Source organism: Micromonospora sp. M42, from assembly GCF_000568915.1.
In the GTDB taxonomy this organism is placed as follows: domain Bacteria; phylum Actinomycetota; class Actinomycetes; order Mycobacteriales; family Micromonosporaceae; genus Micromonospora; species Micromonospora chalcea.
The window spans coordinates 412,635-470,305 of sequence record NZ_KK037233.1; the positions used below are offsets into that span (position 1 = coordinate 412,635).

Annotated in this window: 39 protein-coding genes and 3 pseudogenes (1 of these 42 only partly in view); 29 read left to right on the forward strand and 13 right to left on the reverse strand. The window is 72.7% G+C overall.

Features of this window, described 5'->3' with window-relative positions; all coding sequences use genetic code 11:
* On the forward strand, window positions 1–438 hold a 438-nt coding region (locus MCBG_RS01520), incomplete at its 5' end, for a universal stress protein (RefSeq protein WP_043323289.1).
* Window positions 439–469: 31 nt separating this feature from the next.
* Here the strand turns inward: MCBG_RS01520 and MCBG_RS01525 are convergent.
* Both MCBG_RS01525 and MCBG_RS01530 read right to left on the reverse strand, forming a co-directional pair.
* The gene (locus MCBG_RS01525; RefSeq protein ID WP_043323291.1) at window positions 470–769 is read right to left on the reverse strand and encodes an STAS domain-containing protein; all 300 of its coding nucleotides are present in this window, start codon (window positions 767–769) and stop codon (window positions 470–472) included.
* Entirely contained in the window at window positions 766–4,920 is a 4,155-nt protein-coding gene (locus tag MCBG_RS01530) for a SpoIIE family protein phosphatase (RefSeq protein WP_043323292.1), read from the reverse strand. Before MCBG_RS01530 ends, MCBG_RS01525 begins: the two co-directional genes overlap by 4 nt.
* Window positions 4,921–5,231: 311 nt before the next feature.
* Here MCBG_RS01530 and rph point away from each other — a divergent pair.
* From rph to mmsB, 7 genes and pseudogenes are all read left to right on the forward strand, one after another.
* Window positions 5,232–7,825, forward strand: a pseudogene (gene rph / locus MCBG_RS01535) (rifamycin-inactivating phosphotransferase).
* Between the two features lie 48 nt (window positions 7,826–7,873).
* Window positions 7,874–8,242, forward strand: a complete 369-nt coding sequence (locus tag MCBG_RS01540; RefSeq protein ID WP_043323294.1) for a MerR family transcriptional regulator — start codon at window positions 7,874–7,876, stop codon at window positions 8,240–8,242.
* 42 nt (window positions 8,243–8,284) lie between these two features.
* Window positions 8,285–9,379 (forward strand): oxidoreductase, encoded by a 1,095-nt coding sequence (locus MCBG_RS01545; protein ID WP_043323296.1) that lies wholly within the window; start codon window positions 8,285–8,287, stop codon window positions 9,377–9,379.
* Window positions 9,380–9,550: 171 nt separating this feature from the next.
* On the forward strand, window positions 9,551–10,927 hold the full coding sequence (locus MCBG_RS01550; RefSeq protein WP_043323298.1) for a glycoside hydrolase family 10 protein: 1,377 nt from the start codon (window positions 9,551–9,553) through the stop codon (window positions 10,925–10,927).
* A gap of 195 nt (window positions 10,928–11,122) precedes the next feature.
* A complete protein-coding gene (gene chvE / locus MCBG_RS01555) occupies window positions 11,123–12,262 on the forward strand; it encodes a multiple monosaccharide ABC transporter substrate-binding protein (RefSeq protein WP_043323299.1) in 1,140 nt (379 codons plus the stop codon).
* 83 nt (window positions 12,263–12,345) lie between these two features.
* On the forward strand, window positions 12,346–13,884 hold the full coding sequence (gene mmsA, locus MCBG_RS01560) for a multiple monosaccharide ABC transporter ATP-binding protein (protein ID WP_043323301.1): 1,539 nt from the start codon (window positions 12,346–12,348) through the stop codon (window positions 13,882–13,884).
* Window positions 13,881–15,128, forward strand: coding sequence for a multiple monosaccharide ABC transporter permease (mmsB, locus tag MCBG_RS01565; RefSeq protein ID WP_043323303.1), 1,248 nt, complete (start codon window positions 13,881–13,883; stop codon window positions 15,126–15,128). The genes mmsA and mmsB overlap by 4 nt, the downstream gene beginning before the upstream one ends.
* 59 nt (window positions 15,129–15,187) lie before the next feature.
* Here mmsB and MCBG_RS01570 read toward each other — a convergent pair whose 3' ends face one another.
* Window positions 15,188–16,843 (reverse strand): glycoside hydrolase family 27 protein, encoded by a 1,656-nt coding sequence (locus tag MCBG_RS01570; RefSeq protein WP_043323304.1) that lies wholly within the window; start codon window positions 16,841–16,843, stop codon window positions 15,188–15,190.
* Between the two features lie 643 nt (window positions 16,844–17,486).
* On the opposite strand from MCBG_RS01570, the gene araB reads away from it, so the two are divergent.
* The 9 genes from araB to MCBG_RS01615 all read left to right on the forward strand — a co-directional run bounded on the left by araB (window position 17,487) and on the right by MCBG_RS01615 (window position 29,754).
* The gene (araB, locus tag MCBG_RS01575) at window positions 17,487–19,160 is read left to right on the forward strand and encodes a ribulokinase (RefSeq protein ID WP_043323306.1); all 1,674 of its coding nucleotides are present in this window, start codon (window positions 17,487–17,489) and stop codon (window positions 19,158–19,160) included.
* Window positions 19,157–19,828, forward strand: coding sequence for an L-ribulose-5-phosphate 4-epimerase (locus tag MCBG_RS01580; RefSeq protein ID WP_043323308.1), 672 nt, complete (start codon window positions 19,157–19,159; stop codon window positions 19,826–19,828). The genes araB and MCBG_RS01580 overlap by 4 nt, the downstream gene beginning before the upstream one ends.
* Window positions 19,829–19,924: 96 nt before the next feature.
* Window positions 19,925–20,920, forward strand: a complete 996-nt coding sequence (locus tag MCBG_RS01585; RefSeq protein ID WP_043323310.1) for an ABC transporter substrate-binding protein — start codon at window positions 19,925–19,927, stop codon at window positions 20,918–20,920.
* Window positions 20,921–20,990: 70 nt separating this feature from the next.
* Window positions 20,991–22,532: a sugar ABC transporter ATP-binding protein gene (locus tag MCBG_RS01590; protein WP_043323312.1), complete on the forward strand. Its 1,542-nt coding sequence runs from the start codon at window positions 20,991–20,993 to the stop codon at window positions 22,530–22,532.
* Entirely contained in the window at window positions 22,529–23,599 is a 1,071-nt protein-coding gene (locus tag MCBG_RS01595) for an ABC transporter permease (protein WP_043323315.1), read from the forward strand. Before MCBG_RS01590 ends, MCBG_RS01595 begins: the two co-directional genes overlap by 4 nt.
* The gene (yjfF, locus tag MCBG_RS01600) at window positions 23,596–24,588 is read left to right on the forward strand and encodes a galactofuranose ABC transporter, permease protein YjfF (protein WP_043323316.1); all 993 of its coding nucleotides are present in this window, start codon (window positions 23,596–23,598) and stop codon (window positions 24,586–24,588) included. The genes MCBG_RS01595 and yjfF overlap by 4 nt, the downstream gene beginning before the upstream one ends.
* 26 nt (window positions 24,589–24,614) lie before the next feature.
* A complete protein-coding gene (araA, locus tag MCBG_RS01605) occupies window positions 24,615–26,117 on the forward strand; it encodes an L-arabinose isomerase (protein ID WP_043323318.1) in 1,503 nt (500 codons plus the stop codon).
* Between the two features lie 247 nt (window positions 26,118–26,364).
* Window positions 26,365–28,443 (forward strand): RICIN domain-containing protein, encoded by a 2,079-nt coding sequence (locus MCBG_RS01610; protein WP_223200984.1) that lies wholly within the window; start codon window positions 26,365–26,367, stop codon window positions 28,441–28,443.
* 321 nt (window positions 28,444–28,764) lie between these two features.
* Entirely contained in the window at window positions 28,765–29,754 is a 990-nt protein-coding gene (locus tag MCBG_RS01615) for a LacI family DNA-binding transcriptional regulator (RefSeq protein ID WP_176722811.1), read from the forward strand.
* Between the two features lie 120 nt (window positions 29,755–29,874).
* On the opposite strand, the gene MCBG_RS01620 is transcribed toward MCBG_RS01615, so the two are convergent.
* The 3 genes from MCBG_RS01620 to MCBG_RS01630 form a co-directional block, all read right to left on the reverse strand.
* Entirely contained in the window at window positions 29,875–32,631 is a 2,757-nt protein-coding gene (locus MCBG_RS01620; protein WP_043323320.1) for a beta-L-arabinofuranosidase domain-containing protein, read from the reverse strand.
* A gap of 56 nt (window positions 32,632–32,687) precedes the next feature.
* Window positions 32,688–34,070 (reverse strand): glycoside hydrolase family 43 protein, encoded by a 1,383-nt coding sequence (locus MCBG_RS01625; RefSeq protein WP_043323322.1) that lies wholly within the window; start codon window positions 34,068–34,070, stop codon window positions 32,688–32,690.
* Between the two features lie 182 nt (window positions 34,071–34,252).
* Window positions 34,253–34,465, reverse strand: a complete 213-nt coding sequence (locus MCBG_RS01630) for a hypothetical protein (protein ID WP_043323325.1) — start codon at window positions 34,463–34,465, stop codon at window positions 34,253–34,255.
* 166 nt (window positions 34,466–34,631) lie between these two features.
* Here MCBG_RS01630 and MCBG_RS01635 point away from each other — a divergent pair, with 166 nt between their 5' ends.
* Both MCBG_RS01635 and MCBG_RS01640 read left to right on the forward strand, forming a co-directional pair.
* Window positions 34,632–35,858 carry a sensor histidine kinase gene (locus MCBG_RS01635; protein ID WP_043323327.1) on the forward strand — a complete coding sequence of 409 codons (1,227 nt, stop codon included), beginning with the start codon at window positions 34,632–34,634 and terminating at the stop codon, window positions 35,856–35,858.
* Entirely contained in the window at window positions 35,846–36,502 is a 657-nt protein-coding gene (locus MCBG_RS01640) for a response regulator transcription factor (protein WP_030499160.1), read from the forward strand. The genes MCBG_RS01635 and MCBG_RS01640 overlap by 13 nt, the downstream gene beginning before the upstream one ends.
* A gap of 56 nt (window positions 36,503–36,558) precedes the next feature.
* Here the strand turns inward: MCBG_RS01640 and MCBG_RS01645 are convergent, their stop codons facing one another.
* The gene (locus MCBG_RS01645; RefSeq protein ID WP_043323330.1) at window positions 36,559–37,725 is read right to left on the reverse strand and encodes a serine hydrolase domain-containing protein; all 1,167 of its coding nucleotides are present in this window, start codon (window positions 37,723–37,725) and stop codon (window positions 36,559–36,561) included.
* A gap of 235 nt (window positions 37,726–37,960) precedes the next feature.
* Between MCBG_RS01645 and MCBG_RS01650 the strand changes: the two genes are divergently transcribed.
* Window positions 37,961–38,431 carry a hemerythrin domain-containing protein gene (locus MCBG_RS01650; RefSeq protein ID WP_043323332.1) on the forward strand — a complete coding sequence of 157 codons (471 nt, stop codon included), beginning with the start codon at window positions 37,961–37,963 and terminating at the stop codon, window positions 38,429–38,431.
* Between the two features lie 51 nt (window positions 38,432–38,482).
* On the opposite strand, the gene MCBG_RS01655 is transcribed toward MCBG_RS01650, so the two are convergent.
* Window positions 38,483–39,340, reverse strand: a complete 858-nt coding sequence (locus MCBG_RS01655; protein WP_043323334.1) for a hypothetical protein — start codon at window positions 39,338–39,340, stop codon at window positions 38,483–38,485.
* 350 nt (window positions 39,341–39,690) lie between these two features.
* On the opposite strand from MCBG_RS01655, the gene MCBG_RS01660 reads away from it, so the two are divergent.
* From MCBG_RS01660 to MCBG_RS01680, 5 genes and pseudogenes are all read left to right on the forward strand, one after another.
* A complete protein-coding gene (locus MCBG_RS01660) occupies window positions 39,691–41,307 on the forward strand; it encodes a cellulose-binding domain-containing protein (protein WP_043330024.1) in 1,617 nt (538 codons plus the stop codon).
* Between the two features lie 164 nt (window positions 41,308–41,471).
* Entirely contained in the window at window positions 41,472–42,296 is an 825-nt protein-coding gene (locus tag MCBG_RS01665; protein ID WP_043323336.1) for an ABC transporter ATP-binding protein, read from the forward strand.
* Window positions 42,297–42,324: 28 nt separating this feature from the next.
* A complete protein-coding gene (locus MCBG_RS01670; RefSeq protein WP_043323338.1) occupies window positions 42,325–43,314 on the forward strand; it encodes an ABC transporter substrate-binding protein in 990 nt (329 codons plus the stop codon).
* 5 nt (window positions 43,315–43,319) lie between these two features.
* Window positions 43,320–45,423: pseudogene (locus tag MCBG_RS01675) on the forward strand (iron ABC transporter permease).
* A gap of 45 nt (window positions 45,424–45,468) precedes the next feature.
* Entirely contained in the window at window positions 45,469–46,371 is a 903-nt protein-coding gene (locus MCBG_RS01680; protein WP_043323340.1) for a siderophore-interacting protein, read from the forward strand.
* Window positions 46,372–46,417: 46 nt separating this feature from the next.
* On the opposite strand, the gene MCBG_RS01685 is transcribed toward MCBG_RS01680, so the two are convergent.
* The 4 genes from MCBG_RS01685 to MCBG_RS01700 are packed head-to-tail and all read right to left on the reverse strand — an operon-like array spanning window position 46,418 to window position 51,635.
* Window positions 46,418–48,202: an IucA/IucC family protein gene (locus tag MCBG_RS01685; RefSeq protein WP_043323341.1), complete on the reverse strand. Its 1,785-nt coding sequence runs from the start codon at window positions 48,200–48,202 to the stop codon at window positions 46,418–46,420.
* Window positions 48,199–48,783: a GNAT family N-acetyltransferase gene (locus MCBG_RS01690; protein ID WP_043323343.1), complete on the reverse strand. Its 585-nt coding sequence runs from the start codon at window positions 48,781–48,783 to the stop codon at window positions 48,199–48,201. The genes MCBG_RS01685 and MCBG_RS01690 overlap by 4 nt, the downstream gene beginning before the upstream one ends.
* Window positions 48,780–50,054: a lysine N(6)-hydroxylase/L-ornithine N(5)-oxygenase family protein gene (locus MCBG_RS01695; protein WP_043323345.1), complete on the reverse strand. Its 1,275-nt coding sequence runs from the start codon at window positions 50,052–50,054 to the stop codon at window positions 48,780–48,782. Before MCBG_RS01695 ends, MCBG_RS01690 begins: the two co-directional genes overlap by 4 nt.
* Window positions 50,055–50,081: 27 nt before the next feature.
* Window positions 50,082–51,635, reverse strand: a complete 1,554-nt coding sequence (locus MCBG_RS01700; protein WP_043323347.1) for a pyridoxal phosphate-dependent decarboxylase family protein — start codon at window positions 51,633–51,635, stop codon at window positions 50,082–50,084.
* Window positions 51,636–51,863: 228 nt separating this feature from the next.
* Here MCBG_RS01700 and MCBG_RS01705 point away from each other — a divergent pair, with 228 nt between their 5' ends.
* Window positions 51,864–53,900, forward strand: a complete 2,037-nt coding sequence (locus MCBG_RS01705) for a penicillin acylase family protein (RefSeq protein ID WP_043323350.1) — start codon at window positions 51,864–51,866, stop codon at window positions 53,898–53,900.
* A pseudogene (locus MCBG_RS01710) lies at window positions 53,897–54,452 on the forward strand (GNAT family N-acetyltransferase). Before MCBG_RS01705 ends, MCBG_RS01710 begins: the two are co-directional and overlap by 4 nt.
* 13 nt (window positions 54,453–54,465) lie before the next feature.
* Here MCBG_RS01710 and MCBG_RS01715 read toward each other — a convergent pair.
* Window positions 54,466–56,691, reverse strand: coding sequence for a hypothetical protein (locus MCBG_RS01715; protein ID WP_043323352.1), 2,226 nt, complete (start codon window positions 56,689–56,691; stop codon window positions 54,466–54,468).
* 527 nt (window positions 56,692–57,218) lie between these two features.
* Between MCBG_RS01715 and MCBG_RS33415 the strand changes: the two genes are divergently transcribed.
* Together MCBG_RS33415 and MCBG_RS01725 are read left to right on the forward strand one after the other, a co-directional pair.
* Window positions 57,219–57,623: a hypothetical protein gene (locus MCBG_RS33415; protein WP_223200987.1), complete on the forward strand. Its 405-nt coding sequence runs from the start codon at window positions 57,219–57,221 to the stop codon at window positions 57,621–57,623.
* Between the two features lie 22 nt (window positions 57,624–57,645).
* A protein-coding gene (locus MCBG_RS01725) for an epoxide hydrolase family protein (RefSeq protein ID WP_051610913.1) crosses the window boundary here: on the forward strand, window positions 57,646–57,671 show its start. It continues 1,204 nt past the right edge of the window; 26 of the gene's 1,230 nt are visible here — the first part of the coding sequence; it begins with the start codon at window positions 57,646–57,648; its stop codon lies off the right edge, out of view.

Here is a 57,671-nt window from a genome sequence, read left to right on the forward strand (position 1 = left end):
CGCGCCGACGGCCCGGTCGTGGTCGGCGTGGACGGCTCCGAGCTGTCCACCGCGGCGGTCGGGTTCGCGTACGAGGAAGCCGCCCGCCGGGGCGCCTCGCTGATCGTGGTGCACGCCTGGCTGTACCCCACCCCGATGGGCCCCGGCGACATCCTGCCCCTGGTGTACGACCCGGAGGCGCTCGCCGAGGAGTCCCGGCGCGTCGTCGCCGAGTCTGTCGCCGGCTGGTCGCAGCGTTACCCCGACGTGCCGGTGCGGCAGCGGTCGATCCGCGGTGCCCCGGCCCGGGTGCTGGTCGAGGAGTCGAAGGACGCCCAGCTGGTGGTGGTCGGGGCGCACGGCCGCGGCGCGTTGGGCGGGCTGCTGCTCGGCTCGGTCAGCCACGCGGTGCTGCACCACGCCCACTCGCCGCTGGTGATCGTCCGCGACGCCGCCTGACTCCGCGACAGCGCCTGACGCCGCGACGGCGTCAGGCGCGGCGGACCGTGGTGAGGTCGGCCAGCCCGGAGATGGTCAGCAGCGGCTCCAGCAGCGGACCGGCGACCAGCGCGATCCGGTCGGCGTGCGGGAACAGCGCGGCCAGCCCGGCGCTGTCCAGGTACTCGACCTTCGTGAGGTCCACGACCAGGGGTTCGCCCTCGGGCCGTACCCCCTCGGCCAGCGCGTCGGCGAACGAGGACGCGTTGCTCATGTCGATCTCGCCGACGGCGGTCAGCACGCGGACGCCGTCGGGACGGTCGCTCGTGGTGAGAGTCAGGGACGCGCTCATGCGGTGATCCTCGCCTGCATGTCGACGGTGGTGCCGGTCGCTCCCGGGGTGACGCTGATGCTGTCCATCAGTGCGCGCATGAGCACGAGCCCCCGGCCGCGGTGCGGATCGGGGGGTTGCTCGCGCTCCCGCCAGTGACCGCTGTCGGTCACGCTCAGGCGCAGGTTGTTCGCGGTGGCGGCGGCGCGCAGCCGGATCCGCCCGCCGGGGTTGTCGCGGTGCCCGTGCTCGATCGCGTTGGCGCACGCCTCGCCGGCCGCCACCAGGATGTTGTAGGCGTGGGCCGGGGCCAGCCCGCAACGGTCCAGCCATCCTCGCAGCGCGGTACGCACCTCGGCCAGCCGCGTCGACTCGGCCGGGAACTCCAGCTCCAGCGGCCCGGGATGGCGGTAGAGCAGCAGCGCCACGTCGTCGTGGTAGCCGCCGTCGGGCGTGAGCCGATCCATGATCTCGGTGGCGAGCACCTCCACCGGCGCGTGGTGGCCCTGCTGGATGGCGTCGGTGGCGCGGGCGATGCCGACGGTGATCGGCTGGCGGCGGCGTTCCACCAGACCGTCGGTGTAGAGCATCAGGGTGGCGCGCGGCGGCACCGTGGCCTCCGCCTCCGGTCGTTCCTCACCCGCGCGGACGGCCAGCGGCCGGGACCGGCCGTGCTGCAGGAGCTGGGGAGTGCCGTCGGCGCCGACCACGATGGCCGGCGGGTGACCGGCGCTGGAGTAGCGCATGAGGCCGGTGACCGGGTCGAGGACGCCGCAGAAGACGGTGGCGCAGGACGCGCCGGGAAGCAGCGCGGCGAACCGGTCCAGCGCCGCCAGCGTCCGGGCCGGGCTGGGGTCCTGCAACAGCAGGGCGCGGCACGCGCTGCGCAGCTGCCCCATCACGGTGGCGGCCCGCAGCCCGTGTCCCACGCAGTCGCCGACGACGATGCCGATGCGCCCGTCCGGCAGCTCCACCGTGTCGTACCAGTCGCCGCCGACCTTCAGCGGCACCGCGGCGGGGGCGTACCGCACGGCGAAGCCGGCGGGCAGTTGCGCCGGGCCGAGGATCGCCCGTTGCAGGGCCAGCGCGGTCTCCCGCTGCTGGTCGATCTGGTGCACCCGGTGCAGCCCCTGACCGATGTGGCCGGCCAGCAGCGCCAGCAGGGTCTGGTCCTGCTCGGTGAAGGGCCGCTTCTCGCCCAGGTCGATCCAGAGCGCCATGGTGCCGTGCGGGTGCTCGACTGCGATCCCGGCGCCGTGTCGGCGTGTCGCCACCGGCGTCAGCAGCGGGGTGTCGCGCAGCGCGAGCAACGCCTGCCGGCGTTTGGCGGGCAGCGTCGCCCACCGGGCCGCCGGGTCGGTGCCGGTCACGTCGGGGGTGGGCAGGTCACCGAAGACGGCGGTGAGCACGCCCGCGGCCCGCCACAGCTTGCGCAGCTCGTCCAGCACGCCGTGCAGCGCGTCGGCGAGGTCGTCGGCCCGGGACAGGCGCATGCCGAGCCCGGCCAGGGCGGTCTCCCGCTGGACCGCGTAGTGCTCGGCGGTGACGTCACGGAACGTGCCCACGATCATCCGCCGGCCGCTGTCCGGGTCGTCCACCTGGTTGAACGCGGCAGAGATCCAGATCCGGTGCCCGTCGCGATGGGTCACCGGCACGGTGTAGGTGCCGCGGGACTGGCCGACCAGCCTCGAGAACGCGGCGGCCACCTGACGGTGCGCGTCCGGTTCGGCCTCCTGGTCCGGCCACCACGGCTGTACCGGCGGATAGGGCAGGCCCTCGGTCCCGTAGCCGAGGACGTCGGTGAACGCCGCGTTGATCTCGACTACGGCACCGTCCTCGTCGCAGACGAAGAACGCCTCCTGCAGCGAGTCGACGAGCGCGGTGCGCCAGCGCGCGTGGTGGTTGCGCAGCCGCGCCAGCTCCACGTTGGCGCGTACGCGGGCCAGCAGCTCGGCGGCCGGGAACGGCTTGACCAGGTAGTCGTCGGCGCCGGCCTCCAGCCCTTCGATCGAGGCCTCCTGGCCGGCGCGGGCGGACAGCAGCAGCACCGGGGTGCCGGCCGTACGGGGATCGGCGCGCAACGCGGCCACCAGTTGCAGGCCGTCGAGCCGGGGCATCATCACGTCGCTGACCACCAGGTCGGGCGTCTGCGCGCGGGCGGCGTCCAGCGCGGCACGCCCGTCGGCGACCGTGTGCACCTCGTGTCCGGCGGAGCGCAGCAGCCGGGTGAGGTACTCCCGCATGTCGGCGTTGTCGTCGGCCACCAGGACGCGGGCCGGCGCGCCGCCGGGCAGCGGATGCACCGGGCCGTCCGTGGCGGCGGGCCCGTCCTCGCCGACGACGGCGCCCGGGTCGGCGGGCAGCCAGCGCAGCGCCTCCTGCACGAACGGCTCGGCCGACCCGGGCGCCCGGCCGGCGCCGGCCGGGGTGAGCGCGTCGGCGGGCAGGTGGGCGGCGCCGAACGGCAACCGGACGGTGAAGGTGGTGCCGCGGCCCACAGTGCTGTCCGCGTCGATGTCGCCGCCGTGCAGCGAGACCAGTTCCTTGACCAGGGCGAGGCCGATGCCGCTGCCCTCGCCGGAGCGGGACCGGGCGTTCTCGATGCGGTGGAACCGCTCGAACAGGCGCGGCATCTCCTCGGCCGGGACGCCGATGCCGGTGTCGGAGATCCGCAGCACGGCCATCCCGTGCTCGGCGTCCATCCGCACCCGCACCGTCCCGTCGAAGGTGAACTTCAGCGCGTTGCTGAGCAGGTTGAGCACCACCTTCTCCCACATGCCCCGATCCACGTGCACCGGCTCGGGCAGGGGCGCGCAGTCGACCTCGAAGGAGAGGCCGGCGCGCTCGATCGCCGACCGGAAGACGCTGGCCAGGTCGGCGGTCACCGCGGCCAGATCCACCGGCTCGTAGCGGGCCTGCATCCGGCCCGCCTCGATGCGGGAGAAGTCGAGCAGGCTGTTTACCAGCTTGCCCAGGCGCAGCCCGTTGCGGCGGATGACGTCCAGCTCCGTGCGGACCCGCTCGTCGGCGTCGTGCAGCCGGCCGCGCAGCTCGTCCACCGGCCCCATGATCAACGTGAGCGGGGTGCGGAACTCGTGACTGATGTTGGAGAAGAAGGCGGTCTTGGCGCGGTCCAGTTCGGCGAGCTCCTCGGCCCGCCGCTGCTGCGCCTGGTAGCTGCGGGCGCTCGCGATTCCGGTCGCCAGGTGCCCGGCGGTCAGCTCCACGAAGCCGCGGTAGCCGTCGTCCAGCGCCCGGTAGCGGTTGAGTCCCGCCACCAGGAACCCGTACGGCGCGCCGCCCTGCTGCCGTAGCGGCACCAGCAGGGCCTCGGCCGGCGGGGCGGGCCAGACACCCGCGGGCAGGTCCGCGAAGGCCGGGCCGTCGAGCGTCACCCGTACCGGGTCGCCCTCGGTGAGGGCGCCGGCCGGCCACGGGGCGGCGGGGTCGGTGAGGGATAGCGTGGCCGGGGCCGCCGGGTGACCGGCCGGCAGCCCGGTCGCCTCCGCCAGCCGGGCGTCGCCGTCCTGGTCGTACAGGTAGGTGAGCGTGAACGGCAGGTCCTGCGGGTTGCGGGCCAGCTGGCGGCTGACGAACGTGAGCGTCTCCTGCTCGGTGCGGATGACGCTCGGGTCCGAGCCGAGGTCGCGCAGCGTGGCCATCCGCCGCTCGCCGATGACCCGCTCGGTGTCCTCGCTGACCACGCAGAGCATCCCGACGAGGCTGCCGTCGTCGTCGCGCAGCGGGCTGTAGGAGAACGTGTGGTACGTCTCCTCCCGGTAGCCGGCCCGCTCCAGGAACAGCAGCAGCCCCTCGTCCCAGGTCGCCTCGCCGGTGCGCAGCACGGTGTCGACGCGGGGACCGATGTCGTCCCAGATCTCGGTCCACACCTCGTTCGCCGGGCGGCCCAGCGCCCAGGGGTACTTGCGGCCGAGCGTGTCCCGCCGGTATGCGGCGTTGCAGAAGAACGTCAGCTGCGGTCCCCAGGCCATCCACATCGGGAACCGGGAGGACAGCAGGATCCGCACCGAGGTCCGCAGGCTCTGCGGCCACGTGTCCGGCGGCCCGAGCGGGTGCGCGGACCAGTCGACGCGGGCCAGGTCCGGCCCGATCTCACCGTCGGCGGCGAAGACGTCGGCGCGCGTACGCGGGTCGGTGTCAGCGCCGCTCATCGCCCGAGTCTCCCCCACCCCGTCCGATCCCGCTCGTCCGGGCCGCGTCGCGGCCTCGTGATCGCTTCTTGCCCCGTCGCGCCCCCGGCACTCCACCCGGGGCGGGGAGATCTGACTCACGTGACGGCGGCGGGTCAGGGCAGGGGTTCGTGGTGCGGCAAAACGAAAGGCTGCGGCATAACGAAAGGCAAGGAGACCGATCTCCTTGCCACTATCAATGTATATCGCACCCCGGGTCTTGCCGCAAGGCCCCGGTGATGCCGCAGAATCATCGGCCGATGCGGGTTGAGCTGCGAAAACGGGGGCACGGCATGACCGGACGGTACGTGTGGCAACTGCACGAGGTGGACGAGGCGCGGATCGCCGCGGTCGGCGGCAAGGGCGCGCACCTGGGGGCGCTGACGCGGATCGACGGGGTGCGCTTACCCAGGGGTTTCTGCGTGACGACGGACGCCTTCCGGCTGGTGGCGCGGACGCCGGCGCTGGCCGGCCCGCTGGACCGGCTGGCCCGCGCGGACGCGGACGACCCGGCGGCGCTGCGCACGGCCGCCGCCGAGGTCCGTCGCGCCGTCGAGCGGACCGCCCTGCCCGGCGACGTCGCGGCGGCGGTCACCGCCGCGCTGGCCGCGCTCGGGGCGGACGCCGCGTACGCGGTGCGCTCCAGCGCTACCGCGGAGGACCTGCCGATGCCTCGTTCGCCGGCCAGCAGGACACCTACCTCAACGTGGTCGGCACGGCCGAGGTGCTGCGGCACGTCAGCCGCTGCTGGGCCTCGCTGTTCACCGACCGGGCGGTGACCTACCGGCGGCGCCACGGCATCGACGACCGCGCCGTGGACATGGCGGTGGTGGTGCAGCGGATGGTCTTCCCGGACGCCGCCGGGGTTCTGTTCACCGCCGACCCGGTCACCGGCGACCGGCGGGTGGTCTCGGTGGAGGCGGGCTTCGGGCTGGGCGAGGCCCTGGTCTCCGGCCTGGTGAACCCGGACGTGTTCACGGTGCGCGACGGCGCTGTCGTCGGCCGGCGGATCGGCGCGAAGTCACGGGCGGTGCACGCGGCGCCCGGCGGCGGCACCCGGCAGGCGCCCGTCGACCCGGCGCGGCAGGCCCAGCCGGCGCTGACCGACGCGCAGGCGGTACGCCTCGCCGCGCTGGGCCGGCGGATCGAGGCGTACTTCGGCTGCCCGCAGGACGTCGAGTGGGCAGTGACCGGGGACGACGTCCACATCCTGCAGAGCCGGCCGATCACCACGCTGTTCCCGGTGCCGGCTGCCGCCGCCGACGGGACGTTCCACGTCTACCTGTCGGTCGGCCACCAGCAGATGATGACCGACGCGATGAAGCCGCTGGGCCTGTCGATGTGGCGGCTGACCGCCATGGCGCCGATGCACGAGGCGGGCGGCCGGCTGTTCGTCGACGCCACACCGCACCTGGCCACCCCGGCGGGCCGTACCGCGTTCCTGGGCATGATCGGCCGGGCCGACCCGCTCACCCGGGACGCGCTGGAGACGGTCCTCGCCCGCGACGTCGTACCGGCCGCGCCGGACCCGGCCCCGGCCGGCCCGCCCGCGGATGGGCCGCCACCGCCGATCGACACCGATCCGGCGATCGTCACCGGCCTCGTCGCGCGCAGCCGGGAGTCCCTCGCCGCCCTGCGCCGCGACATCGAGGGCCGCAGCGGACCGGAGCTGTTCGACTTCCTGATCGAGGCGTTCGCCGAGCACAAGCGGGTGCTCACCGATCCGGTGAGCGCCCAGGTGATCATGGCCGGGATGCAGGCCGCCTGGTGGCTCAACGACAAGCTGGGGGAGTGGCTCGGCGAACGCGACGCCGCCGACACGCTCACGCTGTCCGCGCCCGGCAACGTCACCGCCGAGATGGGGCTGGCGCTGCTCGACGTGGCCGACGTGATCCGGCCGTACCCCGAGGTGGTGGCGTTCCTGCGCGACCACGCCGGCGACGGGTTCCTGGACGAGCTGCCGAAACTGCCCGGCGGCGCGCAGGCGCGCGCGGCCGTCGAGGACTACCTGGACCGGTACGGCATGCGCTGCGTCGGCGAGATCGACATCACCCGGCCACGGTGGAGCGAGCGCCCGGCCACGCTCGTGCCGCTGATCCTGGACAACGTCCGCACCTTCACCCCGGGCGCCGCCGCGCGCCGCTTCGCCCAGGGCCGGGAGCGGGCCGAGGCGAAGGCCCGGGAGGTGCTGGACCGCCTGCGCGCGCTGCCCGACGGTGAGCGCAAGGCCGCCGAGACGCAACGCATGATCGACCGGGTACGCACGTTCGCCGGCTACCGCGAGTACCCGAAGTACGACATCGTGAGCCGCTACGCCGTCTACAAGCAGGCGCTGACGGCCGAGGCCGGCCGGCTGGCGCGCGCCGGTGTGCTCGCCGGTCCGGAGGACGTCTTCTTCCTCACCTTCGACGAGTTCCGCGAGGTCGCGGCCACCGGGCGGGCCGACGCCGGGCTGATCCGGCGGCGCCGCGGGGAGTTCCGGGCGCATCAGGCGCTCACCCCGCCCCGGGTGCTCACCTCCGACGGCGAGGCCCTCGACGGCTCGTACCGGCGCGACGACGTGCCGCCGGGCGCCCTGGCCGGGCTGGCGGTCTCGGCCGGCGTGGTCGAGGGGCGGGCGCGGGTCGTGACGGACCTGACCCGGGCCGACGTGGAGCCGGGCGACATCCTCGTCACCGCGTACACCGACCCGAGCTGGACGCCGCTGTTCGTCGCAGTCGCCGGACTGGTGACGGAGATCGGCGGCCTGATGACGCACGGCGCGGTGATCGCCCGCGAGTACGGCCTGCCCGCGGTGGTGGCGGTGCCGGACGCGACCCGGCTGATCCCCGACGGCGGGCGGATCCGCGTGCACGGCACCGACGGGTACGTCGAGCTGCTGTCCTGACCGGCGCGGCATGCTCGATGATGGAGGTCCGGCGAGCGGGGAGGCGCGATGCGGATCGGGGAGCTGTCGGCGCGTACCGGGGTCAGCGCCCGGTCCATCCGGTACTACGAGCAGCAGGGCCTGCTCGCCGCCCTGCGCACACCGAGCGGCCAGCGGGTCTTCGCCGAGTCGGCGGTGGACCGGGTCCGGCTCATCCAGCGGCTGTTCGACGCCGGGCTGAGCAGTCGCCGGATGGCCGAGCTGCTGCCCTGCGTGACCGACCCGGAGATCCGCACCTCGTGGCTGACCGAAAGGCTGCGCGAGGAGCGGGCCCGGATGACCGCCGAGATGGCACGGCTCGCGCACGCCGTCGCGGTGCTCGACGACGTGGTGGCCGACATGACAGTGACCGAGGACACCCGGGATCCGGCCGCCTGAGCGCTTGCCCTTGACACCGGTGTCAACTCCTAGCGTCGGGGCATGAACGCGACACTGGACACCGCATCGCCGGTGACGCCGCTGCTGGAGCCGGTCACCGTCGCCGGCCTGTCGTTGCCGTCCCGCTTCGTGATGGCGCCGATGACCCGCAACCGCGCGCCGGGCGGCGTGCCGACGCCGGAGATGGCCGAGTACTACCGGCGCCGCGCCGCGGCGGGTGTCGGCCTGATCGTCACCGAGGGCGTGCTGGTGGACCATCCCAGCGCCGGCCACGAGGACACCGTGCCACGGATGACTCCCGGCGCGGCCGAGGCCGGCTGGCGCGGCGTGGTCGAGGCTGTGCACGCCGCCGGCGGCTGGATCGCCGCGCAGCTGTGGCACCTGGGCAGCCTGCGCGAGCCGGTGGACGGCGCTCCGGCGTGGACCCCCTCGGGGGTACGCGAGCCGGGCCGCCCCGCGCCGCACGCGATGACCGCCGCCGACGCGGACGTCCTGCTGGCGGCGTACGCGGACGCGGCAGGGGTGGCGGTCCGGGCCGGGTTCGACGCGGTCGAGATCCACGCCGCGCACGGTTACCTGCTGGACGAGTTCCTGTGGCCGTACACGAACCGCCGGACCGACGCGTTCGGTGGCTCCCCGGCGCGGCGGGCGGCGTTCCCGGCGGCCGTGGTCCGCGCGGTGCGCGAGCAGGTCCCGGCACACCGGCCGGTGATCGTGCGGTTCTCCCAGTTCAAGGAGCGGGCGTTCGACGCGCGGATCGCCGAGACCCCGGCCGAGCTGGCGCGGATCCTCGGCGCGTTCGCCGAGGCCGGCGCGGACGTGCTGCACGCCTCGCAGCGTCGCTTCTGGGAGCCGGCGTTCCCCGGCTCGCCGCTGAACCTGGCCGGCTGGGCGAAGCGTCTCACCGGTCTGCCGTCGATCACTGTCGGCTCGGTCGGGCTGCGCCGGGACTTCCTGCGCGCGGGCGGCCCGGAGTCGGTGGCGGGCCTGGCCGCGCGGCTGGCGGACGGGGAGTTTGACCTGGTCGCGCTGGGCCGCGCGCTGCTCGGCAACCCGGCCTGGGTGACGCACGCCGCGGCCGGCCGGCTGGACGAGATCGTCGACTACCGCAAGGCGCACGAGGACGTCTATCCGTAGGCGCCAGGGGTTGACGCCGGGGGATGTTATCGCTCACAGTCGATGGCAGGGCATGAGCGCCGCAAGGCTCACCGGGCGAGCCGCGCTGGTCGTACCCCGACACCGTCACCGGACGCGGAGTCGGGGGAGTCGCACCACCACCATCGCGTAACCCCCGGAAGAGGAATCCGCATGAGACGAAAGAGAGCCTTGCTGACCACCGGCATCCTGGCCGGCGCGCTCGCCGCCGGCATGGCGGTGGCCCTGGCGCCGGCCGCGAGCGCCGGCACCACGCTGCGCGCGGCGGCGGCCGAGAAGGGCCGCTACTTCGGCGCCGCGGTCGCCACCAACAAGCTGTCCGACAACACGTACGCCACGGTGCTCAACCGCGAGTTCAACTCCGTGGTGGCCGAGAACGAGATGAAGTGGGACGCCACCGAGCCGCAGCAGGGGCGGTTCAACTACAGCGGTGGCGACCGGCTGGTCAGTCACGCCCGCGCGAACGGGATGTCGGTGCGCGGGCACGCGCTGCTCTGGCACCAGCAGCAGCCGTCGTGGGCGCAGGGTCTGTCCGGCAGTGCGCTGCGCAACGCCGCGATCAATCACGTCACCCAGGTCGCCACCCACTTCCGGGGGCAGATCTACGCCTGGGACGTGGTGAACGAGGCGTTCGCCGACGGCGGCAGCGGCGGGCGCCGTGACTCGAACCTGCAGCGCACCGGCAACGACTGGATCGAGGCCGCGTTCCGGGCCGCCCGCGCCGCCGACCCGGGCGCGAAGCTCTGCTACAACGACTACAACACCGACGGCATCAACGCGAAGTCGACCGGCATCTACAACATGGTGCGCGACTTCAAGTCGCGTGGCGTGCCGATCGACTGCGTCGGCTTCCAGTCGCACCTGGGCACCACGATCCCCGGTGACTACCAGGCCAATCTTCAGCGCTTCGCGGACCTGGGCGTGGAGGTCCAGATCACCGAGCTGGACGTGATGACCGGCGGCAACCAGGCGAACATCTACGCCGCCGTCACCCGGGCCTGCCTGGCGGTGTCGCGCTGCGCCGGCATCACGGTGTGGGGCGTGCGGGACTGCGACTCGTGGCGCGGCTCGGACAACGCGCTGCTGTTCGACTGTTCCGGCAACAAGAAGGCGGCGTACAACGCGGTGCTCGACGCGCTGAACTCCGGCACCAACAACCCGCCGCCGACCACCACCCCGCCGCCGAACAACCCGACCACCCCGCCGCCCAACAATCCGACCACGCCACCGCCGGGTCAGGGCGGGTGTACGGCCTCGGTGACGCTGAACTCCTGGACCGGTGGCTTCGTCGCCAACGTGAAGGTGACAGCGGGCTCGTCGGGCACCCGGGGATGGACCGTCACCATGACGCTGCCGGGCGGCGCGAGCGTCACAAACACCTGGAGCGCCACCGCGAGCGGTAACAGCGGCACGGTGCGGTTCACGAACGTCGACTACAACGGCCAGCTCGGCGCCGGCCAGAGCGCCGAGTTCGGGTTCCAGGGCAACGGAAGCGGATCGGGCATGACGCCCACCTGCTCCGCCTCCTGAGCGCAGGCGTCGCGGGGGCGGTACGACGTGCCGCCCCCGCGACGTCCGGTCGCGTCCTACCTGGAGCGCCGTCTCTGTTACAAGAAAGAGACATGCACATTTCGCGCGATTGGTTGACGGGGCAACTTGTGAGCGTTAACACTCGCCGTGACGGTTACCTGTGTCACAGGGGCCCACGGAGGGGAGAGGACGCTCGTGCGCAGACGAATCCTGGCCGCAGTCAGCGGCGCCGCGCTCGCGATCAGCCTGGCCGCGTGCAGCGGCGAGGGCGCCGGAGGCGGCTCGGACACCAGCTCCGCCAAGCCCGGCGACCTGACGATCGGCGTCTCGATGCCGACCCAGACCTCGGAACGGTGGATCGCCGACGGCAACTCGGTGAAGGAGAAGTTGCAGGCCAAGGGCTACAAGGTCGACCTGCAGTACGCCGGGGACGACATCCCCACCCAGTCGCAGCAGATCGACCAGATGATCACCCAGGGCGCGGACGTGCTGGTCATCGCCCCGATCGACGGCACCGCGCTCAGCGGCCAGCTCCAGGCCGCCGCGGCCGCGAAGATCCCGGTCATCTCCTACGACCGGCTCATCCGTAACAGCCCCAACGTCAGCTTCTACGTCAGCTTCGACAACTACAAGGTGGGCGTGGCCCAGGCCAACGCGCTCCTGGTCGGCCTCGGCCTGCTCAACAAGGACGGGTCCAAGGGCGCCGCGACCGGCCCGTTCAACGTGGAGCTGTTCGCCGGCTCGCTCGACGACAACAACGCCGGCTTCTTCTTCAACGGCGCGATGGACACGCTCAAGCCGTACTTCGACGCCGGGACGCTGAAGGTCAAGTCGGGGCAGACCAAGATCGAGCAGGCCGCCATCCTGCGCTGGCAGCAGGAGACCGCGCAGAAGCGGATGGAGGACCTGCTCACCTCCAGCTACAACGACGGCAGCAAGGTCGACGGCGTGCTGTCGCCCTTCGACGGCCTCTCCCGGGGCATCATCACCGCCCTGCAGAACGCCGGTTACCGCGGCGGCGCCAAGAAGATGCCGGTGGTGACCGGGCAGGACGCCGAGGTCGCGTCCGTCAAGCTCATCAACGACGGCGTGCAGAGCTCCACCGTGTTCAAGGACACCCGGCTGCTGGCCGAGCAGGCGGTGATCGCCGCCGAGGCGTTCCTGCGCAAGGAGGAGCCGAAGGCCAACGAGACCAAGGCGTACAACAACGGCGTCAAGGTCGTGCCCGCGTTCCTGCTGCCGGTCCAGACGGTCTACAAGGAGGACATCAAGTCCGTCCTGATCGACTCCGGTTACCTGACCGAGCAGGAGGTCGCCGCCGGCCGAGCCGGCTGATCCGGCCGGCGGGCCCGGTGGCGCGGTACGCCACCGGGCCCGCCCCGCTCCGGACACCACGACCACGAGCAGGACGGATACCCATGAGCGACCACATCCTCGAGATGCGTGGCATCACGAAGACCTTCCCCGGGGTCACCGCGCTGCAGGACGTCTCGCTCGCCGTACGGCGCGGCGAGATCCACGCGATCTGCGGCGAGAACGGCGCCGGCAAGTCCACCCTGATGAAGGTGCTGTCCGGGGTCTACCCGGCGGGCAGCTACGACGGCCAGATCGTCTTGGACGGCGAGCCGGTCGGCTTCCGGGGCATCCAGGACAGCGAAGCGCGCGGCATCGTCATCATCCACCAGGAACTCGCGTTGGTGCCGTACCTGTCGATCGCCGAGAACATCTTCCTCGGTAACGAGCGCCGGGGCCGCGGCGGGCTCATCGACTGGCACCGCACCAACGCCGAGGCCGCGGCGCTGCTGCGGTCGGTCGGGCTGCACGAGAACCCGGTCACCCCGGTCATCCAGCTGGGCGTCGGCAAGCAGCAGCTGGTGGAGATCGCCAAGGCGCTGTCCAAGAAGGTGCGGCTGCTGATCCTCGACGAGCCCACAGCGGCGCTCAACGACGTCGACTCGGCGCACCTGCTCGACCTGATGCGCAGCCTCCGCGGCCAGGGCATCACCTGCATCATGATCTCGCACAAGCTGGGTGAGATCACGGCGATCGCCGACTCGACCACCGTCATCCGCGACGGCCGTACCGTCGAGACGCTCGACATGGCCGACGGCGGCGCGACCCAGGACCGGATCATCCGCGGCATGGTCGGGCGCGACCTGGCCACCTTCTACCCGACCCGCGACGTCACCCCCGGCGAGGAGGTGCTGCGGATCGAGGACTGGACGGTGCGGCACCCGACACAGGACCGCCTGGTGGTCGACCGGGCCTCGCTGCACGTGCGCGCCGGTGAGGTCGTCGGCATCGCCGGCCTGATGGGCGCCGGGCGCACCGAGCTGGCGATGAGCGTGTTCGGCCGCGCCTACGGCCGCGACATCAGCGGCCGTCTGTACGTCAAGGGCCGCGAGGTGCGGGCGCGCACGGTGGCCGAGGCGATCGCCAACGGCATCGCGTACGCCACCGAGGACCGCAAGCACTACGGCCTCAACCTCATCGACGACGTCCGGGGCAACATCTCGGCCGCCGCGCTCGACAAGCTCGCCCGCAACGGCTGGATCGACGGCAACCGGGAGATCCAGGTCGCCGAGCGGGGACGGCGCGACATGAACATCAAGGCCCCGACCGTGATGTCGGTGGTGGGCAAGCTCTCCGGCGGCAACCAGCAGAAGGTCGTGCTGGCGAAGTGGCTGTTCACCGACCCGGACGTGCTGATCCTCGACGAGCCGACCCGGGGCATCGACGTCGGCGCGAAGTTCGAGATCTACACGATCGTCAACCGGCTGGTGGCCGAGGGCAAGGCGGTGGTCCTCATCTCCTCCGAACTGCCCGAGCTGCTCGGCATGTGCGACCGCGTCTACACCCTCGCGGCCGGCCGGATCACCGGGGAGATGCCGGTGCGCGAGGCCACCCAGGAGAACCTGATGGAACTCATGACCAAGGACAGGGATCTCGTCCGATGACCAGCACGAAGCCCACGCCCCAGAAGGTCGCCGCGCCCGACACCGGCGCGGCCGCGAGCCTGCACACCGGCACCAGCGACCCGCGCACGCTGATCCTCGGCAACCTGCGGCAGAGCGGCATCTACATCGCCCTGGTGGTGATCGTCGCGCTGTTCGCGGTGCTCACCGACGGTGTCTCGCTCAGCCCCGGCAACCTGACCAACATCGTGCTCCAGTACTCCTACATCCTGGTGCTCGCGATCGGCATGGTCATCGTGATCATCGGCGGCCACATCGACCTGTCCGTGGGATCGGTGGTGGCGCTCACCGGAGCGGTCTCCGCGGTGCTCGTCATCCGGGAGGGCATGCCCTGGTGGGCCGGCGTGCTGGCCGCGCTCGCGGTGGGCGTCGCGGTCGGCGCGTGGCACGGGCTCTGGGTCGCGTACGCCGGGATCCCGGCCTTCATCGTCACCCTGGCCGGCATGCTCCTGTTCCGCGGCCTCACGCTGCGGGTGCTGGACAACATCTCGCTGTCGCCGTTCCCCGAGGAGTACCAGCGGGTCGCCGCCGGCTTCCTCAACGGACTGCTGGGCGGCGAGGGCTACGACGCCTTCACGCTGTTCATCGGCGCGTTCGCCGTCGTCGGGTACGCGGTGGCCGTGTTCCGGACCCGGGTCGCCCGGGTGCGCCACGAGCAGCCGGTGGAGTCGTTCCCGCTGTTCGTCCTGCGGATCGTGGTGGTCGGCGCCGTGGTCATGTGGTTCGCCTGGCAGCTCGCCAACGCCCGCGGCCTGCCGATCGTGCTCATCGTGCTGGCCGTGCTGGTGCTGATCTACGGCCTGCTCACCCGCCGTACCGTGTTCGGCCGGCAGGTGTACGCGATCGGCGGCAACCTGCCCGCGGCGATGCTGTCCGGCGTCCGGGTGAAGCGGGTCAACTTCTGGATCTTCGTCAACATGGGCTTCCTGTCCGCCGTGGCGGGCGTGATCTACTCGTCCCGGTCCAACGGCGCCCAGCCGGCCGCCGGCAACATGTTCGAGCTGGACGCGATCGCGGCCGCCTTCATCGGCGGCGCGGCGGTCACCGGCGGGGTCGGCACCGTGGTCGGCGCCATGGTGGGTGGCCTGATCATGGCGGTGATGAGCAACGGGATGCAGCTCATGGGCGTCGACCAGTCCGTCCAGTCGGTGGTGAAGGGTCTCGTCCTGCTCGTGGCGGTGGCGTTCGACATCTGGAACAAGCGCCGGGCGGCCGGCGCCCGGTGACGGCCGGCCGGACGCTCGCCCCTTCGTCCGGCCGACCGCCGTTCACCGGCCGCAGCCGCTCACGCCCGGCTCCACCGTTGGTTGGTGTTGCCGTGGCAGGTCCAGACGATCACCCGGGTGCCGTTGGCGGTGCCCGCGTTGTCGACGTCCAGGCACAGCGACGGGAAGCGTCCGTTGCTCACCGTGCCGTTGCCGTTGATGGTCCACTGCTGGTTGGTGCCGCCGTTGCAGTCCCAGATCTGCACCCGGGTGCCGGCGGTCGCGTTCGTCGGCACGTCCAGGCACTTGCCGAGCACCTGCAACGCCTGCCCGTTGGTGGTGAACTGCTGGTTGGCGTTGTTGTGGCAGTCCCAGATCAGCGTGCCGGTGCCGTTGGCGGTGCCGGCGTTGTCGACGTCGAGGCACCGGCCGGACGACTCGCTGCGCAGCCGGAACGTGGTCGGGACCGGTGGCGGGGTGGTGGTGCCGCCGCCGCTGACCCGGTAGACCACGGTGCCGTGGGCCGGGACGCTGGCGGAGATCGTGCCGCTGGTGCTGGAGGTGGCGTCGGTCCAGGCGTCGCGCAGCGTGAACGAGCTGCCGCTCTTGCCGATCGCCGCCGCCGTGGTGGAGACGGTGGTGGTCGAGCTGCCCTGGTTGAACAGGGCGACCGCCACGTCTCCGTTGGCCAGCGGCTTGGCCAGCACCCGCCGGGTGCCGTCGAAGGAGACCTGGACCGCCTGGCGGCCGAGCGTGTCCTGGTTGATCGCGACCAGGTTGGCGTTGCGCAGGATCGCCAGCGTGGCCGCGTTCGCCGAGCGTACGTCGTTGCCCATCATCAGCGGCGCCGCCAGCATCGACCAGAGCGCGAAGTGGCTGCGCATCTCGGTGTCGTTCATGCCCCCTCGGCCGACCTCCAGCATGTCCGGGTCGTTGAACCCGCCGGGGGCGGCGTACCCGGCCAGGGGCACCGTGACGTCGACGATGTTCTGGATGCCCATCGGGTAGCCGTTGGTCTGGCCGGTGTTCCACGCGTTGGTGATGTCCTCGGTGGTCCGCCAGAGGTTCGCCACGTCGCTCCAGTTGCGCTGCGGCCCGGTCTTGGCGTGGTAGCTGTTGGGGTTGATGCTGTAGACGATCGGCCGGCCGGTGGAGGCCAGCGCGTCGCGCATGATGCCGAACCGCGCCACCTGGTCGTTTATCGTCCCGGTGCCGGAGCACCAGTCGTACTTGAGGTAGTCCACGCCCCACGCGGCGAACTGCCGCGCGTCCTGGTACTCGTGGTTGAGGCTGCCGGTGGCGCCGGGGAACGCGCCGCCGACCTGGGCGCAGGTCTTGTCCAGCGGCACCTGGTAGATGCCGAACAGCAGGCCACGGGCGTGCAGGTAGTCACCGAGCGCCTTCATCCCGCTGGGGAACCGTTGCGGGTGCGCCTGGAGGTTGCCCTGCGCGTCCCGGTTCGGGTTGAACCAGCAGTCGTCCACGACGACGTACTTGTACCCGAGGTCGCGCAGTCCGTTGGCGACGATCGCGTCGGCGGTCTGCTGGATGAGGGTCTCGTTGATGTTGCAGCCGAACGTGTTCCAGGTGTTCCACCCCATCGGCGGCGTACGGGCGACGCCGTTGTCCAGCGCCCGGGCCGGGCGTGGGGCGACTGCCCCGTCGGTGACGGTGGCTGCGAGCGCCACCGCCGCGACACCCAGGACGGCGAGCGTCCGTCGGGTCCATCTGCGCACTGGGTCCTCCTCGGTGGCCGGGCGCCGTCCGTGCCGGTACCCGGAAGGGAGCGGCCCGCCGGTCGCACGGCGTCGCCCGTGGTCCACGGGGACGGACGCGGCACGGCAGTTCCACCAGGGCCGGTCGGTGCCGGCGGGCGCTCGTGGGTGGTGGGGTTCCGGCGGTCGACGGGGTCGCCGTCCGTCGCCGCCCGGCTGCGGCGCCGGGGTTTCCCGGACAGCGGCGCCACAGTGTGTGGGGATGGCGAAATGTTATCGCTGACATCAAACACTGTAAATAGCCTGGCGACCCTCGGGCGGCTTGCGGCGGCCTGCTGCCGAGGGTGCCGCGGTGAGAAAAAGAGCCGCTGAGCGGCCCTCTGGGCGGCCCCGCGGCGGCATCTGGGCCCTCGGGCCGGGGGAGTCGGGAGCGCCGAGAGAATTTCCGGAAGTTCCATCGATTGTTGTCGCTAACAGGCTGTCTGCCCGAGGTTCGACCGCGCCGTCGGCGTGGATCTCCCGGCCGGCGGCCGGGCCGGTCCGCGCGGGGCGGAGGACGCCGGTTCCGGGCGCCGCCGCTCGTTACGTAGCTGTTGCCCGGACGTGTCTTGACGGATGTGTATGTGAGCGCTAACACTAACTCCGTGACACGGCGGAGGTGCAAATGAGCGAAGTGGACGCGACCGACCGGTACGTGATCGGGGTCGACTTCGGCACGTTGTCCGGCCGGGCGCTGGTGGTCCGGGTCCGCGACGGCGCTGAACTCGGCACCGCGGTGCACGACTACCGGCACGGGGTCATCGAGACCGCGCTGCCCGACGACGGCCCGGCGTTGCCGCCGGACTGGGCGCTGCAGGACCCCGACGACTACCGCGACGTGCTGCGCCACGCCGTACCGGCAGCGCTCTCGGCGGCCGGCGTGGACCCGGCACTGGTGGTCGGGATCGGCATCGACTTCACCGCCTGCACGGTCCTGCCGACGCTCGCCGACGGCACGCCGCTGTGCGAGATCCCGGAGCTGCGCCACCGGCCGCACGCCTGGGTCAAGCTCTGGAAGCACCACGCCGCGCAGCCGCACGCCGACCGGATCAACGCGCTGGCGCACGAACGCGGCGAGCCGTGGATCGGCCGCTACGGCGGCAAGATCTCCGCGGAGTGGCAGTTCGCCAAGGGGCTGCAGATCCTGGACGAGGACCCGGAGATCTACCGGCGCGCCGAGCGCTTCATCGAGGCGGCCGACTGGATCGTCTGGCAGCTGTGCGGCGTCGAGACGCGCAACGTCTGCACCGCCGGCTACAAGGGCATCCGGCAGGACGGCCGCTACCCGTCCCCGGACTACCTGGCCGCGCTCGACCCGGACTTCACCGACTTCGTCACCAAGCTGGACGGTCCGCTGCTGCCGCTGGGCGCGCGGGCCGGCGCGCTCGACGCCCGCGCCGCCGCCTGGACCGGTCTGCCCGAGGGCATCGCGGTCGCGGTCGGCAACGTCGACGCGCACGTCACCGCCGCCGCCGCCCAGGCGCTGCGGCCCGGCCGGCTGGTGGCCATCATGGGCACCTCCACCTGCCACGTGCTCAACGGCACCCACCCGGCCGAGGTGCCGGGCATGTGCGGCGTGGTCGACGGCGGCATCAGCCCCGGCGCCTGGGGCTTCGAGGCCGGGCAGAGCGGCGTGGGGGACATCTTCGGCTGGTTCGTGCGCCACGGCGCCCCGGCCGGATTCGATTCGCACGAGCGGCTCACCGAGGCCGCCGCGGCCCAGCCGGTCGGCGCGCACGGCCTGGTGGCGCTGGACTGGTGGAACGGCAACCGGTCGCTGCTGGTCAACCACGACCTGAGCGGGCTGATCGTCGGGCTGACGCTGGCCACCCGGCCGCCGGACGTCTACCGGGCGCTGCTGGAGGCCACCGCGTACGGCACCCGGATGATCGTCGAGGCGTTCGCGCAGGCCGGAGTGCCGGTCGACGACCTGGTGGTGGCCGGCGGGCTCACCTCCAACCGGCTGCTGATGCAGATCTACGCCGACGTCACGAACCGGCCGCTGAGCATCATCGGCTCCGCCCAGGGGCCGGCGCTCGGCTCGGCCATCCACGCCGCGGTCGCGGCCGGCGAGTACCAGTCGATCCACGAGGCGTCCGCCGCGATGGGACGGATCGAGGAGGCGGTCTACCGGCCCGTACCGGAGAACGTCCGGGCGTACGACGCGCTCTACGCCGAGTACCGCGCGCTGCACGACCACTTCGGCCGCGGCGCGAACGACGTCATGCTGCGCCTGCGGGCGATCCGCAACGCGGCGGTCGACGCCCGCGCCGCCGCGCCCTTGGAGGTGGTCGGATGAACAGCCAGGTCGCCGAGCTGCGCGAGACGGTGGCCCGCCTGCACCGCGAGCTGACCCGCTACGGGCTGGTGGCCTGGACCGCCGGCAACGTCTCGGCCCGCGTACCCGGTCAGGACCTGATGGTCATCAAGCCCAGCGGCGTCGACTACGACGACCTGACCGCCGAGTCCATGGTGGTCTGCGACCTGAGCGGCACTGTCGTCGACGGCGGCGGCTCGCCGTCCAGCGACACCGCCGCGCACGCCTACGTCTACCGCGCGATGCCCGAGGTCGGCGGCGTGGTGCACACCCACAGCGGCTACGCCACCGCCTGGGCGGCCCGGGGCGAGGCGATCCCGTGCTGGCTGACCGCGCAGGCCGACGAGTTCGGCGGGGAGATCCCGGTCGGGCCGTTCGCGCTGATCGGCGGCGACGACATCGGCAAGGGGATCGTCAGCACGCTGTCCGGGCACCGCTCGCCCGCGGTGCTCATGCGCAACCACGGCGTGTTCACCATCGGCCGGGACGCCCGGGCGGCGGTCAAGGCCGCCGTGATGTGCGAGGACGTCGCCCGCACCGCGCACCTGGCCCGAGCGCTCGGGCAGCCGCTGCCGATCGCGCCGGCCGACATCGACTCGCTCTACGACCGTTACCAGAACGTCTACGGCCAACGCCCGCCGGCGCCCTGACCCCGGACCGGGCGCCGCGCACCCACCCCACCACCACACCCGGACGCACCGGCTCCCCGCCGCGCGTCCGGAACATCCAACCCCGGAGGAGAACCGATGAGTACCAGGAGCACGGCCCGCAGGGTCATCGCCGCGCTCGCCGGCGTGCTGCTCGCCGGCAGCATGGCGGCCTGCGGCAACAGCGACACCGGTGGCGATTCCGGTGACGGCAACGACAAGATCGTCCTGGGTTTCTCCCAGGTGGGCGCCGAGAGCGGCTGGCGCACCGCGAACACCACCTCGATCAAGGAAGCGGCCGCCGAGGCCGGCATCGAGCTGAAGTTCGACGACGCGCAGCAGAAGCAGGAGAACCAGATCAAGGCGATCCGCAACTTCATCCAGCAGAAGGTCGACGTGATCGCCTTCTCGCCGGTGGTGGAGTCGGGCTGGGACACCGTGCTCAAGGAGGCCAAGGACGCGAAGATCCCGGTCATCCTGACCGACCGCGCGGTCGACTCGGCCGACAAGTCGCTCTACAAGACGTTCCTCGGCTCGGACTTCGTCAAGGAGGGCCGCCTCGCCGGCGAGTGGCTGGTGGAGCAGAAGAAGGCGGCGTCCGGCCCGGTCAACATCGTCGAGCTGCAGGGCACGACCGGCTCGGCCCCGGCCAACGACCGGAAGAAGGGCTTCGCCGAGGCGATCGCCGCCAACCCCAACCTGAAGATCGTCGCGTCGCAGTCGGGTGACTTCACCCGGGCCGGCGGCAAGCAGGTCATGGAGCAGTTCCTCAAGGCCAACCCGAAGATCGACGTGCTCTTCGCGCACAACGACGACATGGGTCTGGGCGCGCTCGAGGCGATCAGCGCGGCGGGCAAGACGCCCGGCAAGGACATCACCATCATCACCGTCGACGCGGTGAAGGACGGCATGCAGGCCCTCGCGGACGGCAAGTTCAACTTCATCGCCGAGTGCAGCCCGCTGCTCGGCCCGCAGCTGATGGAGCTGGTCAAGAAGGTCAAGGCCGGCGAGGAGGTCCCCGCCCGGATCGAGACCGAGGAGACCACCTTCACCCAGGAGCAGGCCAAGGAGGCACTGCCCAACCGCAAGTACTGACCCACCCCGGGGGTCGCCGTCGCGAGACGGCGGCCCCCGTGCCACCACCGTCTAGAAGAGGTCCGATGGGATGACGGGTAACCGTCCGGTCCTGACCATGACCGGCATCAGCAAGACCTTCCCCGGGGTCCGCGCGCTGCACGACGTCGACTTTCGGTTGTTCCCGGGCGAGGTCCACGCCCTGATGGGTGAGAACGGCGCCGGCAAGTCCACCCTGATCAAGGTGCTGACCGGCGTCTACGGGACCGATGCGGGCGTCATCACCCTCGACGGCGAGCAGGTCTCGTTCAGCGGGCCGATGCAGGCCGCCGCGGCCGGCGTCAGCACCGTCTACCAGGAGGTCAACCTCTGCACCAACCTGTCGGTGGCGGAGAACGTCTTCATCGGCCGCGAGCCGCGCCGGCTCGGCGCGGTGCGCTGGGGCGAGATGCGCCGGCGGGCCCGCGACCTGCTGGCCCGGCTCGACCTCGACCTCGACGTCTCCGCGCCGCTGGGCACGTACTCGCTCGCGGTGCAGCAGATGGTCGCCATCGCCCGGGCGATCGACGTGCAGGCCCGGGTGCTGATCCTGGACGAGCCGACGTCCAGCCTGGACGCCGGCGAGGTGGCGCAGCTGTTCCGGATCATGCGCCAGCTCCGTGACGAGGGCATTGCGATCCTGTTCGTCACGCACTTCCTCGACCAGGTCTACGGCATCGCGGACCGCATCACGGTGTTGCGCAACGGCACGCTGGTGGGGGAGTACCGCACCGAGGAGCTGCCGCAGTTCAGCCTGGTCGAGAAGATGATCGGGCAGGAGCTGGACGTGCTGGAGCGGCTCGACGAGCAGCAGAAACGCGCCACCGTCGACACCGCTGACGAGGCCCCGCTGGTGGACGCCGACGGGCTGGGCCGGCGTGGCGCGGTCGCCCCGTTCAGCCTGCGCATCCACGCCGGTGAGGTGGTCGGCCTGGCCGGGCTGCTCGGCTCCGGCCGTACCGAGGTGGCGCGGCTGATCTTCGGCGCGGACCGGGCCGACCACGGCCAGGTCCGGCTCGACGGCGGCCGGGCGCCGGTGCGCAACCCGATCCAGGCCATCGGCCAGGGTGTCGGCTTCTGCTCGGAGAACCGGCGGGCCGAGGGCATCGTCCCGGAGCTGACGGTCCGGGAGAACATGATCCTGGCGATGCAGGCCGCGCGCGGCTGGCTGCGTCCGATCCCGCGCCGCCGCCAGGACGAGCTGGTCCGCAGGTACGTCGAGGCGCTGAGCATCCGCCCGGCCAACCCGGAACTGCCGGTGCGCAACCTGTCCGGCGGCAATCAGCAGAAGGTGCTGCTGGCCCGCTGGCTCATCACCGAGCCGCGCCTGCTCATCCTGGACGAGCCGACCCGCGGCATCGACGTCGGCGCGAAGGCCGAGATCCAGAAGCTGGTGGTGCAGCTCTCCGACGGCGGCATGGCGGTGCTGTTCATCTCCGCCGAGCTGGAGGAGGTGCTGCGCCTGAGCCATCGGGTCGCGGTCATGCGCGACCGCGAGATGGTCGCCCAGCTCGACAACGACGACACGCTCGACGCCGACCGCGTCATGCGCACCATCGCCAGCGGCACCACGCGGAAGGAGGTGACCCGATGACCGCCGTCGCCGCCCGCCTCCGCCCGCTCACCGGCCACCGCCTGTTCTGGCCGGCGCTGGTGCTCGTGGTGATGCTCGCCGCGAACACCGTCTACCGTCCCGGCTTCCTCGCCGTCGAGGTCAAGAACGGCCACCTGTACGGCACGCCCATCGACATCCTGCGGCTGAGCGCGCCGCTGATCCTGGTCGCGCTCGGGATGACGCTCGTCATCGCCACCGGCGGCATCGACCTGTCCGTCGGGTCGCTCTGCGCCATCAGCGGCGCGATCGCCTGCCTGCACATCAGCGGGGCGGCCGACCAGAACAGCCCGGCCACGGTGGCCACCGCGCTGGCGCTGGCCTTCGGCGCCGCGCTGGTGCTCGGCGCGTGGAACGGCGTGCTCGTGGCGGTCATCGGCATCCAGCCGATCATCGCCACGCTGATCCTCATGGTGGCCGGCCGGGGCATCGCCCAGCTGGTCACCGAGGGGCAGATCATCACGATCAACTCCGGGCCGTACCGGGCGATCGGGCTCGGGCACTTCCTGACGCTGCCGCTGGCCATCCTGATCGCGCTCGCCGCCGCGCTGCTGGTGGCCGCGTTCACCCGGCGTACCGCGCTCGGCCTGATCGTCGAGTCGGTCGGCGGTAACGCCGAGGCCAGCCGGCTGGCCGGCATCCGGTCGCGGCGCATCGTCTTCCTCGTCTACGTGATCAGCGCCGCCTGCGCCGCGCTCGCCGGCTTCATGGTCACCGCGAACGTGTCCAGCGCCGACGGCAACGCCGCCGGCCTGTGGATCGAGCTCGACGCGATCCTGGCGGTCGTGATCGGCGGCACGTCGCTCGCCGGGGGCCGGTTCTCCCTCGGCGGCACCGTCCTCGGCGCGCTGATCATCCAGACCCTGACCACCACCGTGTACGCCATGAACATCTCGCCGCAGACGTCGCTGCTGTTCAAGGCGGTCGTCGTCATCGCCGTCTGCCTCGTGCAGGCCCCGGCGTTCCGCGCCCGGCTGCGCCGGCGGCGGCGCGGGACCGAGCCCGGGCCGGCGGCGCCGCAGCGGGAGAAGGAGCAGGTGCCGGCATGAGCAGCACGTCGTTGACCACCGGCCGCTCCTGGCGGCCCAGCCTGCCCCGGCGGCACGTCCCGGTGCTGGCGACGCTCGCCCTGCTGCTCGTCATGTACGGCATCGGCGTGTCCCAGTACCGCGCGTTCTCCAACATCCAGGTCGTCTTCAACGTCTTCATCGACAACGGCTTCCTGCTCGTCGTCGCGGTCGGCATGACGTTCGTGATCCTCACCGGCGGCATCGACCTGTCCGTCGGCTCGGTGGTCGCGATGACCGCGATGGTGTCGGCGTCGCTGCTGCGCGACGGCCTGCCCGCGGCGCTGGTGCTGGTCATCGCGCTGCTGATCGGCCCGACGCTGGGCTTCCTGATGGGCTGCGCGATCCACTTCTTCGAGATCCAGCCGTTCATCGTCACACTCGCCGGGATGTTCTTCGCCCGCGGCATGTGCACGTTCATCAGCGACTCCTCGATCTCCATCACCGACGGCTTCTGGACGTCGATGTCGCAGCAGCGCATCGGCGACCCGGCCGGCAACTTCGTCTCGATCAGCGTGCTCATCGCGTTCGCGGTGGTGCTGATCGCGGCGTACGTGCTGGCGTACACCCGGTTCGGCCGCAACGTGTACGCGGTCGGCGGCAACGCGCAGTCGGCGCTGCTGATGGGCCTGCCGGTGGCGCGGACCCGGATCGCCGTCTACACGATCAGCGGGCTCTGCTCGGCCATCGGCGGCATCCTGCTGTCGTTCTACACGCTCTCCGGCGCGCCGCTGATCGCCGTCGGGATGGAGCTGGACGTGATCGCGGCTGTGGTGATCGGCGGCACCGTGCTCACCGGCGGTTCCGGGTACGTCTTCGGCACCGTGCTCGGCGTGCTGGTGCTCGGCGTGATCCAGACCCTGATCACGTTCGACGGCAGCCTCAACTCCTGGTGGACCAAGATCGTGATCGGCGGGCTGCTCTTCGCGTTCATCCTCCTCCAGCGCCTCATCGGCATCCGGTTCAAGTGACGGTTCCTAGCGCGGAAGGCAACAACATGGCAACTCACCCCCAGCCCGAGGTCTGGTTCCTCACCGGCAGCCAGGGCCTCTACGGCGAGGACACCCTGCGGCAGGTCGCCGAGCAGTCCCGGCAGATCGCCGCGCGCCTGGACTCCTCGCCGGACATCCCCGTCCGCGTGGTCTGGAAGCCGGTCCTCACCTCCAGCGCGGACATCCTGGCGGTGTGCCGGGACGCGGCCGTGCAGGGCGCGGTCGGGGTGATCGCCTGGATGCACACGTTCTCCCCGGCCAAGATGTGGATCTCCGGGCTGGACGCGCTACGGACGCCGCTGCTGCACCTGCACACGCAGGCGAACGTGGCGCTGCCGTGGGACGAGATCGACATGGACTTCATGAACCTCAACCAGGCCGCCCACGGCGACCGGGAGTTCGGGTTCGTCCAGACCCGGCTCGGGGTGGCCCGCAAGACCGTCGCCGGCCACGTCACCGACCCGCGCGTCGTCGGCCGGGTCGCGGCCTGGGCCCGGGCCGCCGTCGGCTGGTCGGCGCTGCGGACGCTGCGGCTGGCGCGCTTCGGCGACAACATGCGCGACGTCGCGGTCACCGAGGGGGACAAGGTCGAGGCGGAGCTGCGCTTCGGCGTATCGGTGAACACCTACGGCGTCAACGACCTCGTCGCGGCCGTCGACCAGGTGGCGGACGCGCAGGTGGACGACCTGGTCAAGGAGTACGACGACACCTTCCGGGTGGCGCCGGAGCTGCGGCCCGGCGGGGACCGGCACGACTCGCTGCGGTACGCGGCGCGCCAGGAGCTGGGCCTGCGCGCGTTCCTGGAGGCCGGCGGGTTCCGGGCGTTCACCACGAACTTCGAGGACCTCGGCGGGCTGCGCCAGCTTCCCGGGATCGCGGTGCAACGCCTGATGGCCGACGGCTACGGCTTCGGCGGCGAGGGCGACTGGAAGACCTCGGTGCTGGTGCACACGCTCAAGGCGATGGCCGTCGGGGTGCCGGGCGGCACCTCGTTCATGGAGGACTACACCTACGACCTGACGTTCGGCCAGGAGCTGATCCTCGGCGCGCACATGCTGGAAGTGTGCCCGAGCATCGCCGCCGACGTGCCGAGCGCGCAGGTGCATCCGCTGAGCATCGGCGGGCGGGAGGACCCGGTGCGCCTGGTCTTCGACGCCGCGCCCGGCCCGGCCGTGGTGCTGGGCATGGCGGACATGGGGGAGCGGTTCCGGCTGGTGGCCAACGCGGTGGACGTGGTGCCGCCGCCGCACCCGCTGCGCCGGCTGCCGGTGGCGCGCGCGGTCTGGCGTCCGCAGCCCGACCTGGCCGGCTCGGCGGAGGCGTGGATCACCGCGGGCGCGCCGCACCACACCGTGCTCTCCCAGGCCGTCGGCGTGGAGGAGCTGCGTGACCTGGCGGCGATGGCCCGGACCGAGCTGGTGGTCATCGACGCGGAGACGCGCCCGCACCGCTTCGCCGACGAGCTGCGCTGGAACCAGGCGTACTACCGGCTCGCCCGGGGCTTCTGAACCCCCTCGCCGCCCGCCGCGCCGACCCCGCGTGGCGGGCGGCGTGTTACGCCTTGACGAACGCCATGTTATCGCTCACAGTCGATGGATAGGGTCACCGGCACCGCTCGCGGGCCGTTCCGGGCGCGATCTGCGCCGCAGTTGCCAGGGATCCGACTCCCGCCTGGGTGGGCATCGCTGTTAGCGATAACGCCGACGTCGTCGGCGCGCGTCGCCGTGCCCGGGCTCCGGTCGACGAAGGAGGATCATGGTGACGGCTCGACTGTCCCGTGGACGTGGACGCCTGTCCCGGCTGCTGGCCGGGGTGGTGGCGCTGCTTGTCGGTGGCGTGGTGGTGGGCGCCGTGCCCGCGCCCGTCTCCGCGGCCACCGTGGACACCAGCGCGTACTACGTGCTGGTGAACCGCAACAGCGGCAAGGCGCTGGACCTGTACAACCAGGCGACGAACGACGGCGCGCGGATCACCCAGTGGACGCGCAACGACGGCGCCTGGCAGCAGTGGCAGTTCGTGGACTCCGGCGGTGGCTACTACCGGCTGCGCTCCCGGCACTCGGGCAAGGTGCTGGACGTGACCGGCGCGTCCACCGCCAACGGGGCCGCGGTGGTCCAGTGGACCGACCACGGCGGCACCAACCAGCAGTTCCGGCTGGCCGACTCCGACAGCGGGTACGTCCGGCTGATCAACCGGAACTCGAACAAGGTGATGGAGGTGCAGAACGCCTCCACCGCCGACGGCGGCAACATCGTCCAGTACGACGACTGGAACGGCGCGAACCAGCAGTGGCAGCTGGTGCGGGTCGGCGGCAACCCGGGTGACCCGGGCACGCCGAGCGGCAACTTCACCAACCCGGCGGTCTGGCAGGACTTCGCCGACGTCGACATCATCCGGGTCGGCGACGTCTACTACATGTCCGCCTCCACCATGCACTACTCGCCCGGCGCGCCGGTGCTGCGCTCCTGGGACCTGGTGAACTGGGAGCTCGCCGGGCACTCGGTGCCGCGGCTGGAGTTCGGCACCAAGTACGACCTGAGCGCCAGCGAGCAGGCGTACGTGGACGGCATCTGGGCGTCGACGCTGAACTACCGGCCGAGCAACCGCACGTTCTACTGGGCCGGGTGCATCGATTTCGCGCAGACCCACATCTACACCGCCACCGCCGTGGACGGCGCGTGGAGCCGCCTTGCCACCATCCCCAACTGCTACTACGACGCCGGCATGCTGATCGACGACAACGACACCATGTACGTCGCGTACGGCAACGGCACGATCAGCGTGGCCCAGCTCTCCGCCGACGGGCGCAGCCAGGTGCGGGCGCAGCAGGTCTACCAGACGCCGTCGAGCATCGGCACGCTGGAGGGGGCGCGCTTCTACAAGCGCAACGGCGCGTACTACATCTGGCTGACCCGGCCGGCCAACGGCCAGTACGTGCTGAAGTCCACGAACGGCCCGTTCGGCCCGTACGAGCAGCGGCAGGTGCTGCTGAACCTGCCCGGCCCGATCTCCGGTGGCGGCGTGCCGCACCAGGGCGGGCTGGTGCAGACGCAGACCGGCGCCTGGTACTACATGGCGTTCACCGACGCCTACCCGGGCGGCCGGATGCCGACGCTGGCGCCGATCACCTGGACCTCCGACGGCTGGCCGCAGCTGCAGACCGTCAACGGGGCCTGGGGTGCGAGCTATCCCAACCCGCTGCCGACCCGCCCGGTCAAGCCGCTCACCGGCACCGACACGTTCTCCGGCACCACGCTCGGCCCGCAGTACGAGTGGAACCACAACCCGGACAACAGCAGGTGGTCGGTGAACAACGGCCTGCGCCTGCAGACCGCCACCGTCACGAACGACCTGTACCGGGCCCGCAACACGCTCACCCACCGCATCCAGGGTCCGACCTCGACCGGCACCATCGAGCTGGACTACTCGACCATGCGCGACGGTGACCGGGCCGGCCTGGCGATGCTGCGGGACAGTTCGGCCTGGATCGGCGTACGGCGGGACAACGGCGCGACCCGGGTGGTGATGACAAACGGTCTGACCATGGGCTCGAACTGGAACACCACGAGCACCGGGACGGAGATCGCCGGCGCGGCGGTGTCCGGCGGGCGGATCTGGTTGCGGGCCAACGCCGACATCCGGCCCGGCTCCGGACGGCAGGCGCGGTTCTCCTACAGCACCGACGGGGTGAACTTCGTGTCGCTGGGCAACGCGCTGACGCTCAACAACGCGTGGCAGTTCTTCATGGGCTACCGGTTCGGCTTCTTCAACTACGCCACGCAATCGCTTGGCGGCGCGGTGACGGTGCGGCAGTTCTCGCTGACGACACCGTGACAACGGTCACCATTCGCGGCCGTTGACACATCTTCCATAGCCCGGGGTGCGGCTCCGGCAATCGCCGGAAATGCCGCACCCCGGGCCCAATTCCACCCGCTCCGAGCTGCCTGTTCGTGCCGCTGCGCAACGGAAGGGAATGAGCCGCCTGTCGATTCCGCGATAATCGGCGCGCCACGGTGGGAACGGTCGATCTGCGGTAGCGATACCGATGGGACCGCTGGCGTAGACTGTCGCCACCCGGGACGGTCCGGTCGAGATCGACCGGGTGTGGCCGCCGCGGGCAGTGGCGAAAGTGAGGTGGCCGTGCGCGGTCCTGCGATGACGGACGTGGCTCGCCTCGCCGGGGTTTCGCACCAGACGGTCTCCCGGGTGCTCAACGGGCATCCCAACGTGCGTGAACAGACCCGGCTGCGGGTCCAGGCCGCCATCACCGAGCTCGGCTACCGGCCCAACCGCGCGGCCCGCGCGCTGGTGACCGGCCGTTCCCAGGTGATCGGCGTGGTCGCGCAGAACACCACGCTGTACGGCCCGGCGTCGCTGCTGGCCGCGCTGGAGCAGACCGCCGCCGAGGCGGGTTTCGCGGTGAGCGTCGGCAGCGTCCGCGACCTCGACCACCGTTCCATCTCGGCGGCGGTGGAGCGGCACCTGGCGCACCGGGTGGCCGGCATAGTGGTGATCGCGCCCGTCGAGTCGGCCGGGGAGGCGCTGGAACGGCTGCCCCACGACGTGCCGCTGGTGACAGTCGACGGCGACCCCCGGCGGCCGATCCCGCTGGTCACCGTCGACCAGGTCGCCGGCGCCCGGGCCGCCACCGAGCACCTTCTCGCCGCCGGGCACCGCACCGTCTGGCACGTGTCCGGCCCGTCGGACTGGTTCGACAGCGCCGGCCGGATCGAGGGGTGGCGCGAGGCGTTGCGGCAGGCGGGCGCCGAGGTTCCGCCGCTGGTCCCGGCGGACTGGTCCGCTGCCGCGGGTTACCGGTGCGGGCAGATGCTGGCCCGGATGCCGGAGGTCACCGCGGTCTTCACGGCGAATGACCACCTGGCGCTGGGCGTGCTGCGCGCGCTGCACGAGCACGGCCGCCGCGTACCGGACGACATCAGCGTCGTCGGGTTCGACGACGTGCCCGAGGCGGCGTACTTCATTCCGCCGCTGACCACGGTGCGGCCCGACTTCACGGCGGTGGCCGCGGCGAGCCTGGACCTCCTGCTGGCCCAGATCGAGTCGGAGTCGGCAGGCCCGCTGCGCCAGACCATCGCCCCGACGCTGGTCCCGCGCCGAAGCGTAGGCCCACCCCCCACCCGCTGACCCACCCGGCGCCCCACCCGCCCTCGCCGATCTTGCACTTCGCGCCCGCAGGATGTCCGGTTCGCGAACTTCGCGGGGGCCGAAAGCGCAAGATCGGCGAGCTGGGGCGGCGGGGGTGGGTCAGAGGAAGCGCCAGCGCTGGTGGGCGGCGCCGGTGTCGTCGGCGAGGACAGCCTGCGCGCCCTGGGCGCCGGAACCGCCGCTGAGGCCGAGCACACGGCCCCCGTTCGCGCACTGGATCCGGAACCAGCCGCCGCCGCCGTGCCGCAGCCGCCACCTGTGGTCGGCGGCGCCGTTGTCGGCCCACTGGACGATCCGGGCGCCGGCCGCTGTCGAGGCGCCCTCGACGCCCAGCACCTTGCCGCTGTTGCCGTTGCGCAGCCGCAGGTAGCCGCCGGTGTCCACGAGCGCGGTCCAGAGGTGGTCGGCGGTCCCGGTGTCGCCCCACTGGATGACCGGCCCGCCGTCGGCGGTGGACATGTTCTGCACGCCGAGCACCAGCCCGCTGCCGAGGTTCTGGATCCGCCGCGCCCCGTTGGGCAGGAACCGCCACTGGTTGTCCAGGCTGCCGTTGTCCGGGTCCTGCACGGCGAACGCGCCCTGCGCGGTCGAGCCGCCGGAGATGCCGAGCAGCTTGCCGGTGTGCACGTTGCGCAGCTTGTGGCTGCCGTCGCCGACGTCGACGACGGCCCAGAGATGGTCGGCGGTGCCGTTGTCCGCCCACTGCAGGATCCGGGCGCCGTCGGCGGTGGACATGTTTTCCACGCCCAGCACCTTGCCGCTGTTGACGTTGCGCAGCCGCAGCGCCGACCCGTCGACCACGAGCTGCCAGTCGTGGTCGGCGGTGCCGGTGTCACCCCACTGCAGCGCGAGCCCGCCGTCGGCGGTGGACATGTTCTGGATCCCGAGCACCAGCCCGCTCGCCGCGTTCGCCAGCCGGAAACTCGCCTCGCCGCCGCCACCACTGCCCGTGCCGACCCGCCAGTAGACCGTGTAGTTGTGCCCGTGGGCGTCGTAGAACGGGCCGAGGTTGACGGTGGCGCCGTCGGCCCGGGCGGTGAACGCGAGACTGCCCGTGCCGGTACGGGTGACCGAGGCCGGGTCCAGCGTCGGCAGCGCGCTCAGCGTGGTGTTGCCGTAGTTGCCGGAGAGCACCACCGGCCCGTACGTGATCGCGGCGACCGCGGCGTCGTCGTTGGCGGCCACCGTCGCCACCCGCATCGGCAGCCGGACCGTTACCGTGTCGCCGGAGGTCCAGTCGCGGGTCAGGGCGGCGTAGCTGCCGGGCGTGGTGGCGATGCCGGCCGCGACGCCGTTGACGCTGACGCTCGCCCCGCTGGTCCACGCCGGGATCCGGATCCGCATCGTCCACGATCCGCTCACCGAGCCGGTGACGGTCAGCGTCGTGGTGTCGCCGACCGGGTACGAGGTGGCCTGGGTGACGGTGATGCCGCGCTGGCTCCAGGTGAGCACCGAGGGCATGAACAGGTTGACGGTCAGCGTGGTGCCGTTGTGGAAGTAGATCGCGTCGGCGAGCGTGGTGTTGGTCTCCAGCCCGGTGCCCTGACAGCACCAGAAGGAGTTGTAGTCGGTGCTCCAGGTGCCGCCGCCCCACGCCGGGCCGACACCGCGCCGCCCGCCCGGGTTGAGCGGGGTGAAGTACGTGACGTGACCGTGCGCGTCGGCCGGGTTCTGCTGGCCGATCATGTGGTTGAGCAGCGCGCGTTCGTAGAAGTCGACGTACGCGACCCGGTCCGGGGCGAGCTGCCACAGCTCCCGGGTCAGCTTGAGCATGTTGTACGTGTTGCACGCCTCGCACGTGTCGTTGCGCAGGTAGCCGGCGATCGCGTTCGGGGCACGGAAGTGCTCGGCCTGGCTGTTGCCGCCGATGGCGTACGTGTGCGCGCCGACGGTGATGGCCCACGCGTTGGTGGCGATGTCCCGGTAGCGGGTGACGCCTGTGGCCTTGTACTCCCGGGCCGCGCCGATCCACTTGGGCACCTGCGTGTTGGCGTGCAGCCCGTTGAGCTGGTCGGAGTTGGCGGCGAGCGGGTTGAACACGGCGGCGTGGTCGAACCGCTGCGCGACGGTCAGCCACCGCCCGTCGCCGGTCTGCTGGTAGAGGTCGGTCAGCACCGCGTTCATGCCGCCGAACTCGGTGCCGAGCATGGCCTGCATCTGGGCCGAGGTGAGCCGGCCGGTGCGCTGGTCGACCCAGCCGGCCAGCGCCAGCAGCACGTCCCGGGCCTGGGTGCTGCCGATCAGCCGCCACACGTCCAGCAGCCCGGCCAGCGTCTTGTGGATGCAGTAGTAGGGGACGTTGCCGTTGCTGAGCGTCCGGGCCTCCAGCGCGGCGAAGTCGGACTCCGGGAAGCCGGACAGGTAGCCGGCGCTGAACCCGGCCGCGCCGTTGTTGGCCTGGCAGCGGGCCAGCTCGGCGACCATGGTGAGCGCCTTGTCCCGGCAGGTGGTGTCGCCGAGCACCGCCCACGCCTGCGCCCAGGCGGTCAGGAAGTGACCCTGCATGTGGGTGCGGAACGGGAAGTTCGGCGCGTCCCAGCCACCGTTGGCGGCGGCGCCGCCGGTGGACAGGCGGTGGTTGGCCCGGAAGTTGTAGAGCAGCCGGTTGACGTCCACGAAGCGCAGGTACGCCACTGTGCGGTTCTCGTTGTCCTGCCACCGGCTCGCGGTCAGCCGGACCTGGCCCGGGTCGAACGCGTACGCGGACACGCCGATGTCGGGGCGAGCCGGTGGCAGCGCGGCGTGCGCCGTACCGCCTGCGGTGACGGACCCGGCAGCGGCGCCGGCGGTCGCCGCGACGGCGGTGGCGCCGGTGGCGCGGAGCAGGAATCGGCGGTTCACCAGGGGAGCGGGCATGGACGGCCTCCGTGGCGGGGGACGGTGGTGGCGGGGACGGTGGTGGTGGGGAACGGCTACGCGGTGACCCGGAAGGTGGCGTCCTGCCGGTCGACCGCGGGGGAGCCGGCGCCGAGCGGGTCGATGCGCAGCCGGTAGTCGTAGTGCCGCAGGTAACGGGTGGGGTAGTTGTACGAGCGGAACGACGACCAGGTGGCGTCGGCCAGGCCGGCGGTGCGGTGGAAGGTGGCGTCGGCGCGGAACGTGGCGGTGCCGTCGTTCGGGTCCAGCCGGACCGCGTAGTCGTAGTGCCGCAGGTAGTTGCCGGGGTAGTTGACCGACTCGAACGAGAAGCCGGTGGCGTCGGCAAGACCGGGGATCATCCGCCACATCTGGTCCTGGTACGGGTCGAACGGGTACGCGTCGACGCGGGCGATCCGGTCGGCGTGCCGCACGTAGCGGTCGGGGAAGTTCGACGACTTGAGCCGGACCCAGTTCGGCGTGCCCCAGCGGTTGACCAGCCCGGCGTACTCGGCGTCGGTGATGCCGATCATCGAGCCGTGTTTGGAGTTCAGCGGCGGTGTGTAGTCCCGCTGGTTCAGCGGCGTCCACGAGTTGCCGGAGATGGTCGTCGTGGACCAGGCGTAGTAGTCGTTGTTGACCGGGCTGAACGAGTCGCCCCACAGCCGCCAGCCGCCCTCGTTCGTGCGCAGCAGCAGCGGCGCCTCGATCGCGTTGCCCTGCCGCAGCCCGCTGGTGTACGTGGTGAAGCTGTTCGGCGCGGCGGTGGTGGAGCGGGCGCCGTAGAGATATCCGTCGTCGAGGTTCTTGTAGTAGAGGTACGTGGTGCCGCCGTCGACCACCACGTCGCCGTCGAGCACGCCGAAGGCGGGGCTGAAGTAGACCTGCGGCCCGCTGACGGTGCGGAAGTCGCTCGTGTAGTTGACGAACAGTACGTCCCGGCCGTTGTTGGCGGAGTAGACGATGGCGTACTGCCCACGGGCGGCGTCCCAGAACGCGGTCGGCGCCCAGGTGTGGGTGTCGAGCGTGTGCATGCGGATGCGGCGGTAGCCGGTGAACGCGGTCAGGTCGGCCGAGTCCCACACGTGCAGGTACTGGCTGGTCAGCCCCCAGTTGGTGCCCTTGAGGTCGGTGGCCAGCACCACGAACGTGCCGTCGGTTCTGCGCAGCACGAACGGGTCGCGCAGGCCGAGCTGCCCGGCGGTCGGGGTGACCACCGGGTTGTTCTGGTTCAGCGGAGTCCAGTTCAGCCCGTCCCGGCTGACGGCCAGGTGCAGGCCGTAGTCGGCGCCGAGGCCGTTCGGCGTCTCGGTGAAGTAGGCCATCGCGTAGGCGGTGTTCGCCGCCGCGAACGCGCCGCGGGGCAGGCTGAGCGCGCCGGAGGCGGCGGCAGCCGCGGACAGGGCGCCGACTGTGAACGCGCGTCGGGTCAGGGGCACGACGGGGGCCTTTCTCTGCGGTGGAGATGACGGCCGCGTTAACGCTAACAATGCCCCTTAGCCTGGCGTTCATATAGCTGACTGTCAATCGATTCGCAGCGCTGACGCGAACGCCGCAGGGCGGGCCGCTCGTTCTCGCGGCCCGCCCTGCGGCGGCTGTCCGGCGCCCGGCCGGCGACGGATCAGCGGTTGCGGTAGTGGTCGACGGCAAGCGTCCCACCGCTCAGCAGCGCCAGCGCGCCGAAGGCGGAACCGGCCCACGGGTTGCCGACGACGCTCGACAGCACCACGTTCGCGGCCACGCTCACGATGAGCACCAGCCAGAGCAGCGGGCGCATCCGGGTAATCGACGACGGGGCGGCGGCGGTCTCGGCGGTACGGTCCAGGTCGTTCACGGCTGCCTCCTCGATGATTTCTGCTACCACCGACAGTAGGGACGGGAGCGGCCGGTAACGATCCCGCCAGCACGACAGTCGTGGTACAGCAGGCTGTACTTTCCGCGCCCGGGCCTGCCGGGCGGCGACAGCGGTGACCTATCGTTTCGCCCGGGGGTGGGCCGGGATGGAGTACGTGCGGAGGCGGTTCCGCGTGGCGGTGGCCGCTCTGGAGCACCTCGTCGGCGGGCTGGGCACCGCAGTGCTGGCCCTGGGCACGCTGCTCGGGACGCTCGTCGTCGCGGCGGCGTGCGTCGGCGGGGTCGGGCTGCTGCTCGTACCCGGACTGCTCCAGGCCGTGCGGTCGGTGGCCGACCGCGAGCGCGCCCGGCTGTCCCGGTGGGGGACGCCGATACCGGCGCCCGGCCCGGTCCCGGCCGGGGTGCGCGCGGCGCTGCGCGACCCGGTGGTACGGCGGGAGCTGCGCTGGGTGGCCGTCCACGGGACGCTCGGCTTCGGGGCCGGGCTGCTCGCGCTGGTGCTGCCGATCTACGCCGTGCAGGACATGACGTTCCCGCTCTGGTACCGGCTGGTGCCGCCGGAGGCCGGCGCGCCCGGCATCGGCTGGTGGCACATCGACGGGCTCGGCGACGCGCTCGCGGTCGCCGTGCTCGGGGTCGGCTGGCTGCTTCTCGCGGTCACGACCGGCCCGGCGCTCGCGCGGATCCAGGCCCGGCCGGGCCGGCGGCTGCTGCCCCCGCCGCCCGGGTTCGACCTGTCGCTGCGCGTCGCCGAACTCACCGCCACCCGGGCCGCGGCGCTCGACGCGCACGCGGTGGAGCTGCGCCGGATCGAGCGTTCGCTGCACGACGGCACCCAGAACCGGCTGGTCGCAGTGAACGTGCTGCTCGGCGCCGCCCGGCGGGCGGTGCGCCGCGATCCGGACCGCGCCGACGAGATCCTGGAACGCGCGCAGGACGCGGCCGAGCAGGCGCTCGGCGAGCTGCGTACGGTGGTGCGCGGCATCCTGCCGCCGGTGCTCGGCGACCGGGGACTGGCCGGGGCGCTCGCCGGACTCGCGGCGGAGTGCGCGGTGCCGTGCCGCCTGTCGGTGGACGTCGACGTGCGCTGCGCGGCGTCGGTGGAGGCCACCGCGTACTTCGTGGTGGCCGAGGCGCTGACGAACGTGGTCCGGCACAGCGGCGCGGACGGCGTCGAGGTCGTCGTGCGCCGGGAACGGGACCGGCTGCTGGTGACCATCACCGACGACGGGCGCGGGGACGCCGACGAGACGCGCGGCTCGGGGCTGACCGGCATCCGCCGGCGGGTCGAGGCGTACGACGGGCGGATGACACTGACGAGCCCACCGGGAGGACCGACGAGGATGCACGTGGAGCTGCCATGCGGATCGTGATCGCCGAGGACGACGCGCTGCTGCGCGAGGGGCTGGCGCTGCTGCTGCGCGCCGAGGACCTGGACGTGGTCGCCACCGCCGGCACGCCGGGGGAGTTCCTGACCGCTGTCGACGAGCACCGGCCGGACGTGGCGATCGTCGACGTGCGGATGCCACCCACCCACACCGACGAGGGCATCGTCGCCGCGGTCGAGGCCCGCCGCCGCCGCCCCGGCCTCGCGGTGCTGGTCCTGTCCGCGTACGTCGAGCAGGCGTTCGCCACCGAGCTGTTCGCGGTCGGCGCCTCCGGGCTCGGCTACCTGCTCAAGGAGCGGGTGGGCCGGGTCGAGGAGTTCCTCGCCGCGCTGCACCGCGTCGCGGGCGGCGGCAGCGTGATCGACCCCGAGGTGGTCGGGCAGCTGCTCGCCCGCAACCGGCGGCCGGACACCGCGCTGGCCGAGCTGTCGCCGCGTGAGCACGAGGTGCTGGCGCTGATGGCCGAAGGGCTGGGCAACGGCGCGATCGCCGAGCGGTTGTTCGTCACCGAGGGCGCTGTGCACAAGCACATCCGCAGCATCTTCGCCAAGCTGAGCCTGCCGCCGGACGACCGCGCCGACCGCCGGGTCACCGCGGTGCTGCGCTACCTCGACGACGGCCGCCGGTAGCGCACACGCACGCGCGCCGCCTCGCGGTGAGGCGGCGCGCGGACGGGTCGGCCGGATCAGCGGCGGGTGCCGCACAGGGCCGCGTCGACGGTGCTGGTGACCGCCTCCAGCATCTCCAGGCTGGTCGGCAGCGCGGTCACCGCGACCACGGCGCTGCGCCCGTCGGTGGTGGACAGGTTGCGCGTCTCGAAGCCCTGGATGTCGCCGCCGTGCCCCCAGGCGTGACCGCCGCAGGGCAGCTCGTGCCGGGCGATGCCCAGGCCGTACTCCCACACCCCGTTGGGCTCGAAGTCGGGCGCCGGCACCGTGCGCGTCAGCGCCGCCTGCTGGGCCGGCTTGAGCAGCTTGCCCGCCAGCAGCGCCTCGAAGAACGTGCGCAGGTCCGACGGCGTGGAGACGAGCTGACCGGCGGCCCAGCCCAGCGACGGGTCCATCCGGGTCACGTCGACCCACGGCGCGCCCGGCTCCACCGCGACGTATCCGCGCGGCAGGCGGCCCGGCAGGTCCTGCTCGCCGGTCTGCGGCCAGTACGTGTCACGCAGCCGCAGCGGCTCGATGATCCGCCGGGTGATCTCCTCACCCACCGGACGCTTGGTGACCCGCTCGATGATCAGCCCGGCCAGCACGAAGTTGGTGTTGCTGTACTCCCACTTCTGACCCGGCGGGAAGCGCCGCGACTGGGTGAGCGCCTCGTCCAGCAGCCGGCGCGGGTCGAAGTAGTCGCTGCGGCGGTCCACCAGATCCTGCGCCTCGCTGAACACGACCTCGTCGTAGTCGGGCAGGCCGCTGGTCTGCTGCAGCAGCTGGCGTACGGTGATCCGCCGCCCGTCGTTGCCGTTGGCGCGCACCATCCCGGGCAGGTAGCGCTCGACGGTGGCGTCGAGGTCGATGCGGCCCTCGCCGACGAGCTGGAGGACGACCACGGCGGTGAACGTCTTGGTGTTGCTGCCCACGCGCACCCGGGCGTCGCGGGGGATCGCGGCGCCGGTGCGCAGGTCACCCACGCCCGCGGTGTAGTCGCGCACCCGGCCGTCGCGGCGTACGGAGGCCAGCACTCCGGGGAATCCATGCTCGGTGACCAGGCCGTCCAGTCGCGTCTGGACGGCGTCGGCGGCGGGACGCCGTGCGTCGGTGGTCGTGGCGGACGCGGCGGGCACACCGAGCGCGGTGACGGTCAGCAGGGCCGTGGCGCCGACGGCCATCGGGAGGGTACGGCGGGTCATGGGAACTCCTCGACGGAGGTGAACGGGTACGGGCTCAAGCCTCGCCAGAACCGGTCCCGCGTTCCATCCCACCAGCTACCGGGCCGGGGTAGCGCTGGCACTACTTGATCGCTCCCGGCGTCGCCGGTTAGGCTCCGCGCAGCGTCGCGTGCCGGTGGCAGACCGTGTCAGGCATGGAGGCGCCGGATCGAAGGGAGCACGACGATGACACTCGTCGTCCCTTCGCCCTCGCCACGTGGCTGAGGGCGAACAGACCAGGCTGGTGGCCTGGAGCCGGGAGATGCGCGCCGTCCACGAGCGGCTGCGCGAGGCGCTTGAGGTGACCCGGCTGGCGCTCGCCGCCGGTGAGCCGGCACGGCCCGCGACACGGGACCTGCTGCTGTTCTGCCACGGGTTCTGCGCGGCGCTGACCGCGCATCATGAGGGCGAGGACCGCAGTCTCTTCCCGGCGATCGCGACGCGCCATCCGGAGCTGCGCGAGACGCTGGACCGGCTGCGACAGGACCACTCGATGATCGGGTACCTGCTGGCCGGGCTGGGTGCGGCGGTGGCTCGCGACGCCCCGCCCGACGAGCTGGCCCGGCACCTGGAGGGCGTGTCGGCGATCATGGAGTCGCACTTCCGGTACGAGGAGCGGCAGCTGCTTTCGGTGCTGGAGACGCTGGCGCTGGACGCCGACCCGGCCGACGTCCTCGGACCGCTGTGACCCCGGGTCGCGGCCCGGCGGGATGCGCGCCGCCGGGCCGCGACCGGGCGTTCAGTTCAGGCCGCAGGTGGCCAGCGCGTCCAGGTTCGGGCGCTGCGCGCCGACCCGGTTGAACGCGATCTCGATGCGGTCGAGCGCCGCGACGCGCTTGCTGCGCAGCGGCCCGAGGATCGCGTTGTCGATGAAGGCCGGTCCGCCCTCGGGGCGCACCGCGAGCTGGGCGAGGCGGGCGTTCGCCTCGGCGATCTGCTTGTCCAGCGTGGCCAGTTCGGCCTGCACCTGGCCGGCGGCCGCAGCCGGGACGGCGGGCAGCGCGACACGCGGGCAGTTGACCGTCCGGGCCGGTCCGGCCGCGTTGCCGTTCTGGCCGCCGTTGTTCCCGTTCTGGCCCCCGGCGTTGCCGTTCTGACCGCCCGCGTTGCCGTTCTGGCCGCCGGCGTTCTGGCCGGCGCCGCCGTTGACGGCGCTCGGCACGCCCGGGGCGTTGAGCGAGCAGGCCGCCAGCGCGTCCAGGTCCGGGCGCGGCGCGCCGATCCGGTTGAACGCGATCTCGATGCGGTCGAGCACGGCGACGCGCTTGCTGCGCAGCGGGCCGAGGATGGCGTTGTCGATGAACGCCGGTCCGCCCTCGGGGCGTACCGCCTGCCGGGCCAGCCGCTCGTTCTGCCGGGCGATCTCCTGGTCCAGGTTGGCCAGTTCCCGCTCCACCTGGGCCGATGCCGCCGCCGGTATGGCCGGCAGCTTGTCGCGTACCGTCGGGCAGTTCACGGTCTGCGCGGCGGCGGTGGTGGCCGGACGGTTGTTCTCGCCCGCCGACGCCAGTTGCAGCCCGCCGGCGAACAACAGCGCCGCGAGGGCGCCCACCCCGCCGAGCTTCAGGACCGCGGTCTTGCGCGTACCCCTGGCCATGCACCTCTCCTCTGGTTGACCGGGAGGGTGCGGCGGCTGCCGCGCCGTCTCCACGGTGCGAAGTGACGACTGGAGGAATCGTGCTCGTGCCCGCTCCGGCATCGCGGTTCCGGCCGATGTTCCCGTCGGCAGTGGATACGGACGGCGGCGCGAGATCGTTCAGCGCACCCCCGGATGTTTGACCGCATCGACGTCCGTCGTTAGGCTGCGCTGAAAGCGCTTACTGCGCGGGAGACGTGAGCGTTCGGCGTGACACGGACGTCCGGGCGACAAGGCCCGCCCCTGACACCGACCGGGCATCGGTGCCGGTAGCGGCGTGGGCACCGCACCACCACCCGGAGGAGACCATCATGATCAACCGACACCGTCGTACGGTGTTGTGGACATCGGCCGCGGCGACGGCGGCGCTCGCCGCGTCCGGCCTGGCCGTCGGCGCGACCGCCGCCCAGGCGGCCGCCGGCTGCCGCGTCGACTACGCCGTCACCGCGCAGTGGGGCGGCGGCTTCACCGCCAACGTCAACCTGACGAACCTCGGCGACCCGCTCAACGGCTGGGCCGTCACCTGGACGTTCGCCGCCGGTCAGACCGTCGCCCAGGCGTGGGGCGCCGAGATCACCGCCAGCGGCGCGTCGGTGCGGGCCGCCAACGTCAGCTACAACGGCAGCCTCGGCACCAACGCGAGCACGTCGTTCGGCTTCAACGGCACCTGGAACAACAGCAGCAACCCGGTCCCGGCCGCGTTCGCTGTCAACGGCGTCACCTGCACCGGCGGCGTCACCCCCACCACCGGCACGCCGCCGACCAGCGCCCCGCCGAGCAGCCCGCCCCCGAGCACCCCGCCGCCGACGACGCCGCCACCGACCACGCCGCCGCCGGTCGGCGGGGCGATCTACGCCGCGCCGAACGGCACCGCCGGGGCGGCCGGCACCCAGGCCAGCCCCACCACCATCGCCGCGGCGATCACCCGCGTCGGCGCCGGCGGCACGATCTACCTGCGCGGCGGCACCTACAACCTGTCCCAGACGGTCACCGTCGCCGCCGGCAACAACGGCACGTCGAGCGCCCGCAAGAACCTGTACGCCTACCCGGGCGAGACGCCGATCCTGAACTTCTCGGCGATGAGCGAGGACCCGGCCAACCGGGGGCTGGCGCTGAACGCCTCGTACTGGCACGTGCGCGGGCTCGTGGTGGAGCGGGCCGGTGACAACGGCATCTTCGTCGGCGGCAGCAACAACATCATCGAGCGGACGGTGACCCGGTTCAACCGCGACACCGGGCTGCAACTGTCCCGGATCGCCTCCAGCACGCCCCGCGACCAGTGGCCGGCCAACAACCTGATGGTCAGCGTGGAATCGCACGACAACGCCGACTCCGACGGCGAAGACGCCGACGGCTTCGCGGCCAAGCTCACAGTGGGCGGTGGCAACGTCTTCCGGTACGCGGTGTCGCATCACAACATCGACGACGGGTGGGACCTCTACACCAAGTCCGACACCGGCGCGATCGGTCCGGTGACCATTGAAGACTCGCTCGCGTACAGCAACGGCACGCTCAGCAACGGCACCCAGAACGGCAACGGCGACCGCAACGGCTTCAAGCTCGGCGGTGAGGACATCGCCGTCAACCACACCGTGCGGCGCACCATCGCGTACCGCAACGGCAAGCACGGCTTCACGTACAACCGGAATCCGGGCACGATGACGATCTCGAACAACCTGAGCATCGACAGCACCGAACGGAACTTCTCGTTCGACGCCGGCACCTCGGTCTACCGGAACAACACCTCCTGCCGCTTCGCCGGCAGCGGATCGAACGACAGGACCGTCGGGAACGTGGACGGCTCGAACCAGTTCTGGTCCGGCTCCAACGGTTCCCGCTGCGCCACGTACTCCGGTGCCCTGGCCTGGTCCTTCGCCGGCGACGGCCGCCTCACGGTGACCCTAGGCGGCCGCCAGGTCTCGCTCTGACCCAGGCACCCCACCGGGTTGATCATGAGGTTGGCGGCCGGATCGGAGATCGACATCGCCGTCAACCTCATGATCGACCGGGTCGGGGCCGGGGTGGGGGAGGGGAGATCGGGCCGAAGGACCGGCTTGACAGGATGATCGAGTCTTAGGTTAGCCTAACCTGCGTGACGAGCGAAGTTGCGCGGGCCGACGGCCTGACGGGCAGTGAGCTGCGGCTGGGCTACCACGGCAAGACGGTGGTGCACGACGCCGCCATCACGCTGCGCCCCGCGGCGGTGACCGCGCTGGTCGGCCCGAACGGCAGCGGCAAGTCGACGCTGCTGCGCGGGCTGGCCCGCCTGCACCCGCTGGAACACGGCGAGGTCGTGCTCGCCGACGGCACCCCGGCCCGGGCGCTGTCCCCCCGGGACTTCGCCCGCCGGGTCACGCTGCTGGCGCAGAGCCGCCCCACCCCGAGCGGGGTCACGGTGCGGGACGTGGTCGGCTACGGCCGGCACCCCTACCGGCAGCGGTGGCGCGCCGGCGACCCCGACGGGCCCGCCGCGATCGACCGGGCCATGACCGTGACAGGTGTCGACGGCATGGCCGGCCGGCCGGTCGACGAGCTGTCCGGCGGCGAGCTGCAACGCGTCTGGCTGGCCACCTGCCTGGCCCAGGACACCGCGATCCTGCTGCTGGACGAGCCCACCACGTTCCTGGACCTGCGCTACCAGGTGGAGATCCTCGACCTGATGCGCGACCTCGCCGACACCGCCGGCGTCGCCGTCGGCGTGGTGCTGCACGACCTCAACCAGGCCGCCGCCGTCGCCGACCAGGTCGTGCTCCTGCACGAGGGCCGGGTCCGCGGCACCGGCACGCCGCACGAGGTGTTCACCGAGGCGGCGCTCACCGAGGCGTACGGCATCCGCGTCGAGGTGATCGTCGACCCGGTCACCAACCTGCTCTCCACACGTCCCGTCGGCCGGCACACGACCCGTATCCCCGCCTGACCGATCCCTGCACACAGAAGAGAAACCGATGCTGCGTACCCGCCTGACCCTGCTCGCCGCCGCCGCGGCGAGCGCGCTGCTGATCGCCGGCTGCGGCACCACCGAGGAGCCCGCCGCCGCACCGTCCTCCTCCGACGCCGCGCCCACCGGCCCGGTCACCGTCACCGACAGCCGGGGCAAGACCATCACGCTCAAGAGCCCCGCCACCAAGGTCGTCGGCCTGGAGTGGGGCGAGGTCGAGATGCTCGTCGGCCTCGGCGTGATGCCGGTCGGCGTGGCCGACCCCAAGGGGTACGCCACCTGGGTGACCGCCGCCCCGCTCGACCCGAGCGTCAAGGACGTCGGCACCCGGGGTGAGCCGAGCGTCGACTCCATCGTCGCCCTCCAGCCGGACCTCGTGGTGATGGAGGCCGAGCGCGGCTCCGCCGTCGTCACCCAGCTGGAGAAGTACGTCCCGGTGCTGGTCACCAAGGGCAGCGACGCCTCCGACAACATCGGCCGGATGCGCTCGGACCTGAAGATGATCGCCACCGCGACCGGGCGCACCGCGCAGGCGGACAAGCTGCTCGCCGACTTCGACGCCGCGCTCGCCGACGGCAAGAAGAAGATCGCCGACGCCGGTGCGGCCGGCAAGCAGTTCGCGATCGCCGACGGCTGGAAGGAAGGCAGCACCGTCTCGATCCGGATGTTCGGCGAGGGCGCGCTCGTCTCCCAGCTCGGCATCCAGCTCGGCCTCAAGAACGCCTGGACCGGCAAGACCGACGAGATGTGGGGCCTGGGCCAGACCGACGTCGAGGGCATGACCGTCCTCAAGAGCCAGGACCTGCACTTCTTCTACAACGCCTCGGACGGCACCGACGTGTTCGCCGACGGCCTCGCCGGCAACGCGATCTGGCGTTCCCTGCCGTTCGTCCAGCAGAACAAGCTGCACAAGATGCCCAACGGCATCTGGACCTTCGGCGGCACGCTCTCCGCCAAGCAGTACATCGACGAGCTGGTCAAGGTTTACACGGCTTGAGCGCGATGACCGCCCCCGCCCCACCGGGGCCGGCCACCCGGCCGGCCCCGGCCGGGCCGCCGCCCGCCCGGCGCAGCCGGGTCGCCGGCGCGTTCGCCCTCGCCGCCGCGCTGCTCGTCGCGATCACCGCGGTGCACCTCACCCAGGGCACCTCCTCGGTCGGGGCGCTGGACCTGCTCCGGCTGCTCACCGGCGGCGACGACGAGACCGCCCGGGTGCTCGTCGCCTCCCGCCTGCCCCGGCTGCTCACCGGCCTGGCCGTCGGCGTCGCGCTCGGCTTCGCCGGCGCGGCGTTGCAGTCGACCACCCGCAACCCGCTCGCCTCGCCGGACACGCTCGCCGTCAACGCGGGCGCGCACCTGGCGATCGTCTCCACCGCCGCGTTCGGGATCGCGCTGCCCGCGCTGCCCGCGGGCGGGGCTGGGCGTTCTGCGGCGGACTCGCCGCCGCCTCCCTGGTCATGCTGCTCTCGGCCGCGGCCAGGCCGCCACCACCCGGCTCATCCTCGCCGGCTCGGCCACCGCGATGGCGCTGTCCTCGCTGACCATGCTGCTCATGCTGCTGTTCGAGCAGGCCACCATCGGCCTGTTCGCCTGGGGCAACGGCTCGCTCGTGCAGGGCGACCTGGTCGCGTTCACCCAGCTCGCCCCCGTGATCGCTGTCGCCGCACTGGTGCTCGTGGCACTCGGGCACCGGCTGGACCTGCTCGCCCTCGGCGACGACACCGCCACCGTGCTCGGGCTCAACGTGCGTCGTACCCGGCTCACGGTCGTGCTGCTCGCCGTGCTGCTCTCCGCCGCGGCGGTCACCCTGGCCGGCCCGATCGGCTTCGTCGGTCTCGGCGCGCCGGTGATCGTCCGGCTGCTCGGCAAGTGGGTGCCCGAGGTGCACCGGCACCGCGTCCTGATGCCGCTGTCCGGCATCGTCGGCGTGGTCATCGTGCTCGGCTCCGACGTGCTGCTGCGCGCCGTGCTCGGCGGCCAGGCCGGTGTCGACGTGCCGACCGGCGTGGTGACCACGCTCTTCGGCGCGGTGCTGCTGGTCTGGCTGGCCCGCCGCCACCGCGACGCCGGACCGACCCGGCAGGCGCCGGGCGGCCACGCCGCCGTGCGCTCCCGCGGCTTCGTCGCCGCCGTCGTCGCGGTCTGCGCGGTCGTCGTCACCGCCGCGCTGGTGCTCGGCATGCTCGCCGGTGACACCTGGGTGCTGCTGGGCGACATCGTCAACTGGGTGCAGGGCCGCACCGGACCGGCGTACACCTTCGTGCTGGACGCCCGCTGGCCGCGCGTCGCCGCGGCGCTGCTGGCCGGCGCCGCGCTGGCCCTGGCCGGCACCACAGTGCAGGCGGTCTGCCGCAACCCGCTGGCCGAGCCGGGCATCCTCGGCATCACCGGCGGCGCCGGCATCGGCGCGGTGTCGCTGCTGACGTTCGCGCCGATGGCCGGCGTGCTCGCCCTGTCCGGCGCCGCCGGTCTCGGCGCGGTCGTCGCGTTCGCGCTGGTCTACGGCCTGGCCCGGCGGCGGGGACTCAACTCCGACCGGCTGGTGCTGATCGGGTTCGCGGTCTGGCAGGGCGGTACCGCGATCATCACGTTCATCGTGGTGTCCTCCGACCCGTGGAACACCGGCAAGGCCCTGACCTGGCTGTCCGGCTCCACCTACGGGCGCACCGCCCCGCAGGTGCTGCCGGTGGCGATCGCGCTGCTGGTCGCGCTGCCGGTGGTCGCCGCCGTGCGCCGCGAGCTGGACCTGCTCGCGCTCGACGACGACACGCCCCGGGTGCTCGGCGTCCGGCTGGAACGCGCCCGGCTGGTCGCGCTCGGCCTGGCGGCGCTGCTCACCGCCACCGCCGTGTCGGCGGTCGGCGTGATCGGCTTCGTCGGCCTGGTCGCGCCGCACGCGGCCCGGGCGCTCGTCGGCGGGCGGCACACCCGCGTCCTGCCGGTCGCGGTGCTGCTCGGCGCCACCCTGGTCAGCCTCGCCGACACGCTCGGCCGCAGCGTCATCGCCCCCGCCCAGGTCCCCGCCGGTCTGGTCACCGCCATGATCGGCACCCCGTACTTCGTCTGGCTGCTGTGGCGTTCCCGCGCCGCCGCGGCCGCCCGTTGACCCGTTCGCCGACGAACCACCCCCCGCACGTGAGAGGAATGACGCATGACCAGCACCCTGGCCGTCGCGCCCTGGCGAGTCTTCACCGTCGAGGTCCGCGCGCTACGCCGGCTCGGCCCGTCGTTCCTGCGCGTGACGCTCACCGGCCCGGACCTGGACCGGTTCGCCGACAACGGGTACGACCAGCGGATCAAGCTGGCCCTGCCGCCGGTCGACGGCGCGTCGGGGGAGCTGCCCGACGGGCCGGACTGGTTCCCGCGGTGGCGTGAGCTGCCGGACGCGCTGCGCAGCCCGATCCGCACCTACACGGTCCGCGCGGTCCGGCCGGAGGCGTACGAGGTGGACGTGGACATGGCGCTGCACGGCGACGGCGGCCCGGCCACCCGCTGGGCCCGGCGGGCCCGCCTCGGCGACCGCATCGCCGTGGTCGGCCCGGACGCCGGCTGGGACGGCCCGCACGGCGGTGTCGAGTTCCAGCCGCCCGCCGGGGCGACGCTGCTGCTGGCCGGCGACGAGACCGCAGCGCCGGCGATCTGCGCGATCCTGGAGCGGCTGCCCGCCGACGCGCGCGGGCACGCGCTGGTGGAGGTGCCGGAGACCGGCGACGAGCTGCCCTGCCGGCCCCCGGCCGGCGTCACAGTGACCTGGCTGCCCCGCGACGGTGCCCCGCACGGCAGCCGGCTCACCCCGGCCGTGACGAGCCTGGCCGGCCGGCTGGTGCCGGTACCTGTCGCGGCGGGCGCCGCACCGCTGGCCGAGGTGGACGTGGACCGGGACATCCTCTGGGAGGTGCCGGAGCGGCCCGACGGCGCGGCGCTCTACGCCTGGCTGGCCGGGGAGGCGGCGGTGATCCGCGGCCTGCGGCGGCACCTGGTCACCGAGCGGGGCATGGACCGGCGCGCGGTGGCGTTCATGGGCTACTGGCGGGCCGGTCGCGCGGAGAACTGATCGTCTCGCGGGAGCGGGCCGGCGCACGACGCGCCGGCCCGCTTCGTCATCCGCGCGGCGCGTACGGGGCGAGCGGGTTGACCAGCGTGCCGGCGAACTGCAACGCGGCCGACGGGTCGGACAGGTCCACCATCTGCTGGTTGTTGCGCAGCTGGAGCCGGTTGAGGCAGGACAGCGTGAACTCCGGCGCGAACAGGTCGTGCCGGCGCATCCGGTCGGCCAGGTGCGGCACCGTGGCGGCGTAGTCGGCGGCGCACGCGGCGACGGTGCGCCAGAACTCGGCCTGGTCGAGCACGCCCCGGGTGTGCAGGGTGGCGCTGAGGTGCCGCAGGAAGCAGTCGAAGACGTCGGTGAAGATGGACAGGATCTTCTCGTCCTCGGGTACGGCGGCCCGGATCCGCCGGACCCGCTCCGGCAGGTCCGCGTCCGGGTCCATCACCACGATCTCCTCGGCGATGTCCTTGAACACGACCCGCTCGACGACGCCGTCGCGCAGCACCAGGATGACGTTCTCGCCGTGCGGCATGAACGCCAGGTCGTGGGCGTACAGGCTGTGCAGCAGCGGCACCAGGTAGGCGTCCAGGTAGCGGCGCAGCCAGTCGGCCGGGGCCAGCCCGGACTCGTCGATCAGCGCCACGGCCAGCGACTGGCCGTCGCGGTCCAGGTGCAGCAGCGAGGCCATGGTGGCCAGCCGCCGCCCGGGTTCCAGCCCGGGCACCGGGCTCTCCCGCCACAGCGCCGCCAGCATCTTCCGGTACGGGGAGTAGCGATCGGTGGCCGCCTCGTACTGCCGGTGCCGGTAACCGATCGCGGCGCGCTCCCGGATGATCGACAGGCCGGTGCGCTTGAGCACCGGGTCGCCCTCGATCAGCCCGGCCAGCCAGTCGTTGATCGCCGGCGTGGCCTCCATGTACGCGGCGGACAGCCCGCGCATGAAGCCCATGTTCAGCACCGACAGCGCGGTCTTCACGTAGTGCTTCGCCGGGTCGCTGACGTTGAAGAAGGTGCGGATGGACTGCTGCGCCAGGTATTCGTCCGGCCCCTCGCCGAGGCAGACCAGCCGGCGCGCGGCCACCTCACCGGCGAACGTGACGGCGAGCTTGTTCCACCACTGCCACGGGTGCACGGGGACGAACAGGTAGTCGGCCGGGTCCAGGCCCAGCCCGGTGAGCGTGCCGGTGAACCCGGCCAGCGTCGCCTCGCCCAGCTCGGCCCGCATCAGCGTGTCGTAGTCCAGGTCGTCGGCGCAGGTGAAGGTGGTGTGGTCGCGGTGCGCGGCGAGCCAGAGCAGCCGTACCGGCGCGGCGGCCTCCGGGGCGTACGCGCGGTACTCGTGCACGCCGAAGCCGAGGCGGCCGTTGTTGGCCACGAAGCAGGGGTGGCCCTCGGTCATGCCGGTCTCGATCGCCTGGAACCCGGCGGCGGCCAGCTCGGCGGCGCTCACCGCGGGCTTGGCCAGCTTGTACGCGGTCCCGGCCAGCGTGGAGGTGATCTCCTCCAGGTAGACCGGCAGGATCGCGTCGGTGAGGCCGAGCGCGCCGCGCAGCTCCACGCACAGATCCACGGCGTCCGGCGGCAGGTCCGCGCCGTCGCGGCGGCGCACGATGCTGTCCGCGTCGACCTCCCAGTGGTCCAGCGCCAGCCGCCGCGCGGCGAACCGGTACTCGACGGCGGCGTCGTCGCTGCGGACCAGCCACTGCCCGGGGCCGGTGGGCTCGGGGGTGATCAGGCGCTCGTGGGCGAACTCGGCGAGCGCCTTGCGCACCAGCAGCCGGTTGGCGGTCGCCCACGCCTCGGGGGTCAGGTGGTCCACTGCTGCGCTGGCGTTCACGCCGGTGCCCCTTCCTCGCCTGCGGGCGCGCCGGTGGCGGCCCGGAACTGGTCCCGGGTGCAGACGCTGAGCAGCGCCTCCTTCTCGGGCTTGCGGATCGGGCCGACGACGGTGAAGCCGACGGCCGCGTTGAGCGCGTGCACCGCCGTGTTGCGCACGTCGGGTTCCACCACCACGCGGCGGGTCGCCGGGTCGGCGAACAGCCAGGCCATCACCGTGGTGATGACGGCGCGGGTGAAGCCGTGCACCGGCGTGTCGGCGGGCGCGCAGAGGAAGTGCATGCCCACGTCGCCGGGCTCCGGGTCGTACAGGCCGACCAGCTCGACGTGCGCCGGGTCGTACCGTTCGGCCAGGAACGCCGGGGTGCCGCGCCACGACCCGAGGTACGCGTCGTGGTGCGGGTGGTCGGCGATGCGCCGGTACTCGGCGGCGACCGCGGCCAGGTCGGCGTCCTGCATCAGCCAGAACGCGGACTTGGGATGGGTGACCCAGCGGTGCAGCAGCGCGGCGTCGGCGTCCGGGTCCAGCGGGCGCAGCGTGAACTCGCCCAGCGCGTCGTCGACGCGGGTGAACGCGCTCACGCCGGCGCTCCGAACTCCTGGAAGGCGATGCTCTTCTCCACCGGGTAGTGCTCGCGGCCGGTCATCTCCCGGATCAGCCACGAGTTGCGGTACGGGCCCATGCCCAGGTCCGGCGAGGTGATGCTGTGCGTGTGCGTGCCCCCGTTCTGCAGGAACACCCGGCGGCCGGTGTGGTCGACGCTGTAGTTGCGGGCCACGTCGAAGCGGCCGTGCGCGTCGAAGCGCAGCCGGTCGCGTACCGGCGCGAGGAACTCCGGCACCCGGTAGTGGTAGCCGGTGGCCAGCACCAGTCCTGCGGTGTCCAGCGTGAACGCGCGGTCCTGCTCGGTGTGGCGCAGCCCGAGGCGGTAGCGGCCGTCGGCGTACGCCGCCTCGACCAGTTCGGTGTTCGTCAGCAGGCGGGTGGGCGCCGGTCCGTGCAGGCTCTTGGCGTACAGCAGGTCGTAGATGTCGTTGATCAGGTCGGCGTTGATGCCCTTGAACAGCGGCTTCTGCGCGGCCTCCAGCGCGTAGCGGGTCGGCTCGGGCAGCGCGTGGAAGTAGTCCACGTAGTCCGGCGAGGTCATCTCCAGCGTGAGCTTGGTGTACTCCAGCGGGAAGAACCGGGGCGAGCGGGTCACCCAGGTGAGCTGGTAGCCGTACGTGTCGATGTCGCCGAGCAGGTCGTGGAAGATCTCGGCGGCGCTCTGGCCGCTGCCGACGATCGTGATGCTGTCCTTGGCCCGCAGCGCCTCCCGGTGTTCCAGGTAGCGCGAGTTGTGGATCATGTCACCGCCCAGCCCGGCGCAGGCCGGCGGCAGGTACGGCGGGGTGCCGGTGCCGAGCACGAGGTGCCGGGCCCGGTGGGTGACCGGCCCGTCCGGCGTGTCGGCGCGCACCACGTACCGGTCGTCGGTCGCGTCGTACTCGACGGCGGTGACGGCGTGCCGGAAGCGCAGGTTCGGCAGCTTGGCGGCGGCCCAGCGGCAGTAGTCGTTGTACTCGGCGCGCAGCGGGAAGAAGCTCTCCCGGATGTAGAACGGGTAGAGCCGCCCGGTCTCCTTCAGGTAACTCAGGAACGAGTACGGCGAGGTGGGGTCCGCGAGCGTGACCAGGTCGGCGATGAACGGCGTCTGGAGCCGGGTCGATTCGAGCAGCATGCCGGGATGCCAGTCGAAGCTGTCGCGGGCCTCCAGGAACAGCCCGTCGAGGTCGTCGATCGGTGCGGTGAGGCAGGCCAGGCCGAGGTTGTAGGGGCCCAGCCCGACGGCGATGAAGTCGTGGGTCGACATGGGGTTCTCGTTCTCCTCGACGGGGGGTCAGCCGACCGGGCAGGACAGCTCGGCGGCAGCGGTCCGGGCGTACCAGGCGGCGTGGTCGGCGATGAGGTCCAGCACGTGGGCGATGTCGTCCACTGTGGTCTCGGGGTTGAGCAGCGTGAGCTTCAGGTGGTGCGCGCCGTCGACCTTGGTGCCGGCGACCAGGGCGGCGCCGGAGGCGGCCAGCGCGTCGCGGGCGTGCAGGTTGGCCTCGTCGGCCAGGTCGGGTGCGAGGCCGGACGGCCGGTAGCGGAAGACCACTGTGCTCAGCTGCGACGGTGCGGCCACCTCGAAGCGCGGGTCGGCGTCGAGCCGCTGCCACGCCTGCGCCGCGAGGTCGACGACCTGGTCGAACAGCTCGCCGACCCCGTCCGGCCCCATGATCCGCAGGGTCAGCCAGAGCTTGCAGGCGTCGAACCGCCGCGTCGTCTGGATGCTCTTGTCGACCTGGTTCGGGATGCCCTGCTCGACCGCGCGGGCCGGGTTGAGGTAGTCGGCGTGCCAGGTGGCGTGGCGCAGCGCCCGGCCGTCGCGCACCAGCAGCGCGCTGGAGCTGACCGGCTGGAAGAAGGACTTGTGGTAGTCGACTGTCACCGAGGTGGCCCGCTCGATGCCGTCGAGCAGGTGGCGGCGGGTGGGGGAGACGAGCAACCCGCAGCCGTACGCGGCGTCGACGTGCATCCAGACGCCCGCGTCGGCGCAGATGTCGGCGATCTCGGGCAGCGGGTCGATGCTGCCGAAGTCGGTGGTGCCGGCGGTGGCGACCACTGCCATCACCACCTGACCGTCGCGGTGGCAGTTGTCGATAGTGCGGGCCAGCTCGTCGGCGCGCATCCGGCGGGCCGCGTCGGTGGGTACGGTGAGCACCGCGTCGGCGGCGAGGCCGAGCAGCTTGGCGGCCTTCTGCACGCTGAAGTGCCCGGCCGCGGAGGTGATGACGCGCAGCCGGGACAGCACCTGCGGCCGGTCCGGCCGGGTGGCCGCGCCACCCACCGCCCGGCGGTACGCCTCCTCCCGGGCCAGCAGCATGGCCTGGAGGTTCGACTGGGTGCCGCCGCTGGTGAACACCCCGTCGGCGGTCGGACCCAGCCCGATCCGCCCGGCCGTCCACTCGATCAGGCGCCGCTCCATCAGGGTGGCCCCGGTGCTCTGGTCCCAGGTGTCCAGTGAGGAGTTCACCGCGCTGAGCACCGCCTCGCCGAGCAGCGCCGGGATGACCACCGGGCAGTTGAGGTGGGCGAGGTAGCGCGGGTGGTGGAACCACACCGCGTCGCGTAGCCACACGTCGTGCAGCTCGTCCAGGGCGGCGTCGGTGTCGCCGAGCGGCCGGTCGAGGTCGATGCCGCCGATGAGCGGCGCCAGCTGGTCGGGCGTGACGCCGGTGAACGGCGTGTCCACCTCGCCGACCCGCCGGGCGACCCGGTCGACGCCGCGCGCCAGCACGTCCCGGTACCGCCCGAGCGAGCCGGCGTTGAACAGGTGGTCGCGGGCCGTGGCGGCGGCGCGGCCGGTGTCGGTGGGCGCGGCGCCGGTCGGGCTCCCGATCGAACTCATGCGACTTCCCAGCGGTCGTACGGACAGGACGTGCGGCCACAGCCGCGGCGATCAGGTTAGGTTAGGCTCGCCTAACTAGCAAGCGTGACTCGGTGCGCTTTGTCCTGGAACTACCGCCGGTTGGCGCCTGCCGCGTGTCGCGGTAAGGTCGCCCTCGGTTAGGGGAGGTTATCCTAAGTTGACTGTGGAACGGAACCGCCGCCCGGCGCGCCGAGGCGGGCCGAGACGGTGACGCACGTCGATCGCGATCAGTGGGGCGTGCCGCAACTGTGGGCCGGTGACGCCGACGCGCTGGCCCGTCTGCAGGGGCGTGTCGCCGCGACCGACCGGGCGTGGCAGATCAGCGTCGAACGATGGCGTGCCGAGGGCCGCCTCGCCGCCCACGTCGGACCGTCCGAGCTGGCGTGGGACCGGTTCGCCCGCCGCGTACGGCTGGACGACACCGCCCGGCGCTGCTACGAACGGCTGGACCCGGACACCCGGCGGTGGGTCGAGGCGTACGTGGACGGGGTCAACGCCGGACTCGCCGAGGGCGCCGCCGCCGCGCCCGAGTTCACCGCCACCGGCGCCGCGCCCGAACCGTGGCGCCCCTGGTCACCGCTCGGCGTGTTCCTCGTCCAGCACGTGCTGTTCTCCACCTTCCCGAACAAGCTCTGGCACGCGCACGTGGCCCGCACGCTCGGCCCCGATGCGGCCGGACTGTTCGCCGTGGAAGGACCCGCGTCGTCGGGCAGCAACGCCTGGGCGCTGCCCGCCGACCCGGCCACCGGGCGCGGCCCGCTGATCGCCGGCGACCCGCACCGGCTGCTCGAACTGCCCGGCGTCTACCAGCAGGTCCGGCTGGCCTGCCCGGAGTTCGACGTGGTCGGCCTCGCCTTCCCCGGCGTGCCGGGCCTGCCGCACTTCGGCCACACCGGCCACGTGGCCTGGGCCGTCACCAACGCGATGGCCGACTACCAGGACCTCTACCGCGAGCGGCTGCGCCGCGACGGCGACCGGGTGCTGGCGCGCGACGCCGACGGCTGGACCCCGGTCGCGCGTCACGTCGAGGAGATCGAGGTCCGCGGCGGCGACCCGGAGACGGTCGAGGTGATCGAGACGCCCCGCGGCCCGGTGATCGACCACGACCGGGTCACCGGCGAGGCCATCGCGCTGCGCGCCCCGAGCCGGGTGGAGGCCCGGGTGGGATCCTCGGCACTGCTACCGCTGCTACGCGCCCGACGCGCCGCCGACGTCGCCGACGCGCTGCGACACTGGGTCGAGCCGGTCAACAGCGTGCTCACCGCCGACACCGAGGGCGGCGTCCGCCGTCTGGTCGCCGGCCTGGTCCCGGTACGCGACGAACGGTGCCGCCGGGAGCCGGTGCCGGCCTGGGAGCCGGCCTACCGGTGGCGGGGCGACTACGTGCCGCCGGTGGACGAGCGGGTCGACGGCGTGGCGGTATGCGCCAACGACCGCCGCGACGACGTCGCAGCGCACGGTGTCGACTTCGCCCCGCCGCACCGGGCGCGCCGGATCCGCGCGCTGCTCGCCGACGGCGCCGAGGCGTCCACAGTGCACACCGACGACCGGCTCCCGGCCGGCCCGCTGTACCGGCTGCTCGACCGGCTCGACCCGGGCCGGCTCGACGAACCCGCCCGCGCGCTGCTGCGGCGGCTGCGCCGATGGGACCGGGCGATGGCGGGCGGGTCGGCCGAGGCGGGCGCGTACGCGGCCTGGCGGGCGGCGCTGGCCCGGCGGCTGCGCGTACACCCGGGGTTGCGTGCGCTCGACGAGCCGTGCGGGTTCGACGAGTTGTTCGCCCCCTGGACCGACCCGGCGGCGCGGATCGGCCTGGCGCTGGACCACCTCGCGGCCGGGTTCGACCTCGCGGAACCGGCGGCCGAGGCGCTGGCCGAGGTGGCCGCCGGCCCGCCGCCCGGTGAGTGGGGCAGCCGGCACCTGCTGCACCCGGTGCACCTGGGCGTCGCCCCGGCGGTCACCGACGCGGTGACCGCGATGCGGGAGCGGGTGGCGCTGGCCGGTGACACCGACTGCGTGCTGGCCACCTCCAGCGTGCCGGGCGTCTCCGACGCCTGCTGGCGCGGCCCGGTGGCCCGCTACGTGTGGAACCTGACCGACCGGGCGGCCAGCCGCTGGATCGTCCCGTTCGGCGCGTCCGGGCACCCCGGCGACCCGCACTTCGCCGACCAGCTGACCCACTGGGCCGCCGGGACGCTGATCCCGGTGCCCGCCGGCCCACTGACGGGAGACGAGACGACGTGATCCACCTGGAGTCGATTCCCGGCCTCGGCGCGCTGGCGCTGGAGCCGCTCCGCCCCGAGCGGGACGCCGGCCTGCTGCACGGCTGGGTGATCCGGCCCCGCAACCGGTTCTGGGGCATGGGCTCGCACACCATCGACCAGGTACGCGACATCTACGCGTTCGTCGACGGGCTGGAGACCCACCACGCGTACCTGATCCGGCTCGACGGCGAGCCGATCGGGCTGTTCCAGACGTACCAGCCGGAGGCGGACCCGGTCGGCGAGCGTTACCCGGTGCAGCCCGGCGACGTGGGGATGCACCTGCTGCTCGACCCGCCCCGGCGGTACCCGCGCGGCGTGACCGGCGCGGTCTTCCCGGCCCTGATGCGGTTCCTGCTGCGTGACCCGGCCGCGCGTCGCGTGTGGCCGAGCCGGACGTGCCAACGACGCCATGCTGCGCCGCCTGCGCATCGAGGGCTTCACGCTCGGTGAGGAGATCGACATGCCGGACAAGCGGGCGAGGCTGGCGTTCCTCACCCGGGAGCGGTTCGAGGCGGAGCACCCGCCCGCGTGAAGCCATGCCCGCGTCACGGCTCGGCGGCGCGCAGCCGCCCGGCCAGGTCCCGCACCGTCTCGGCGTACGCCGGGTCGTCCTCCGACGGGAGGTGACCCTTGATCGGCGGGGGGACGCTGTCCCAGGGCGGGGCGACCAGGCTCTCCGGATCCCGGAGGCGACGGTCCACAGTTGCCTCCGGGCCGGTGACGCGGGCCGGCTCGTCCGGGCGGTGCGGGGAGAAGATCCATCCGCCCAGCGCGTCGGTGTCCCGCCACAGGTTGCGCCAGCGCCAGCCGATCCGGCCGCCGATCCCGCGCAGCATCTCGCCGCCGACGTAGGCGGGGAACAGGCGGGCGTAGAGCCGGCGCAGCGGCGAGCTGTAGGTGAGCAGGGCGACCCGCGCGCTGACCTCCGCCGGTAGCTGCAGGACGGTCGCGGCGACGAGCACCGAGCCGTGGCTGTAGCCGGACAGCAGCACCCCGTTGCCGCTGTGCACCAGGTACGTGATGCGCCGGGCCAGCTCCGGCACGGCCCGCTCGGCGTAGCAGGGCGGTGCGAACGGGTGTGCCGCCCGGGGCCAGAACGTGGCCAGGTCGAAGAGCACGCCGACGTGGTGCCGGAACCCGGGACTGCGGTAGGCGAAGATCCCGGCGAGGATGAGGGCCAGCACCGCCGCCGAGATCGCCACCCCGCCCACCTCGATGCCGAACATGACCAGCTCCGCCGGGACGTGCGTGCGGTGCTCCAGCGTCTCGCCCGGATCGGGACGGACCAGCGCCATCGCGGTGGTCGCCGCGCCCAGTCCGGCCATGACGGCGAACAGCACCGCCAGCGGCACCAGCAGGTCGGTGAACCGGGCCCGCACGATCATCGTCCGGACCTGCCGCAGCCGGGGCGCCGCCTCGGCCGGCGGCGACGGGAAGTCCCGCTCGACGATCGCCCCGGCGGCCCGCATCCGGCCGCGCCGGGACACCAGCGCCACCACTGCCGCGACCACCAGGGTGACCAGCAGCGCGCGGAAGAAGCCGTAGATCGCCCAGGTGTACGCGTGCGCCGGGCCCGGTATGTCGTCCGCCGGGGACACGCCCCGGTCCAGCAGGTCGGCGGTGCGCTGGACCAGCTCGGCGGAGTACGCCACCGCGAGCCCGCCCGCCGCCGCGGCTACCACGAGCGCCCCGAGCCCGTTCGGCGGCTGGTGGCCGCGGACTCGTAGGCGGTGCCAGATCAGCACCGCGGCCAGGCCGCCGAGCAGTACCGCGTGCGTGACCAGCAGCCAGGTCAGGATCGAGCCGTAGCCGGGCAGCCCGCCGCCGGCACGCCAGCGGGCCGGGGCGAACAGCAGATACCCGGCCACCACGACGGTGAGCCCGATCGCGGTGCCGCGCAGCACCCGGGCGACCCGGTCACGTCGCGGGTCGGTGGGCGCCCGGTCGACGAGCGGCGGCACGCAGACCAGGACCAGGCAGGCGAGCAGCACCGCGCCGGTGACCGCCAGCAGCACCGCCACCGTCGGCGGGACGCCCTGCGCGGCCCGGGCGGCGAGGAGACAGCCATCGAGGGTGGCGAAGGCCGCCGCGATGTGGATCGAACGCAGCCGGCCCATCAGCGGCTCGGTGTCCCACTGGCCGATCGTGCTCAGCGGAGGCCCGGCCGTCGCCCGCTCCGGCGCCCGGAACGCGGTGAACGAGCGTCCCGGCCGCCGGGAGCCCCACCAGACCAGGCTCACCGCGGCCGCCGGGACCAGCGCCAGCACCACCAGCCGCAGCCCGACCGGCCGCCCGCCCATCCAGGACAGCCACTCCCGGTCGGCGACGCACGCCGGGACGGACAGGCACTGCCAGGCCACCAGGTCCAGCGCGACCCCGGCCCCGGCGAGCACGTACAACGCGGTCAGGCTCAACCCCAGCACCCGGCACAGCGCCCGCACCACCGCGCCGCCGACGGCGTCCCCCGGCCGCATCCACACGGCCACGTTGAGCAGCATGAAGGGCATCAGGAACAGCAGCGAGAGGGTACGCAGCGCGGTGCCGGACGGCAGGTCGTTCCACTGGTACGCCTCCAGCGTCACTCCGCTCGCGCCGCGCCCGTCGGCCAGGTCCGGACGGGGACGGTAAAAGCCGGCGCTGCGGTCGCCCGCGACCTGCCGGACCAGCGGCCGGCCCAGCACCTCGGCGGCCCCGCCCGCGGAGACCCCGTGCACCCGCAGCTCCACCACCTCGCCCGGCGGGGCCTGCGCCCGCCCTGGTCCAGCCGTCATCGACCCTCCGCGACGTCCCGGCCGCCCACGCCGCCTGGCACGGCCCGCCCTCGGGTGGCGCAGCGTCCTACCCCGCCGGGCGGCGGGCAAACGCCCGCGCACCTACCTCGGGCGGCCGTTCGAAGCCGTACCGTCCGGGTAACCGCCGACGGTCCGCCGAGGAAGGGGTCCCGCACGACCGGCGCTTCGCGTGACGACCTTGCCGTGGCGACCCGGCTGCCGCCGATCGACGTCCGCCGGTGGGTGAACTCCGCGCCGCTGACGCCGGAGGAGCTGCGCGGGCGCGTGGTTCTGGTCGACGTCTGGGAGTACACCTGCGTGAACTGGATCCGCACCGCCCCGTACGTGCGGGCGTGGCACCGCGACTACCGGGATCTGGGGCTCACGGTGATCGGCGCGCACGCTGGCCGACCGCTGGGTCGGCGAGGGCGGCTACGACCGCACCGAGACGGAGATCCGGCGGCTGGTCGAGTCCGCCGCGCCCGGGACCGCGCTGCCGCCGGTCACCCCGGAGGTGACAGCGTTTCGTGACGAGCCGGCAGCCCACGTACGCGGGGATCACCCCGGAGACCTATCTCGGCGCCGAGCGGGGCGTGCCCGGCACGTACGCGCTCACCGGCGACTGGCGGGTCGAGGGCGAGTACGTCGAGGTCGCGGGCGGCCACGCCGAACTGGTCCTGCCGTTCACCGCCGGGGAGGTGAACCTGGTGGCCGACCCCGGACCGGCGGGACCGGCCGGGGTTCGCGTGCTGCTGGACGGGAAACCGGCCGCTGACGCGCGCGGCGCCGACGTGGACCCGGACAGCCGGGTCGTCGTCGACCGGGCGGCCATGATCCGGCTGGTCGACGGCGCGCCGCCGGGGGAGCACCGGCTCACCCTGCGCGCCGAGCGGCCCGGTCTCCGCGCGTACGTCTTCACGTTCGGTCCCTGACCCGACCCGAGGAGGACAACCCGTGGCCGTCAAGACCCTGACGCCGAC

Excerpts from the sequence above, each read along its gene's own strand:
- MCBG_RS01545 (WP_043323296.1), top strand. The coding sequence starts at position 8,285 with ATGAACGCGACACTGGACACCGCATCGCCGGTGACGCCGCTGCTGGAG.
- MCBG_RS01680 (WP_043323340.1), top strand. The coding sequence starts at position 45,469 with ATGACCAGCACCCTGGCCGTCGCGCCCTGGCGAGTCTTCACCGTCGAG.
- MCBG_RS01590 (WP_043323312.1), top strand. The coding sequence starts at position 20,991 with ATGACGGGTAACCGTCCGGTCCTGACCATGACCGGCATCAGCAAGACC.
- MCBG_RS01715 (WP_043323352.1), bottom strand. The coding sequence starts at position 56,691 with ATGACGGCTGGACCAGGGCGGGCGCAGGCCCCGCCGGGCGAGGTGGTG.
- MCBG_RS01530 (WP_043323292.1), bottom strand. The coding sequence starts at position 4,920 with ATGAGCGGCGCTGACACCGACCCGCGTACGCGCGCCGACGTCTTCGCC.
- mmsB (WP_043323303.1), top strand. The coding sequence starts at position 13,881 with ATGACCAGCACGAAGCCCACGCCCCAGAAGGTCGCCGCGCCCGACACC.
- MCBG_RS01700 (WP_043323347.1), bottom strand. The coding sequence starts at position 51,635 with ATGAGTTCGATCGGGAGCCCGACCGGCGCCGCGCCCACCGACACCGGC.
- MCBG_RS01585 (WP_043323310.1), top strand. The coding sequence starts at position 19,925 with ATGAGTACCAGGAGCACGGCCCGCAGGGTCATCGCCGCGCTCGCCGGC.
- MCBG_RS01645 (WP_043323330.1), bottom strand. The coding sequence starts at position 37,725 with ATGACCCGCCGTACCCTCCCGATGGCCGTCGGCGCCACGGCCCTGCTG.
- araB (WP_043323306.1), top strand. The coding sequence starts at position 17,487 with ATGAGCGAAGTGGACGCGACCGACCGGTACGTGATCGGGGTCGACTTC.
- MCBG_RS01550 (WP_043323298.1), top strand. The coding sequence starts at position 9,551 with ATGAGACGAAAGAGAGCCTTGCTGACCACCGGCATCCTGGCCGGCGCG.
- MCBG_RS01660 (WP_043330024.1), top strand. The coding sequence starts at position 39,691 with ATGATCAACCGACACCGTCGTACGGTGTTGTGGACATCGGCCGCGGCG.
- MCBG_RS01615 (WP_176722811.1), top strand. The coding sequence starts at position 28,765 with ATGACGGACGTGGCTCGCCTCGCCGGGGTTTCGCACCAGACGGTCTCC.
- MCBG_RS01595 (WP_043323315.1), top strand. The coding sequence starts at position 22,529 with ATGACCGCCGTCGCCGCCCGCCTCCGCCCGCTCACCGGCCACCGCCTG.
- yjfF (WP_043323316.1), top strand. The coding sequence starts at position 23,596 with ATGAGCAGCACGTCGTTGACCACCGGCCGCTCCTGGCGGCCCAGCCTG.
- MCBG_RS01670 (WP_043323338.1), top strand. The coding sequence starts at position 42,325 with ATGCTGCGTACCCGCCTGACCCTGCTCGCCGCCGCCGCGGCGAGCGCG.
- MCBG_RS01635 (WP_043323327.1), top strand. The coding sequence starts at position 34,632 with ATGGAGTACGTGCGGAGGCGGTTCCGCGTGGCGGTGGCCGCTCTGGAG.
- araA (WP_043323318.1), top strand. The coding sequence starts at position 24,615 with ATGGCAACTCACCCCCAGCCCGAGGTCTGGTTCCTCACCGGCAGCCAG.
- mmsA (WP_043323301.1), top strand. The coding sequence starts at position 12,346 with ATGAGCGACCACATCCTCGAGATGCGTGGCATCACGAAGACCTTCCCC.
- MCBG_RS01540 (WP_043323294.1), top strand. The coding sequence starts at position 7,874 with ATGCGGATCGGGGAGCTGTCGGCGCGTACCGGGGTCAGCGCCCGGTCC.
- MCBG_RS01610 (WP_223200984.1), top strand. The coding sequence starts at position 26,365 with ATGGTGACGGCTCGACTGTCCCGTGGACGTGGACGCCTGTCCCGGCTG.
- MCBG_RS01525 (WP_043323291.1), bottom strand. The coding sequence starts at position 769 with ATGAGCGCGTCCCTGACTCTCACCACGAGCGACCGTCCCGACGGCGTC.
- MCBG_RS01695 (WP_043323345.1), bottom strand. The coding sequence starts at position 50,054 with ATGTCGACCCACGACTTCATCGCCGTCGGGCTGGGCCCCTACAACCTC.
- MCBG_RS01655 (WP_043323334.1), bottom strand. The coding sequence starts at position 39,340 with ATGGCCAGGGGTACGCGCAAGACCGCGGTCCTGAAGCTCGGCGGGGTG.
- MCBG_RS01640 (WP_030499160.1), top strand. The coding sequence starts at position 35,846 with ATGCGGATCGTGATCGCCGAGGACGACGCGCTGCTGCGCGAGGGGCTG.
- MCBG_RS01620 (WP_043323320.1), bottom strand. The coding sequence starts at position 32,631 with ATGCCCGCTCCCCTGGTGAACCGCCGATTCCTGCTCCGCGCCACCGGC.
- MCBG_RS01580 (WP_043323308.1), top strand. The coding sequence starts at position 19,157 with ATGAACAGCCAGGTCGCCGAGCTGCGCGAGACGGTGGCCCGCCTGCAC.